The following is a 51,615-nucleotide window of genomic DNA, read 5'->3' as shown; positions in this document are numbered from 1 at the left end:
GGGTCGCGCGCGCCGGCGTGTAGCCGCCGACGTGGCCGGAGGCCCGTGCCAGCAGGCTGAGGCTTTTTTCCTGGGTGATGGCGTTCTGCGCGAGCTTGGCCGCACGGATAAAGCGCCCGGCCATCAGGTGCGACAGCGCGTCCATGAAGGCGGCGTACATGGCACGCTCTTTTTGCTGGGCGCGCCAGCGCCTGGCCTCGGCCGGCAGCGAAAACACCGCCACCGCGGCACGCAGCGCCAGGTACAGCAGCGTGAACAGGCCCGCCAGCAGCAGCACCAGCAGGTTGAAGGAAATGTCGACGCGGTGCGGCGGCCAGAACAGCGTGACCACCGCCTGGTTGTTGCCGGCCACCAGTGCGACGGCCACCGCGATGCCGAACAGGGCCAGGAGCCAGAGAGCGCTGCGCATACCTGCCTCTTTAGCGACCTGCGGCCGCCGTGGCCAGCGCGGCCAGGGTTTCGTCCAGGCGCGGCAACTCGCTGGACTTCATCTGGCTTTGCACCTGCTGCAGCAGCTGGGTCGCCGCCTGGGTCCTGCGCGACGCAGGATCAAAATACTTTGCCAGCGAGGCGCCGGCGGCGGCCAGGTCGGAACGGGCACTGGCGGTCTGGCGCGACAGCAGGCCAAGCCGGGCATTGAGCAGTTTGAGCTTGAGGTTTTCACGCAGGAAAAACGCCTGCTCGGGCGCCAGCAGGGCGGCGTCGGGCTGGTCGATGCGGCTCACCCGCAGCAGGCCGCGGGCTTCGTCCAGCGTGCCCTGCAGCGTGCGCTGCCACCAGGCCCTGAGCGCCAGGCTGTCCAGCCAGGCCATGGAGGTGCCGGCTGCGGAGGCGGGCCGGACCGGCGCGGGCGCAGCCGCCACCAAGCGGGCGGCGGCAGCGCCGGTCACCATCGCGTTGGCCAGCGGCAGATCGTCCACCATGCGTGTCAGTTCGTCGAGTTTGAGCAGCAGGCCGGGCACATCGGTCACGGTGGTGGCCTTGATGCGCTCCACGTCCCGGGCGATGGCGCGCTGCAGCGGATTGAGGCGCGGCTGCGCGGCGCGCGCGAGCCGCTGGTCGGCCGACTTGAGGGCGGCCAGCAGTGGCTCGGCGCTGCCGGTCAGCTGCGCCTGCTGCTGGGCCAGCCGCAGCGCGGACTCCACATCGACCACCAGGTTTTCATCGCGCGAACGCGACAGGCTTTGCATCAGTTCTTCCAGCTGCGTGCGCTGCAGGCTCACCTCGCTGAGCCGCGTCTCCAGCAGTGCCAGGCGTGCCGTCAGCTCGCGCGTGCCTTCCTGCGCCTGCCGCGCCAGCGTGCGAGCCTCGATGGACTGCGCGGTCGCGTCGGTGCTGCGCCGGGCCAGTTCTTCCTGGATGTTACCGAGCTTTTGCCACAGCAGGATGCTGAGTACGAGGCCGGCGACAGCCACCAACCCGGTCACCAGCAGCCAGCGACGCCCCGCACCCGCCGCGGGTGCAGCCGGCAGCTCGGCCAGGGGCACCGGCAAGGGAGGGGAGACGGGTTCGCTGTCGCTCATGGTGGTATTGATTCTATCGAGCCCACGATGTCCGCTATCTCCGGACGTGACTGCACAACAACACCCCAGCCGGCGGCGCGCGCCGCTTCGGCAATACGCGGGTGGGTGGCGACGGCGCGGGCGCGCGACCAGTCCCCTGCCGGCAGGTGGGCCAGCGCCTCGGAGCTGCTCAGCAGCCAGACCGAGCCGTCGTGCGCCGCGGCCTTGATGCGCTGACGCTGCGATGCGCTGAAAACCGGCGCGCGGCGCTGGTACACCGCCACCACATCGACCCGGGCGCCCGCGGCGGCGAACTGCTGCGCCAGCCAGTCGCGCCCGACGCCGCCCGCCTGGTCCTGGCCTGCGCCCTGTCCGCGCACGATCAGCACACGCCGGCCCTGCCAGTCGCGCTGGCTCACCACCGCCCACAAGGCTTCGGAGTCAAACTGCCCGGCGTCTGCCGCCGGCGCGTCGATCAGCGCCTCGGGCACCCCCGCACGGCGCAATGCGGCCACGGTGCCCGGTCCGGGCGCCAGAAAACGTGGTCCCGGGTTTGCTATTGAATCAGTAGCTGCTTTCGCCCTCTGCATAAGGGCTGCAGCCTGATTTGATGCAAAAAATCCGTCCACGGCATTGCCACTGACAAACATCAAGGCCGAGTAAGTGCCGATCTCGCGCCAGGCCTGCTGCAGGGCCGGCGACTCCGGCAGCGCGGCGATCTCGATCAGGGGCAACGCCTCGGCCTGCAGGCCGTGCGCCTGCAGGGCCTGAATCCAGCCAGCGGCATCGCGCTCAGGCCGGGTGACGATGACACGCACGGCGTTCAAGGCTGCGGCGCATTGGCGGCCCAGACGGCGCCGCCGGCCCGCAAGGAAGCGGCCACGCGTTCACCCAGGGCTTCGGCTTCAGCGAAGGTGCGCACCGGCGCACGGTGTTCGGCACGCACCAGCGGCCGGCCGGCCACCCCTTGTCCGTCCGCGCCGGGTTCACCCCAGGCGGCTTCCAGCGTCATCTCGCCGCCTTGCGGTTCGCGGATGAAGGCGGCCAGCGGCATCGAGCAGCTGCCACCCATGGCGCGCGACACGGTGCGCTCGGCCGTCACAGCCAGCCAGGTCGGCTGGTGCGCCAGTTTGGCCAGCGCGTCCAGCAGATCCTGCCGGTCGGCACGCACTTCGATGCCCAGCGCGCCCTGCCCGGCGGCCGGCAACATCTGCGCCGGCTCGAAGGCACAGCGGATGCGGAACGCCAGGCCCAGGCGTTTCAGGCCGGCGGCGGCCAGCACGATGGCCTGGTATTGCCCTTCGTCGAGCTTGCGCAGGCGGGTGTCGAGGTTGCCGCGCAGCGGTTCAATTTTCAGGTCCGGCCGCAGGGCCTTGAGCAGCACCAGACGGCGCAGGCTGGAGGTGCCGACGACGGCGCCGGCCGGCAGCTCGTCCAGCGAGGAAAAATGATTCGACACCAGCGCATCACGCGGGTCCTCGCGCTCGAGCACGCAGGCCAGCGCGAAGCCGTCCGGCAGGTCCATGGGCACGTCTTTCAGCGAATGCACGGCCAGGTCGGCCCGGCCGTCAAGCAGCGCAGTTTCCAGTTCCTTGACGAACAGCCCCTTGCCGCCGACCTTGCTCAGCGATCGGTCCAGGATCTGGTCGCCCAGCGTGGTCATGCCCAGCAGCTCGACCTGCCAGCCGAGGCGGGTCTCCAGCAAGGCCTTGACGTGTTCAGCCTGCCACATGGCCAGCCGGCTTTCGCGCGTGGCAATGACAACGCGGAGGGAAGGGGAAGAAGCTGCGCTCACTCGTAACCTGTCTGTAATCTTGGGGGGTGCCCGGATGCTAGCATGCTGCACTGCAAAACAAGAGCCAACACGAGGTGAACCATGGTAACGACGGCGCGTGCGACCCCCCCCAAGGAACAAGCCGGGGGATCTGCCAAAAACAGTGACCGCCCGCGCGCCCGAAGCAGGGACAACGAGCGCCCGCTGGTCGAGGACATCCGCCTGCTCGGCCGCATCCTCGGCGACGTGATCCGCGAGCAGGAAGGGGTGGCCGCCTATGAATTGATCGAGGAAGTGCGCAAGCTGTCCGTGGCCTTTCGCCGCGACGCCGACCACGAGGCCGACAAGGCACTCAAAAAGCTGCTCAAGGGGCTGTCCGGCGACCAGACCGTCAGCGTGATCCGCGCCTTCACCTACTTCAGCCACCTGGCCAACCTGGCCGAGGACCGGCACCACATCCGCCGCCGCGCCATCCACGAACGCGCCGGCGACACCCAGGAAGGCAGCATCGAAGTGGCGCTGGCCCGCCTGCGCTGGGCGGGAATAGCTCCTAAAACAATAGCAAACATGCTGGCACACAGTTTTGTCTCACCGGTGCTCACGGCGCACCCGACCGAGGTGCAGCGCAAGAGCATCCTGGACGCCGAGCGCGACATCGCGCAGCTGCTGACGGCACGCGACGAGATCAAGGCGCTGGCCCTGGCCGTCCATGCGGCGCGCGACGCCCTGACGCCGCGCGAACTCGCCGCTAACGAAGCCCAGCTGCGCGCCCGTGTGATGCAGCTGTGGCAGACCCGGCTGCTGCGTTTCACCAAACTCACGGTGGCCGACGAGATCGAGAACGCGCTCAGTTATTACGAATCGACCTTTCTGCGCGAAATCCCAAAAATCTACGCCGACCTGGAACGTGCCTTGGGCAACCACCCGGTGCACAGCTTTCTGCGCATGGGCCAGTGGATAGGTGGCGACCGGGACGGCAATCCCAATGTCAGCGCGGACACTCTGAACTACGCCCTGCGCCGCCAGGCCGAAGTGGCGCTGCGCCACTACCTGACCGAGGTGCATTACCTGGGCGGCGAACTCTCGCTGTCGGCCATGCTGGTGGACTTCACGCCGCAGATGCGGGCGCTGGCCGAAAGCTCGCCCGACACCAACGAACACCGCCTCGACGAGCCCTACCGGCGCGCGCTGACCGGCGTCTATGCACGGCTGGCCGCCACACTGAAAGACCTCACGGGCACCGAGGCCGCGCGCCATGCGGTGGCGCCGCAAAACGCCTACCTGACGTCCGGGGACTTCCTGGTTGACCTGCGCACGATTGCCTCCTCGCTGCAGGCCAACCACGGCGGCGCGCTGGTTGCGCAGCGCCTGCACCCGCTGATCCGGGCGGTGGAGGTGTTCGGCTTTCACCTGGCGACGGTGGACCTGCGCCAGAGCTCGGACAAACACGAGGAAGTCGTCGCCGAGCTGCTCGCCGTCGCGCGTATCGAGCCCCACTACGCGGGCATGGACGAAATGGCCAAGCGCGCCTTGCTGCTGCAGCTGCTTAACGACGCCCGGCCGCTGCGTGTGGTCGGGACCACCTACTCGGCGCACGCTACCGGCGAGCTGGCGATTTTCGAGGCGGCCCGCACGGCGCGTGCACGCTTCGGCCGGGAAGCCATCCGCCACTACATCATCAGCCACACCGAAACCGTCAGCGACCTGCTCGAGGTCCTGCTGCTGCAAAAGGAAGTGGGCCTGATGCACAACACGCTGGACAGCGCTGCAAGCAACGACCTGATCGTCGTGCCGCTGTTTGAAACGATTGAGGACCTGCGCAATGCCGCGCCCATCATGCGCGAGTTTTATGCCCTGCCCGGCATCGCCCGGCTCGTGCAGCGCAGCGGCGCCGAGCAGGACATCATGCTCGGCTACTCCGACAGCAACAAGGACGGCGGCATCTTCACCAGCAACTGGGAGCTGTACCGCGCCGAGATCGCGCTGGTCGAGCTGTTCGACCAGCTCGCCAACTCGCACAACATCCAGCTGCGCATGTTCCACGGCCGCGGCGGCACGGTGGGGCGCGGCGGCGGCCCCAGCTACCAGGCCATCCTGGCCCAGCCCCCGGGCACGGTGCGCGGACAGATCCGCCTGACCGAGCAGGGCGAAGTCATCGGCTCCAAATACGCCAACCCCGAAATCGGCCGGCGCAACCTGGAAACCCTGGTCGCAGCCACGCTGGAAGCCACCCTGCTGCAGCCCACCAAGCCCGCCACCAAGACCTTTCTGCAGGCCGCCGACCAGCTGTCACAAGCCAGCATGGCCGCCTACCGAGCGCTGGTCTACGAGACCCCGGGCTTCACCGAGTATTTCTTCAGCGCGACACCGATCCGCGAGATTGCCGAACTCAACATCGGCTCCCGGCCCGCTTCCAGAAAAGCCACACAGAAGATCGAGGATCTGCGCGCCATTCCCTGGGGCTTCAGCTGGGGCCAGTGCCGCCTGACCCTGCCGGGCTGGTATGGCTTTGGCGCGGCAATTGCGCAGTTTCTCGACCAGGGCGGCACGCCGGCCAGTCGCAAGGAAGCGCTCGCGCTGCTGCAGAAGATGTACAAGCAGTGGCCGTTTTTCCGCACCCTGCTGAGCAACATGGACATGGTGCTGGCCAAAAGCGATCTGGCGCTGGCATCGCGGTATGCCGAACTGGTCGGCGATGCGCGCCTGCGCAAGAAGATTTTCAGCGCAATCGAAGTCGAGTGGCACCGCACGGCCGAAGCGCTGACGCTGATCACCGGCGACAAGCAGCGCTTGGCCAACAACGCGGCCCTGCAGCGCTCCATCCGCCACCGCTTTCCCTACATCGACCCGCTGCACCACCTGCAGGTCGAGCTGGTGCGCCGCTACCGCGAGGGCAAGGCCGACGAACGTGTGCAGCGCGGCATCCACATCTCGATCAACGGCATTGCGGCGGGCTTGCGCAACACAGGTTGAGGCTCGCTGTAGGGGCGGTCATTGCTATTGGTTCAGTAGCTGCTGGCGACCTTTCCATGAGGGCTGGCGGCCTTTTTTATCCAGATCGCCTTCAACGGTTATGGGCTCAAAAAACGCGGAAAATGGTGTTTTAGACAATGGGGTCCCTGTGAATCCATCCGCTGCTCATGCCGCACTCATCGCCACTTACAGAAGGGCGGCGGCAGAGGCTGCCCACAAGTCCGGATTGATCAAAGCTGTTGCAACAAAAGGGCCCAAGGCGATTCAGGCGGCCGTCGAAACAGCAGCCAAGGCAGCAAAACGCAGGGATTCGTATGCGAAAAAGCTGGCCATTCTGGGGGTGGACCTCAAGGAGTGAACGGTGCTCAGTGTCCGCACGGCGGGTCACCCTTTGGCCCGCAGGTCGTGCCGCCCAGCCGCCGCCGTGACAGCATGACAGGCAGCCATGACGGCCCCGGTGCTGACGCCGCCGGATCCTGCGAAAACATCTACTGCATCCATGATGTCCTCACCCCCCCAGACGGGCGGGTCGGTTGCGGATAATCGGGATTTGGAAAGAAACCCGATGGACATGATGGACATAGAAGAACCGGAGTCGGTAGAGGAATACGTCCCTGGCATCGCGGGCGGCCGGCACTACATGGCCAGGCTGTGTCATTTCCCTGACGGTCCCTGGTACATCGCGGTCATTCACGTTGAATCACTGCCGCCTTTGCACGACAGCGACAGGACCTGGCCCACGCGTGAGGAGGCCGTTCAGGCGGCAGACAAGCTGGTAGCAGACCTGGGGCACTGAGCCGGGATCACCGGTTCGCAGCCGTGTACGGGAGCCGGCCCGTTCGCTCCGGCTTCCAGCCCTGCGATTTTCCTGTCCCGAAACGACAGCATGGACTGCCGTTCTTTTCCTGGCAGGCCCAGGCCGCGCGGGAGAAAATCCGGCGGCAACCGGCCCGCAGAGCACACTGTCGGACTGCTCCTACAGGTCTTCCAGTGGAATCCGATGGCGGCGACCGCGGGTGAACTTTAAGATGGATTTCAACGCCACACGGCATTGCCCCAGGCAGCGCTGGCGACCACCCCTTGGAGCCTGAACCATGTCCACGCCACACACCGAGGCGGTCAGCCGCCATTCCGCCCATCATGATTCCATGAGCAATGAGCATGTGAGCAGTGACTTCACGGCACTGGCCGCGCACATGAACGATTGCCAGCTTTCGCGTGGCCGTTTTTTTGCATTGCGTGCCGCACTGGAGTCCCTGCACGCCACCGCGTCTCCGCGCATTGTGACCACGGGCGTCCTCTTCGTCTGCTGCGGCGTAACCTTGCTGGCCGTGGTTTGAGAGGGTGGACGACGCTGTTCTTGACCGGCTGGAATCCCTCACCCCCCACGCACGCCAGATCCTCCTGAGCCAGCGGGCGGAAGCCGATCCGCCCATACGCGCGGAGCTGTTCGGCGTCCACCGTTTCGAACAACACGGCCGTAGCCTGGCCGCGGCCCAGACCGTGCAGGCCGACGGCCCTCCAGGGCGCGGGGCTTCCTTTTTTCCGCGCGTCGAGGAAAACCTGGGCGCGCTGCGCCAGGCCTACGACTATGTGGCGCTGACGTCGCGCAGCGGCCACTACGTGACGCCTGCCGCCGAATGGCTGCTCGACAACTTTCACCTCGTCGAAGCCCAGCTGCAGCAGATCCGCGAGGGCGTGCCACGGCGTTATTACGCGAGCCTGCCCAAGCTGGCGGCGGCACCGCTGGAAGGTCTGCCGCGCGTCTACGGCATCGCCTGGGCTTACGTCGCCCATACCGACAGCGTGCTCAACCCGGACCTGTTCACCGCCTTTCTCAATGCCTACCAGGAGCACAGCGAACTGCGGCTGAGCGAGCTCTGGGCCCTGCCGACCACCCTGCGCGTGGTGCTGCTTGAAAACCTGCGCCGCATGGCCGACAACATTGCCCAAAGCAAGGTGGCCCGGGAAGTCGCCCATGCGGTCTGGGACTGCGTGGACAGGCTCGACGATGCCGACCTCGACGCGATCAATGCCCTGATGCAGCAGCGCGGCCTGCAGCGCAACTACCTCACGCAGCTGTGGCAGCGCATGCCCACGGTCAAACTGGACATCTTGCCATCGCTGGTCCTCTGGACCGAACGGCATTGCCCGGACGGGCCGACGCTGATGGTTGAAAGCCAGACCGCGCAGGTGGCCGCCAACCTCACCGTCGGCAACATCATCACCACCCTGCGCCTGATCGGACAGGTCGACTGGGTCGAGCTGATCGAGCCGGTGAGCCGGTCGCTGCGCATGCTCAGTCAGTTGCCCAGCTTCGCCCGGGAAAGCGAATTGACGCGCCAGCAGATCACCCAATCCATGGAGCGGCTGGCGCGCCTGAGCCGCCACTCCGAGCGCGAGGTGGCGCAAGCCGTGGTCGCCGCCGCGCGCGCGGTGCCCCACACCCTGCCCGCGACGGCCGTGGAGCGCACGGCCGGCTACTACCTGCTCGGCGGCGGCCGGGCCGCCCTGGAGGCGACCCTGGGCATGACGGCACGCGGCGCGCCGGCGGCCGCCCTGCGCAACTGGCGCCTGCCGCTGTACATCACCCCCATCATCCTGGGCACCGCCCTCATCCTGCTGGCCGCTGCAAACCGCATGGACCTGCACAGCTGGCCGGCGGTGGCGGCGCTGTTCCTGCTGGCCTGGCCGGCATCCGAAGCCGCCGCGGCCTTCGTGCACCGCCTGATCGCCGAATCGCTCAAGATCCGCTCCCTGCCACGGCTCGATTTGTCGGCCGGCATCCCGCCCGAGCACCGCGTGCTGGTTGTCCTGCCGACGCTGCTGAGCTCCGGCGCGATCGTTCGCGAGCTGGCAGAACGGCTTGAGCTGCACTGGCTGGCCAACCGCGAGCGCGAGGCCCAGTTTGCCCTGCTCACCGACTGGGTCGATGCACCGCGGGAAACCATGGCGGGCGATGCGGCCCTGCTCAACGCGGCGCTGGCGCAAGTGGCTGCACTGAATGTGCGCCACCCAGCGCCGGCCGGGGTGGCGCCGCGATTTCTGCTGATCCATCGCCCGCGCGAATGGAGCGACACCCAGCAAAAATGGCTGGGCTGGGAGCGCAAGCGGGGCAAACTCGAACAGCTGGTGCGCACGCTGGTCACCGGCAGCATGGCCGGCTTCATGCCGCTGGCCAACGACCAGCGGCTGGCCGACGGCATCCGGTACATCGTGACGCTGGACAGCGACACCGGCCTGCCGCCCGGCGCCCTGCGCGACCTGGTGGCCGTGGCGGCCCACCCGCTGAACACGCCACAGATCGACGCCGCCTCGCGCCGCGTGGTGTCCGGTTACGGCATCCTGCAGCCGCGCGTGGTCACGCCGCTGCCGGGACCTGCTGAACGCACCCCTTTTCACCGCCTGTTTGCCGGGCAATGCGGCATTGACCCGTACAGCAACAGCGTGTCCGAGGTGTACCAGGACCTCTTCGGCAGCGGCAGTTTCAGCGGCAAGGGCCTGCTGCATGTGGCCGCGGTGCATGCGGTCCTCGACGACCGCCTGCCCACGGGCTCCATCCTCAGTCACGACCTGCTCGAAGGCAACATCGCGCGCTGCGGTTTTGTCAGCGACGTGGCGCTGGTCGAGGAGCATCCGCACCATGCGGGCGTGGCCGCCTCGCGCATTCACCGCTGGACCCGCGGCGACTGGCAGTTGCTGCCCTTCATGGCGCGCGCCAGGCACTACGGCATCGATGCACTGGGCCTGTGGAAGATGGCCGACAACCTGCGCCGCTCGCTGGTCATCCCTGCCACGGTCGGCCTGCTCATCTGCGTGGTTTTCACGGCGGCCATGCCACTGGCCACGGCCCTGCTCGTCACCTTCGCGGCCTTGCTGGCCGGGCCTCTGCTCGGCGCGCTGGCCGGCCTGGTGCCGACACGCCGCGGCATCGCCTGGCGCCATTTTTTCCATGTGGGCCGCAGCGAGATGCTGCGCGCCCTGGGCGGCGCCGCCTGGCAGTTCAGCCAGTTGCCGGTGCAGGCCACCTTGCTGCTCGACGCCATCGTGCGTTCTGTCTGGCGCATGCGCGTGAGCCGCCGCGGGCTGCTCGAGTGGAGCACCGCTGCCCAGGCCCAGGCCGCTGCACGCCACGAACTCTCCGCCTTCGTGCGCCAGCATGCACCGGTGTCGTTGCTGTGCGTGGCGCTGGCGGTCGCCGCGCTGTGGAGCCCTCACCCGGCCGCCGGCACCGCGCTGTTCCTGCTGTGGGCGGCGTCGCCGCTGGCCGCCTGGTGGGCCAGCAAGCCGCGCCCGCCGGATCCCGCGCACCGCCTGCGGGACGAGGACCGGGCCTACCTGCACACGCTGGCGCGCGACACCTGGCGCTTTTTCGAGCAATCGGTCGGTCCCGGGGACAACCACCTGCCGCCGGACAACCTGCAACTGGTGCCCGAGCCCACGCTGGCGCATCGCACCTCGCCGACCAACATCGGCCTGTACCTGCTGGCCATCTGCTGCGCCCGTGAGTTCGGCTGGATCAGCACGAATGAAGTCATCAGCCGGCTGCAAGCCTCGCTGGACAGCATAGCCCGCCTGCCCAGGCACGATGGCCACCTGCTCAACTGGTACGACACGCAAACGCTGGAGGTGCTGCAGCCGGCCTATGTGTCGGCCGTCGACAGCGGCAACCTGGCCGGCCTGTTGCTGGCCGTCGCGCAGGCCTGCACCGGCCTGGCGCAAAACGGCGCCGACGGCAAGCCGGCGCAGGCCAGCCTGTTGCAGCTGGCGGCGCGCTGCCAGGCCCTGTACGCGGCCATGGACTTTCGCGGCCTGTACGACACCAAGCGCCACCTGTTTCATATCGGCCTGCGCGTGCACGAACAGACGCTCGACGCCAGCTATTACGACCTGCTGGCCTCCGAGTCCCGGCTGACCAGCTTTCTGGCGATTGCCAAGGGCGACGTTCCGCGGCGCCACTGGGCCGCCCTCGGCCGTCCCTTCCTGTCGGTGGGCGTGGTACCGGGACTGAAGTCCTGGTCGGGCTCGATGTTCGAATACCTGATGCCGTCGCTGCTGATGTCCGAGCCCGGTTACGGGCTGCTGCACACGGCGGCCCACGCGGCGGTGGTCGAGCAGCGCGCCTACGGTGCCGCGCAGCAACTCCCGTGGGGCGTGTCGGAGTCCGGCTATTTCGCGCAAGACCATTCGCTGGCTTTCCAGTACTCCCCTTTCGGCGTCCCGCGGCTGGCGCTGCGGCGCACGCCGCACACCGACCGGGTGATTGCGCCTTACGCCACCCTGCTGGCCACACTGTTCGATGCGCGCGGCGCCGCGCGTAATTTGCAGCGCCTGGAAAAGCTGGGCGCACGCGGCGAGCTGGGGTTTTACGAGGCCCTGGACTTCACCGTGGCACGCCAGCCGGAAAAGTCGGGCACCGAGGCGTTCAGCATTGTGGAAGCCTTCATGGCGCACCACCAGGGCATGGCGCTGGCGGCGCTGTGCAACGTGCTGTGCGCCAACGCACCGCGGCGCTGGTTTTGCGGCGACCCGCTGGTGCGGGCGCATGAAAGCCTCTTGCATGAAAACACGCCGCGCCAAATTGTCCGCAGTGCCGACCCGCGCCTGCCGCCGGAGCCCGGCGGCTACACCCCAGAGCCGGTGTTCCAGTCCCGCGAGCTGAACCCGCTGGGCACCAGCTGGAAACCCACCCACCTGCTGTCCAACGGCCAGTACAACGTCGCCCTGCGCGCCAATGGCGCCGGACTGAGCCGCTGGCGCGGCCGCAACATCACGCGCTGGCGTGATGACCTGCCGCGTGACGGCTACGGCAGCTTTTTCTACCTTGTCCACCCCGACCAGGAGGGTAAACCCAGCATCAGCTCGCTCACCGCGCGGCCGGCGCCGGGCCAGGGCTGGCGCTACCAGGCGCGCTTCATGGCCGACCGGGTGCAGTTCGACGCGCAGGGCGAGAACTTGAGCACCACCCTGACCGTGCTGGTCAGCCCCGAGGACGATACCGAGCTGCGCACCGTGACACTGCTCAACACCGGGCGCACCGAGCAGGTTGTGGAACTGGTGTCCTGCTTTGAGGCGGTGCTGGCCGACCCGCGCGCCGACGAAGCCCACCCGGCGTTTTCCAGCCTGTTTGTGCAGACCCGCTGGGAGCCGCAGTGGCGCGCCCTCATGCTCACGCGCCGCCCGCGCCTGCACGGCGACCCGCAAATGGCGGTGGCGCATTTTCTGGCCGAGGCTGAGGCCGACCTGATATCGGTAGCGTGTATCGCCGACCGCCGCGTGTTCGCTGGACGCCACCACCCGGCGCACCAGCCCGCCCTGGGCGACCAGCCGTTTGATATGCAGGGCCAGCCGGTCAACGGCCTGGACCCGGTGGCCAGCCTGCGTGTGACGCTGCGGCTGGCGCCCGGCGCCCTGGCCCGCTTGAGTTTTGCCACGACGGCCGCCGAGACGGCCGACGAGCTGGTGCCCCGCATCGACAAATACCTGCAGCCCATGCACGTGGAGCGTGCGACCCGCATGGCCGCGACGCTGGCCCAGGTGCGGCTGCGCGACCTGGCGCTGACCCCCGAGGAAAACCTGGCATTGCAGGACATGAGCACGGCGCTGATGTACAGCGTGGGCCGGCCGGCGGAACGCGCGCCGCTGGACCAGCGCCAGCTCTGGCGCTTCGGCCTGTCCGGCGACAAGCCCATCGTGCTGCTGCGCATCCATTCCCCCAGCGGCATTCCCTTGGTGCACTCGCTGCTGCGCGCCCAGCCCTGGTGGGCCTTCGGCGGGCTGGCGGTCGACGTGGTGGTGGTCAACAGCGAGGTCAACTCCTACCTCATGCCGCTGCAGCGCGACATCCTGGCGCTGCGCGACCGCCTGACGCAGGCGGTGCAGCACAGCTTCCCGCGCGATCAGGCCGCATCGGCGACGGCAGGTTTTTTCCTGCTGCGTGAGCAGGAAATGTCGATCGGCGAAAAAAGTGCGCTGACCGGGCTGGCACGCGTGGCGCTCAACGCCGACGGAAGACCGCTGGAAGTGCAGGTCGCGGCCCTGCGCGAAAGCTGGTTGCCCAAGCGGGCCGGCGCCGTGGCGCAAACCACACTGGCCGGCCACGCGCCAGCAGCGGCGGCAGCGGCTGCGCCGGGCGGCTTCGATGCCGCCAGCGGCGAATACCGGTTCGAGCTGACAGGCGGCCAGCGCCTTACCAGGCCCTGGGTCAATGTCATCAGCAACCCGTCCTTTGGTTTCCAGGTGTCGGAAACCGGCAGCGGCTACACCTGGGCCGGCAACAGCCGCATGCACCAGATCACCCCCTGGTCGAACGACCCGGTGCGTGACCCCGCGTTTGAACACTGGCTGCTGCAGGACCTGGACAGCGGCGAAGTGTTTGCGCTGGCCCCGTCGCTGCTGGCCGCACCCGACAGCAGCTGGCGCGTGCGCCATGGCCAGGGTTATTCAGTGTTTGAAGGCCGGCACGCCGGCCTGCAGCTGGAGACCACGTTTTTTGCCGACCTGCACGAAGCGGTCAAGGTGGTCCAGGTGCGCGTGCGGCTGGAGAAAGGCGGCGCCCGACGGCGGCTGCGCGCCGTCGCCATGGTCGAGTGGCAGATGGGCGAAGCCAGGGGCAACCGGCGCACGCTTCACACCTGGAACGGCGCCGAACGGGTGGCCGTCTTTGCCCAGCAACGTGAAAGCCGCGATGGTTTTGGCGGCAGCACGGCCTTTCTGGCGCTGTCGGGCGCGGCAGGCGGCACGCAATGGACCTGCGACCGCGGAGAATTTTTCGACACACTGGGGCAACTGGTGCTGCCCGCCACCCTGGGGCGGCGCAGCGGCGGTGCCGTCGACCCGTGCGCCGCCCTCGCCAGCGAGTTCTCGCTGGCGGGCAGCGAAGACCTGAGGTTCAGCTTCATTCTCGGTCATGCGGCCGACGGCGCCGGCGCCGAGCAGCTGGCCAGGCAGTGGGCACAGCGGGACACCGGCCAGGCCCTGCGGGAAGTGCAGTCCTGGTGGGCGCAGTTGCTGGGCAAGGTCGAGGTCAGCACGCCCGACCCGCTGTTCGACGCGCTGGTCAACCGCTGGCTGATCTACCAGACCGTGGTCTGCCGGCTTTGGTCCAAGGCCGGGTTCTACCAGGCCGGCGGTGCGTTCGGATTTCGCGACCAGTTGCAGGACGCCATGGCGCTGGCCGTGGCCGACCCGGCGCGGCTGCGCGCGCAGATCGTTCTCAATGCCTCGCGCCAGTTCCCCGAAGGCGATGTGCAGCACTGGTGGCACGCGCCCGGCGGCGAGGGCGTGCGCACGCACTTTTCCGACGACCTGCTCTGGCTGCCCCATGCCTGCGCGCACTACATCGACATCACCGGCGACATGGCCCTGCTCGACGAATCCGTGGCCTTCATCGACGGCCCGCCCATCCCCGACGGCGCCGAAGACGCCTATTACCCGCCGCAAACCAGCACGCAGTCGGCCAGTGTCTACGAACACTGCGCCCGAACCCTGGACCGCAGCCTGGCCGTGGGCGTACACGGCCTGCCGCTGATGGGCACCGGCGACTGGAACGACGGCATGAACCGTGTCGGCCACGAGGGCAAGGGCGAGTCCGTCTGGCTGGGCTGGTTCCTGTGCCGCGTGGTGCAGGACTTTGCCCCGCTGGCCCAAGCCAAAGGCGATACCGCACGCGCCGAAAAATGGCTGCACGCGCGGCAAGGCTGGATCGCCGCGCTGCACGACGCCGGCTGGGACGGCGCCTGGTTCCGCCGCGCGTTTTTTGACAATGGCGCGCCGCTTGGTTCCAGCGCCAACAGCGAATGCCGCATCGACCTGATCGCCCAGGCCTGGTCCGTGCTGTCGGGTGCTTCCACCGAGGCGTTCACCGTGCCGGCCATGCTGGCCCTCAAGCAGCAGCTGATCGACCCCGACGCCGGCCTGCTGCGCCTGCTGGACCCGCCGCTGCAACACGCCGCCAACAACCCGGGTTATATCCAGGCCTACCCGCCCGGCGTGCGCGAAAACGGCGGCCAGTACTCGCATGCCGGGGTCTGGGCCATGATGGCGCAGGCGATCAGCGGCGACACCGAAACCGCCTGGCGCAGCTTCGAAGCCCTGAGCCCGGCGCATCGCAGCGCCCACCCCACCCGCGGCCCGGCCTATGAAATTGAACCCTATGTGCTGGCCGGCGACATCTACAGCGCACCGCCCTACGTCGGTCGCGGCGGCTGGAGTTGGTACACCGGCTCGGCGGCCTGGCTGCACCGCGCTGCGATGGAGACCCTGCTGGGCCTGTCGGTGCGCCAGGGCAAGCTGTCACTGACGCCGCGTGTGCCCGCCCACTGGCCGTCGTTTGGCATCACGCTGCGGCTCGACGGACGCGTGGTGACGCTGCGCTGGCAGCGCGCCGATGTGGCGCAGGAAGAAGGCTTCAAGCCGGACCGTGTGCTGGCGTCCGGCGAGGTGCTGCGGCTGGCCGACCTTCCCGCTGAGGCCTTCGTGCTGGTGCAGTCTACGGTCTGAGGTTTTGCGGTCTCGCCAATATGCTATTTATTTAATAGCTGCTGGCGCCCGCGGAATAAGGGCTAACGGCCATTTTTACTATCGGTTCACACGGCGTGAGGGTGATTTGACGGCGGCTGAAGCTGGCAAGCGATGCGAATGCCCAGCGCTCTATTCATGCCGGGTAACGTAAAAATGACCGGACCACCAACATTCGCGGCGAAGCCGCCTCCAGCTGTTGTGGGTCCGTGTCGATTGACCAGTTATGCGTAAGACGGCTCAATTGATGCGGTTCTTCGTTGGTTCCAATGACACTCGACTACCTACAAATGAAAGTGGCCCACCCATTGCCGTTCTCTGTATCTCCACCCCGAAGTACTTTAATTCCGTCGCTGCATTCCGCAGGAATGAGTTGCTTGTTACGCAGATAGAGCTCAACTGCAATGGTCCGTTGCGGGTTGAGGGTGTCTACGTGGGATCGCTTAAAACTGAAGAGATACCTTCCATCAGGCAATGACTTTACTGGGCCACGCTTCTCATCCGGTGGAGCACCAAGAGAACACCCTCCCAAGGCCAAGCAAAGTAGCTAGGACAAGGGAGGCAGGCCACTGCTGATCTTATGACGCATAACGTCCAAGGCCACCAGCACGCAACACCCGCCGCGAAGCGGCAACCTGATGTTGCTTGTCCGCGTGGGCCGACCCGTTAAGCCTCTTCATACCGGCTCCGCCATTTTTTCCCGAAGCATGCGCAAAAACTGCTCAGGTAGGCGCCCGCCACTTGCGCGGGCAAGTTTCACAGCCGCCCAGGCTTCAGCATATTTTTCGCGCCAATAAAGCGCTGATGCCATGGATGCGTGAACGTAACCTTTGTCCTGCTCCTTAGCAAGTGCCTCAGCGTATAGCGCCTCCGAGCGAAGGATGAGTGCGCTACGTGCTTCATCCGACAAGGATTTGTCTTCGATGGTGCACAGCACTATCACGCGAGCCGCGTCCGGGGCCATTCCTCGAATATATGCCCCAAAAGAAGCAGCCCTTTCGAACTGCTTTTTCGCCTCGCAGTTCTTCCCCTTGTCGTGAAGTACGACCGCAAACCCAAAATAGACTTCAGGGTTCTTTGGGTCAAGTAGCCATGCTTGGTTGAAACGGCGCATCGCCGTCGCTAGATCATCGCGGCCATAGAAAGCGAATCCATTGCCAACGAAGGCTGCGCTCGCCTTCTCACGACTACCGTAGTGTTTTGTCGTATCAGCAAAAAGTTTCTCGTCTGCATCCTTAAGGGCAGGGTCAGCAGTCCGATCAAGTCCGCCATACATAGGAATTTGATCTACAGGCTGGCCGAAAGCGGGCAACGAAAATGAGGCTGCAACTGCAATCAACAGAGAAAGGATGGTGATGTTCATAGTGAGTTTGAAGAGGCTTAACGTAGAAGTCACCGGCGCTGCGCGGCTTTGCCGCGCGGCGTCAGTGTGGACTGCCGTGTTAGGAACTCTAGGGCGAACATACGTCTTCTTTCTCTTGGCGACTGACACAGACTTTCAAGGTCCCGAGGTAATTTCCTGCCGCTGAAAGCCAGCTAACCGGGTCCTCGTCGTCTGGAGAGAATTCGAAGGCCCCGGGTGCACGGATTTCAAAAGGCTTTACCCTCTTCATCATTGATATGACGTAGATGCGCCGACCAGAGGAAATGGCTTTGACGAAGGTAAGTTCCCCAACATTCCTGCCCTGAAATCTAGAGCAGTAGAACTGTGCATAAGCAAGAGTAAAGATGCCTTCACTGCGTGGTTTAGGTGGCACAACATTGGATTGAGGACAGGCTTTGGCCGTCGCCCCAAGAGTGAGGCGGATGGCATTCGTTACAGCATCTACCGGCGGAGACGGGTCCAGAATCGCGAGAGTGACTGATTCTTTCCATGCAGACCCCTCCTGGTCCAGAGGGACCCAAGCCGTAAATTCGAGTCCGTCCTTCTTTTGTTCCGCTGCCTTCTTCCATCCTACCCAAGTGGGCGGCGCCTGAATTCGTAGGTCTTCTCGCTCCTGCCCAAATGCACTGCATAGAGGAAGAACTGCGACTAGCAGTAGGACTAGACGAACATGCATCTGGAGTTTCTAACGCAAAGCTGAGCGGACGCCATAGGCGGGCCGATCGAGCGAAATGTTAGAACGCAATATCATCTTGGTATGTACCCCACAACTGGACCGATGCCAAACACCAGTTTTCTCCCGACCGCTTCAAGCGGGCCAAATACCGGATATGTCTTCGGCCCAGAGACAATGTATTGAAGCTGTTTTGACGCATAGAGCGTGTTCAACAGCTCCACCATCGATTCTTCCTCAGTTGTTAGAGGAACAAACTTGTACAACCCTAACTCCTTCGCCTTCTTGAGCGCGCGATGCAGTTCATGACCGTAATCGTATCGAAGCTTTCTTAGTTCTACCCCTTGGTGCAGGAGAAATGCTTTCAGCGCTAGTTCTATCGCCTGCCCAACCAAGAACATCACTGGCACAGGCGCGGTTATCTCATAGCCCTTTCGGTGGCCTAGCACGTCATCAGCCGCAATTGCAGCATCGAAGAAATCTGCTGCGTAGCGCGCAAGGCCAATTGGCTTTGTTCGTGCAGGATCTTCGTGAAGTCGATGTTGGCTCATGCGTTCTAACGTTGGCGCTGACCGGAACGCGACAAGCGCCGCGAAGCGGCCTCGTGATGTTGCGTGTCCGTGTCCAGCAACATGTTAAACCGCTCATTCCCAGAATTCATAGGACTTGCCTCTGAGGTGAGATGGAGGAGGGCCAACTACAGGAGCGACCTGGACGGATCCGAAGGGGGTACACAGCGGCTCGCTTGGGTCGTAGAAATGAAGGTAGAAAGCCACTCGGAAGTTGCCTGCAGCGGGAAGCTTGTAGAGGGGATGCCGCAAAGGCTCAAACGTAGTTGCGTCGAAGTAGCTCTCATCATATGGAACATACTTGGTATGAGGCTGCTTGAACTCTGAAATGCTGCCGGTTGCGGGCATATCAAAAATCTCTAGCTCCACTAGCGCCAGACTTCCAAGCTCCTTTGCTACGTACTCTGAGTCATCATGGCAGTCCATCGCTGCTGTGTAAGCGCCTTCTGGGACGTCGACGCCGTAGGCGCCAATGAAACGTATGCGAGTCATAGCTGCGGTTTAACGTGATATAGATCGTCGGATAAACCGCAAGGCCAGCTTATCCGACGGGATAAACCCGTAACAGGCATCTGCCGCAATGGCCCACCTCCGCGCAACCCCGCTTGACATCAGGCTTCGGCAGGAAAATACTGTGTTTTTATACATGGTTGAACCACTATGAACCCTGTCGCCTATCTTCCCCAATCCAAGCGCCTGCTGGAGCAGGTGAGCGAGGTCATTCGTTACAAACACTATAGCCTGAAGACCGAGCAGGCTTATGTGTACTGGGTTCGTTTTTTTGTCCGCTGGTGTGGGCGGGGCGGGCAAATGCGGCATCCGCGCGACATGGGCGCTTTGGAGGTCACGCAGTTTCTGACGATGCTTGCCAATGAGCGGCGGGTGTCGGTCTCCACACACAACCAGGCGCTCAGTTCCCTGCTGTTTTTATACCGCGAGGTACTGGGGCTTGATCTGCCCTGGCTCACCGAGTTGCAGCGACCGACCCGGCCCCGGCGAATTCCCTCGGTGCTGACCACGGCGGAAGTCGGCGCTTTGTTGGGCGCACTGGATGGCGAGATGGCTTTGCTGGCCAAGTTGTTGTATGGCACGGGCATGCGTTTGATGGAGGGTTTGCGCCTGCGAATCAAGGACGTGGATTTTGATCGCAAGGTGCTGGTGGTGCGTGAGGCCAAAGGCGGCAAAGACCGTGTGGTGATGTTGCCGCGCTCTCTGCATGACGCTCTCAAGGTGCAGGTGCGCCGGGCCCGGGCCATATGGGCACATGACCGCGAAGCAGGCGTTGCCGGTGTTGAAGTACCTGATGCGCTGTCAGTCAAGTACCCCGACCTGGGGCGGCGCTGGGGCTGGTTCTGGGTATTTCCCGCGCCTCAGCTGTCGGTGGATCCCCGCTCTCAGATAGAGCGCCGGCACCATCTGTATGAAGAGCGCTTGCAGCGCGCCATCAAGCTGGCCGGCGCTGCAGCCGGGATCGTCAAGCCCCTGTCGGTGCACACCTTGCGCCACAGCTTTGCCACGCATCTTCTGCAGTCGGGCACCGACATCCGCACGGTGCAGGAACTGCTGGGTCACTCCGACGTGAGCACCACCATGATTTACACGCATGTGCTGAAGGTCGCCGCAGGCGGCACGGCAAGCCCGCTGGATGCGCTGACCGCCTGATTTGCTATGCATTCAATAGCTGCTGGCGCCCGTTGCGTAAGGGCCAACGCGCGTTTTTATACATAAATGGGGGCGTAAACAGGCTCATCGTAACCAAAAGCACGGACATTCATGTATCAGATCAGCCGTTTCCCCATATGGCACGGGCACAGGCAGCTATTAAATTAGGAGCGTCTGCGACCCAGCGTCGCACTGCACCAACTCTGTCCCGGCGCCTGCGGGCACAGGATAAGTTCCCGGAGTCGTGTCCAATACCGGCATGACCACCCCCACCGCTCCCGCCATTCTTGAAGTCAAAGGCCTGGGCTTTCGCTACCCTGAACGCACCTTGTTTGCGGACTGGTCGGCTTCGCTGCCGCCCGGTGTCACGCTGGTACTGGGCGGCGACGGACGTGGCAAGACGACGCTGCTGCGCCTGCTGGCAGGGGATCTGGCGGCCGATGCAGGCGAACTCAGCATCAAGGGAATCACCCTGGAAACCCGCGCGAAGGACTACCGCCGGCAGGTGTTCTGGACAGAGCCACGCACGGAGGCGTTTGACCAGATGACACCGGCGCACTACTTCGATGTGCAGCGCAGCACGTATGCCGGCTTTGACGACGGCGTGCTGGCCACCTGTGTGCATGGTCTGGCGCTGGCGTCGGAGTTGAACAAGCAGCTTTTCATGCTGTCTACCGGCTCAAAGCGCAAGGTCTGGCTGGCGGCGGCGTTTGCCTCGGGCGCGGCGCTCACCCTGCTGGACATGCCGTTTGCCGCGCTGGACAAGGCGTCGATTGGTTTTGTTCTGGCGCTGCTGCAAGATGCCGCCGCCCATCCCGCGCGCGCCTTCGTGGTGGCCGACTATGCGGCACCGGCCGGTGTGCCCCTGGCGGGTGTTATCGACCTGGGCGACTAGGAAGGTAGCCGAGCTGCTGCGCCACAAAACCGTCAAAGGCCGTCAACAGCGGTTCAAACTTCCCGGCATTGCCTTCAAGCTGCATCAGCGCTGCACAGGTCGCCTCCAGCGTCGACAACTGGCCGGGCCGGTGGGCTTTGCGGATGCCGTAACGCGACGGCGGCAAGCCCTGCAGCGACAGGCGCGGCAAGTGTTGCAGCGGCGGACTGAGGTAAAGCATCTTGCGGCTCTTGCGCCAGGAGCCGTCGAGCACGATCAGGCGCAGCCGGGACGGTTCGCGCAGCCACCCGGCCGGCAAGGCGGGCGGGGCCGGCACGCCCAGCGCCCGCTCTTGCGGCATGTCCGGGTACAAAAGAAGGTTGTGCCGCGGAGCACCCGCCACGGCCCCGGGCGCCTCGAACGGTGCCGCCAGCAGGGCCGCGTCGGCAAACACCTCACCCGTCAGCATGCGGCTGTGCGGCAGGCTCAGGTGCAGCAGCCGCGCGCTGCCCTTGGGGTGATCGACCTCCAGCGGGTGCTGCAGGATCAGCACCTCGACCTCGTGCGCCACCGGCGTGACCCAGGCGCAGATGCAGGCGCTTTGCGGACGCAGGCAGCCGGCACATTGCGGGCGGCGAGGCGGCGATGCATTCACTATCAAATCAATAGCAGTCTGCGCAGGCCATGAAAGGGCTAGAGGCCAAAATGATTAAAATATCCCGCCCGACTCAGGGACCCAGAAACTCACCCAGGGGCTTGAGATCGTCCACCCGGTCGCAGACCGACTTGACCATCATCAGGATGGGAACGCCCAGCAGCAGCCCCCACACGCCCCAGAGCCAGCCCCAGGCCAGAAGGCCTACAAAAACCGCCACCGGGCTCAGGCGGCTGGCCCGGCTGGTGAGCCAGGGCGTGATCAGGTTGCCGACGATGGTGTGGATGACCAGCGAGGCGCCGCCAACCACCAGCGCCATGTTCAGCGTGCCGAACTGCAGGAAACCGACCAGCGCCGTCGCGGCCGCGGTGATCAGCGAGCCCACATAAGGCACGAAGTTGAGCACGAAGGCGGCAATGCCCCAGACCGCCGCGTTCTCCAGCCCGATGGCCAGCAGGGCCAGCCAGGTCAGCACCCCGACCAGCGCGCTGGTGAGCAGTTGCACCTGCAGGTAGCGCTGGATCTGGCCGGTGATTTCATGCAGGGCCTGCAACGTCACTTTTTTCTTGCTGAGGCTGGGGCCGGCCAGCTTGAGCAGCTTGCGCCGGAAGCTGTCGCCCGAAAGCAGCAGGAAGTAGGTCAGGAAAATGACCGCAACCGCCTGACCGATCAGGGTGATCAGGCCAATGGTGCCGGTCCAGAGATAGTCCTTGACGTTGAAACTTGCCCGCTCCACCACCACCCGCATGGCGCCGCGGGTGTTGCCCGGTTTGGCGCCGTCCTGGGTGGCCTGCTCGATTTGCGACGCGGCCTTCTGCACGGTGTCCAGCGTGCTGTCCGACTGACCGGTCTTGACCTTCGTCGCGTTGCGGAATTTTTGCGCGGCCACGGGCAGCGACTCCACCAGTTGCGCCGCGTTGTCCCTGAGGGACCAGGTGGTCGAACCGATGGCGCCGAAAATCGCCAGCAGCAGCACGGCAGAACTGAGCCAGCGCGGCACGCGTTTGAGTTCCAGCCAGTTGACCACCGGCGAGAGCGCATAACTGAACAACACGCCGAGCATCACCGGAATGAACACCGCCTTGGCCCAGTGCAGCACGAACAGGATGGCCAGGCCGGCCAGCACCATCAGCGACATGTTGCGGATGTCCACCGGCATGTGCAGGAGCAGGCGATCCGGCTCCGGGAACGTCGTCACCGCGGGCTCGGCAGGCGCCGCGGAGACAGGCTTTGCCGGCAAGGTCTCGGGCACGTTTTCTTCAGTCATCTGTGTTCCTTGTCTGGCGCTCCACGGGGTTTTACCGGCAAAGCCGTCCCGGGGCGAAGTCTCCGTTCCTGTACCGGGCCCATTTCATCGCGGCCGGCGGCAGGCCGGTGCAGGACGCTGCCGCCAGACCGGGTAGGGGTTCGAGCCAGGCGGCGTGTTCAAGCGGCGATGGCCTCGCGCACTGCGCTGAGCTGGCGGCGCGAAACCGCCAGCAACTCGTCGATGCCGTTGAGCCGCACGGCCCAGCCCTCCCCTTCTTCGGGATCAAAGTGTTTTTCAAGCGCGCGCACCGCGCGGCGGGCCACCAGCGCATTGCGGTGGATGCGCATGAACTGCTGGGGGTATTTTTCCTCCAGTTCGTTGAGGCTGCCGTCGAGGATGTAGCTTTTGCCCGCCGTGCGCACCGTGATGTACTTGAGTTCGGCCTTGAGGTACAGCACCTCGGCCAGCGGCACACGCTCGGTCCGGCCGCGGTCCTGGATGATCAGGAAATCACCATTCGAATCGGCCTCCAGCCCTTTACCCGCCTGCGCAAGCCGCTCCACTTTTTGTAGCGCCTGCTGCAGCCGCTCGAGCCGCACGGGTTTGGTCAGGTAGTCCACCGCCTCGAGATCGAAGGCCTGCACCGCATGTTCGGAATGCGCGGTGACAAACACCACCGCCGGCGGCTGCGGCATGCGGGCGATGGTCTGCGCCAGGGCGATGCCGTCGGCGCCGGGCATGCGGATGTCGAGCAGGACCACATCAAAGGTTTCGCGGCGCAGGGCGTCCATGGCCTGCACCGCATGCGCGGCTTCGGCGGCCACGCAGGCGGGCGGCGCCGTGCAGTCGCCCAGCAGCGTGCGCAGGCGCGAACGCGCCAGCGCCTCGTCATCCACAATCAGCGCCCTCAACTTGCCAGTCATAGCGGAATCTCCAGTCTCACTTGAAACACACCGTCCTTGAACACGGTCTTGAATTGCGCCTGCACATCGTGCAGCAGCGCCAGGCGCTCGCGCACATTGGCCAGCGCCAGCCCGTGCCCCCGCTCACCGACGCCGGCCGGGGTGGAATTGGTCACCTTGAGCACCACCACGCTGCCGCGCCGCTCGGTGCTGATCTTGATCTGCGCACCCTGGGCGCTGGGCTCCACGCCATGGCGCACCGCATTTTCCACCAGCGGCTGCAGCAGCAGCGGCGGCAATTTGGCGGGGTCGGCCTCGGGGTCCAGGGTCCATTGCACCTGCAGACGCTCGCCAAAACGGATCTGCTCGATCGCCATGTAACGCTGCGCCAGGGCAATTTCCTGCCCCAGCGTGACCGACTCGGTCTGGTCGGCCAGCGCATGGCGAAACAGCTCGCTGAGGTCTTCCAGCACGGCTTCTGCCTTGGCCGGTTCGGCGCGCACCAGCGCGATCGCACTGTTGAGCGTGTTGAACAGAAAATGCGGCCGGATGCGCGATTGCAGTTCGGCCAGGCGCGCCGCCGTGGCCGCCGGTGTGCGCGCCTTGGCGCGCCAGACCAGCCCGGCTACCAGCACCGCCGACAACAGGGCGCCGGCCGCGGCGCTGGCCCACCAGGGCGCCGGATCGAGCAGGTTCAGCAACACCAGCAGGCCGCAGCCATACAGGCCCGCCAGCGCGCCCAGGGCCACGCCGGCCACCCACTGCTGCGTCGTGCCGAGTCGGGCCAGCCGCCCCTTGAGCACGCAGGCAGCGATCAGCCAGGCCAGTGTGGCGGGCAGCACGCCGCCGGTCAGCAGCGAAAAACGCAGCAGCCAGTCGACAAAGACGCCGGCGCCGAACATCGCGCCGACGCCCACCACCGCCTCGACAAACAGCACGGCGCGCAGCACCACGCCGACATTGCAGGCGTCAAACACATTGACACGGACTGGCAGGGGCGCAGACACGTCCCCGGGCTGGCTGTAACCACCCAGCACGGTCGACTCGCCAAAAGACGAAAGGTCGGGCTTGAACTGCATGAAAAGGCTCGTTTGCTCCGTGTCCGGTTCTGCGCGCGGGCTGACCCCGGGGGTCCCGGGCCCCCGCTTGACGGGGCTTTCCTGCACGCAGATAAAATCCCTAGTATTGCACCGGCAGCCCGCTTGAAACCGGCGTCAAACCCGTACTTCCCCCAATAATGTTGTCGCAGCGAGACGCCATCGCTGCCGCCAGACGGTCCTCCACAGAAAGCCTCCCGTGAGCCAACTCGACAAAAAATCCCAAGCCTGGTCCGCCCTGTTCTCCGAACCCATGAGCGACCTGGTCAAGCGTTACACCGCCAGCGTGTTTTTTGACAAGCGCCTGTGGCAGGCCGACATCGCCGGCTCGCTTGCCCATGCCGAGATGCTGGCGGCGCAAAAAATCCTCGGCGCCGCCGACCATGCGGCCATTCAGCAGGGGCTGGCGCAGATCAGTCAGGACATCGAATCCGGTGCCTTTGAATGGAAGCTGGACCTCGAAGACGTGCACCTGAACATCGAGGCGCGCCTGACCCAACTCGTCGGCGACGCCGGCAAACGCCTGCACACCGGCCGCTCCCGCAACGACCAGGTCGCCACCGACGTGCGCCTGTGGCTGCGCGGCGAGATCGACCTGATTGATGCGCTGCTGACCGACCTGCAAAAGGCGCTGGTGGACATCGCCGAGAAAAACGTCGAGGTCATCCTGCCCGGCTTCACCCACCTGCAGGTGGCCCAGCCGGTGAGCTTTGGCCACCACATGCTGGCTTATGTCGAGATGTTTGCGCGTGACGCCGAGCGCCTGCAGGACGTGCGCAAACGCGTCAACCGCCTGCCGCTGGGCGCCGCCGCGCTGGCCGGCACCAGCTACCCGCTGGACCGCGAACGTGTCGCCACAACCCTGGGCATGGTCGATGACAAGGGCCAGCCGCAGGTCTGCCAGAACAGCCTGGACGCGGTGAGCGACCGCGACTTCGCGATTGAATTCACCGCCGCCGCCGCGCTGGCCATGGTGCACATCAGCCGCATGAGCGAGGAACTGATTTTGTGGATGAGCCAGAACTTCGGCTTCATCGATATTGCCGACCGCTTCACCACCGGCTCGTCCATCATGCCGCAGAAGAAAAACCCCGACGTGCCCGAACTCGCACGCGGCAAGACCGGCCGCGTGGTCGGCCACCTGATGGGCCTGATCACCCTGATGAAGGGCCAGCCGCTGGCCTACAACAAGGACAACCAGGAAGACAAGGAGCCGCTGTTCGACACCGTGGACACGCTGAAAGACACGCTGCGCATTTTTGCCGAGATGGTGGGTGGCATCACCGTCAAGCCCGAAGCGATGGAGCGCGCCGCGCTCAAGGGTTACGCCACCGCCACCGACCTGGCCGACTACATGGTCAAGAAAGGCCTGCCCTTCCGCGATGCCCATGAGGCCGTGGCGCACGCCGTCAAGGCCGCCATCTCCCACGCGGTGGATTTGTCAGAGCTGCCGCTGGCGGTGCTGCAGGAGTTCAACCCCAAGATCGAGAAAGACGTGTACGACGTGCTGAGCCTGCGCGGCTCGCTGAACGCCCGCAACACGCTGGGCGGCACGGCACCAGTGCAGGTGCGCGCGCAAATTGCACGGCACCGTAGCCGGCTCACCCCGGGCTGAGCCGGCCGGCCTTGATGTTCGGCTGAAAAGCCGGGGTGATGCCCGCCTTTTTTTTGCGCCTTTGTTCCGTGAGCCTGCGCTGTTTTGTTACCTGCAAATCGGCTACGCTTGACCTCCTAACGAGGAGGAACCGTGGCCACAAGCACCATGAGAACAGCCGCAGCCCTGGCGGCAGCCGCTGCTTTGTACCTGCCCACCAGCGCGCAGGCCCTGCAGGTCACCAGTCGCTCGCCCCAGGGGGAAATTGCCAAGGTACGGCAGATTGCCGTCAAGTTTGATGAAAGCGCCGTCAACTTCGGCGACCCCAAAGCGCCCGCCCCCGTCAGCCTGAGCTGCAGCGACGCGCAGGCCACCAAAGGCTCGGGCCGCTGGATCAGCGACCGCCAGTGGGCGTTTGAATTCGAGAATGATCTGCCGCCCGGCGTCAGCTGCACGCTGCAGGGCATCACCACCTTCCGTTCACCCAGAGGTCAGGCCATCAGCGGCAAGCTGTCGTGGAAGTTCAACACCGGTGGTCCATTCGTGCAGAACCTGCGGCCCGGCACTTACCAGCGCATCGACGAAGAACAGTACTTCGTGCTGCAGCTCAACGGCCCGGCCACACTGGCCAGCGTGCGCGAAAACGTGTGGTGCTCGGTCGAGGGCCTGGGCGAGCGGGTTCCCGTGAAACTGATCGAAGGCAAGGAGCGGGAGGCGCTGCTCAAGTCGCAGAACCTGGACAAGGCAGCAGAAAAAGACCCCTTGCGCGTGGTGACGCTGGCCTGCAACCGCCGCCTCACACCGGCCAGCAAGCTCCAACTGGTCTATGGCAAAGGCGTGAGCACACCCAGCGGCGTGGCCAACTCGGTGGAGCGGCGCTACAACTTCCAGGTGCGCGAGCCGTTTTCCGCCAGCTTCAACTGCGAGCGCGAAAACGCGCAGTCGGCCTGCCTGCCGATACGCCCCATGCGCCTGGACTTCAACGCGCCGGTACCGCGCAAGCTGGCCGAGGCGATTCGCCTCAAATCTGCCAAAGACACGCTCAAGCCGGTGTTCGACACAGAGGGCGGCGACGGCGACAACGTGGTCAACGGTGTCAGCTTCCAGCCGCCTTTTGCAGAGCAGACCGCCTTCACGGTGGAGCTTCCCAAAGACTTCAAGGACGCTTCCGGCCGCGCCCTGCGCAATGCCGACAACTTTCCTTTGAAGTTCGCCACCGGCGCCATGCCGCCGCTGGCCAAATTTTCCGCCGCACCGTTTGGCATCGTCGAGCGTTTTGCCGAACCCGGCGCCAAAGCGGGTGACCCGGCGCTGCTGCCGGTCACGCTGCGCAACGTCGAAGCCGCGCTGCAGGTCAGGGGCCTGGCGCCGGGCAAGGTCAGCGACCTGCAGCCCAAAACCGATGCCGACATCATTGCCTGGTTCCGCAAGATAGAGCATTACAACGGCTACCAGGTGGACCGCGGCCAGGCCGGCAGGGACGTGAAGGGCCCTCTGCCCAAGGCCATTGACGCGCAAAGCAAAGAGTACGTGCAGTCGCGCATGCTCTCGCTGCTCAATGGCCAACCCGGCGTGAAAACGCTGGACTTGCCGAAGCCGGCCAGTGGTGACCCTCGACCGTTCGAGGTCATCGGTATCCCGCTCTCGCCCGGCTTTCACGTGGTCGAAATTGCCTCGCCAAAGCTCGGTGCCTCTCTGCTCGACGAACGCCACGGTGACAGCCGGACCATGGTTGTGCGTACCTCCGCGCTGGTCACCAACCTGGGCGTGCATTTCAAGCTGGGCCGCGAAAACGCGCTGGCTTGGGTGACCACGCTGGACAAGGGTGCACCCGTCGCCGGCGCCGCCGTGCGTGTCTCCAGCTGCGATGGCAAGGAGCTGGCCAAGGCCACGACCGATGCGCAAGGCCTTGCCCGCTTCACCGGCCTGTCGTCCGACCCGCTGCGCTGCGACGATGACGACGCCGGCAACACCTACTTTGTGAGCGCGCGCGCCACGGTGGACGGCATCGAAGACATGGCCTTCACCTGGAGCAACTGGCAAAAAGGCATTGAACCCTGGCGCTTCAATGTGCCCACCAGTCAGGACCCGCAGCCCGATGCGCGCGCCCACACCATTTTCGACCGCACGCTGCTGCGGGCCGGAGAAACCGTGTCGATGAAACACATTCTGCGCACCGAGACCAGCCGCGGGTTTGGCATCGTCGAAGCGCCGCCCGCCACCCTGGTGGTGACCCACATCGGCAGCGGCCAGCAGTACGCCCAGCCCATCAACTGGCGCAAAACCGCGACGGGTGGACAGAGCGCCGAGAACACGTTTGCGATTCCGCCCGCGGCCAAACTCGGCATCTACGAAGTGCAGCTCAAAGCCAGCGACGAAAAAAACCGCAGCTTCAGCAGCGGACAATTTCGCGTGGAAGAGTTCCGCCTGCCGGTGCTCGAAGGGCGCATCACCCCGGCCGACAAAAAAGCCCTGATCAACGTGAGCTCGGTGCCCACCGATGTGCAGGTCAACTACGTCTCCGGCGGCGCCGCCGTCAATCTGCCGGTGCGCGTGTCGGCACTGGTGCGCGGCAAAACCCTGAGTTACAGCGATCACGAGGCCTTCAGCTTCTCGCCGCCGCGCGCCCGGCGCGGGGAAGGCAGCGAAGGCGAGGAGGAGGCCACGGCCGCGCAGGACCAGCGCGTGATTGCCGACAAACTGCCCCTCACGCTGGACCGCAACGGTGCCGGCAAGCTCACCATCCAGGACGTGCCGGCCGGCAAGCAGCCCAGGGAGTTGCTGCTCGAAGCCAGCTACGCCGATCCGAACGGCGAGGTGCAGACGATTCGCAGCGTCTCCACGCTCTGGCCGGCCGCCGTGGTCGCCGGCATCAAGACCGAAGGCTGGGTGTCCAGCAGCCAGAAGATCAGGTTCCAGGCGCTGGCCCTGGACCTGGCCGGCAAACCGGCTGCCGGCGTGCCGCTGGAGGTGAAGGCGGTGGCGCGCATCGTCACCACCAGCCGCAAACGCATGGTGGGCGGCTTCTACACCTACGACAACAAGACCGACATCAAGGACCTCGGCAGCGTCTGCAGCGGCAAAAGCGACAGCCGCGGCCTGCTGCTGTGTGAGGCCAGACTCGGCGAGCCCGGCGAAGTCGAACTGGTCGTGACCGCGAAGGACGGCAGCGGCAACTCCATCCAGGCCGCCAGCTCGGTCTATGTCACCAAACAGGGCGAGCTCTGGTTTGGCGGCGAGGACCACGACCGCATGGACGTGCTGCCCGAGAAGAAGACCTACCAGCCCGGCGAGACCGCCAAATTCCAGGTGCGCATGCCCTTCCGTTTTGCAACCGCACTGGTGGCGATTGAACGCGAAGGCATCATCGAGACCCAGGTGGTGCAGCTCAACGGCCAGGACCCAACGATTCAGCTGCAAGTCAAGGACGGCTGGGGCCCGAACGTGTACGTCAGTGTGCTGGCCCTGCGCGGCCGCCTGCGCGAAGTGCCGTGGTACAGCTTCTTCACCTGGGGATTCAAGGCGCCGCGTGAATGGTGGACCTCGTTCTGGTACGAGGGCCGCGAGTATGTGGCACCCACCGCGCTGGTGGACCTGAGCAAACCGGCCTTCCGCCTCGGCGTGGCGGAAATTCGCGTCGGCACCCAGGCTCACCAGATCGCGGTGACGGTCAAGGCCGACAAGGAGAGCTACCCGGTGCGCGGCCAGGCCCAGGTCACGATCACGGCGAAGCTGCCCAATGGCCAGCCGGCAGAGGGTGCCGAGGTGGCCGTCGCCGCGGTGGACCAGGCCTTGCTGGAGCTGATGCCCAATGATTCGTGGGACTTGCTGGGCGCCATGCTGCAGCGCCGCTCATGGGGCGTGGAAACCTCGACCGCGCAGATGGAGATCATCGGCCGCAGGCACTACGGCCGCAAGGCCGTGCCGGCCGGCGGTGGCGGCGGGCGCAGCAACACGCGTGAGCTGCTGGACACCTTGCTGCTGTGGAACCCGAAAGTCGTGCTCGACGCCAAAGGCCAGGCCGTGGTCACCGTGCCGCTCAATGACGCGCTGACCACTTTCCAGATTGTCGCGGTGGCCGACAGCGGCACCGGCTTCTTCGGCACCGGCCAGACCAGCATCCGGGCCACGCAGGACCTGCAGATTATCAGCGGCCTGCCGCCACTGGTGCGCGAGGACGACCAGTTCCGCGCGCAGATCACGCTGAGAAACACGACCAACACCGCGATGAAGGTGGAAGTGAGCCCGCGCGCGACCTTGCTCGATCTCAAACCGCAAACCATCGACATTCCTGCAGGTGAAGCGCGTGAAGTGGCCTGGATGGTGACAGCGCCGGCGCAGCTCGCACTCACGCGCGCCGAGGCCATCCTCTGGGAGATTGAAGCCAAAGACACGGTGAGCGGTGCACGCGACGGCCTCAAGGCACGCCAGCGCATCATTCCCGCCGTGCCGCTCACAGTGCAGCAGGCCACGCTGGTGCAGGTCGATGGGTCCTTCACGCTCGACGTGAACCCGCCGGCTGATGCCCTGCCCGGCCGCGGAGGTTTGAAAATGTCACTGCAACCGAAACTCGCAGAGGGCCTGGACGGCGTGCGTGACTGGTGGGCCAATTACCCCTTTGCCTGCCTGGAGCAGAAAACCAGCAAGGCCGTCGGCCTGCGTGACGCCAAACTCTGGCAGACCGTGCTGGCACAACTGCCGGGCTACCTCGACCGCGACGGCCTGGCCAGTTATTTCCCGCCGCGTGACGGCGACGCCTCGCGCGGCAGTGACACCTTGACGGCCTACCTGCTGGCAGCCACCCACGAAGCCGCGGCCCTCAACCCCGCGTTCGCCCTGCCCGACGAAGCCCGCGCGCCGATGGAACGCGGCCTGATCGCCTTTGTCGAAGGGCGTATTCAGCGCGAGTTCTGGAGCCCGCGCAAGGACCTGGACGTGCGCAAGCTCGCCGCGATTGAAGCGCTGTCGCGTTACGGCAAGGCCCAGGGCCGCATGCTGGGCAGCATCACGATTGCACCGAACCAGTGGCCGACCCATGCGGTGATCGACTGGCTGAACATCCTCAAACGTGTGACCGACGTGCCGCAGCGCGAGCAACGCCTTGCCGAGGCGAACCAGGTGCTCAGGTCACGGCTGTCGTGGCAAGGCACCAAAGTCAGCTTCAGCACCGAAAAAGACGACTACTGGTGGTGGCTGATGACCAACGGCGACGTCAACACCGCGCGCCTGATGCTGGCGGTGATGGACGACCCGGCCTGGAAGGACGACATGGGCCGCCTGGCCAACGGTTTCATCGCACGCCAGCAACAAGGCGCCTGGCAAACCACCACCGCCAACCTCTGGGGCGGGCTGGCACTCGACCGCTTCTCGGCGAAGTTCGAAGCCACGCCGGTCGCCGGTATCACCAAGGCCACGCTGGCCGCAGCAACCGCAAGTGTGGACTGGCTCAAGGTCGAACGCATCAAGACAACCGACGCCAGCGGTGCGTCCACCCAGACCACCTTCTTCGGCGCCCCCGCAGCACCGGGTAACCTGCGCAACAACAGCATGTTCCTGCCTTGGGCAAGCAGCGGCAAAGACACGCTGACCGTGATGCACCAGGGCCCCGGCAAACCGTGGCTCACTCTGCAGTCGCTTGCAGCGGTGCAGTTGAAGGCACCGTTCAACGCCGGTTACCAGATCAAGAAGACCATCACACCGGTGGAGCAGGCCGTCAAAGGCATCTACACACGCGGTGACGTGGTCCGCGTTTCGCTGGAAGTCAACGCCAGCGCTGACATGACCTGGGTGGTGATCAGCGACCCGGTGCCCGGCGGCGCGACCATTCTCGGCAGCGGCCTGGGCCGCGACTCGCAGATCGCCACCAGCGGCGAGAAGAAAACGGGCGCGGGCTGGCCCGCGTTCGAGGAGCGCAGCTTCGAGGCCTTCCGCAGCTATTACGAATACCTGCCCAAGGGCGTGGTGAAGATGGAATACACCGTGCGCCTGAACAACGTCGGCGACTTCGCGCTGCCGCCGAGCCGTGTGGAAGCGATGTATGCGCCCGAGATGTTTGGTGAAATACCGAATGCGCGGGTGAAGGTGGAAGCAACACGTTGATCATGAACAACATGCGATTTGTTGCGCACATTGATGTGCTCGGAATGTCTTCCCTCGTCGAGAAAGATGCTGAGTTAGCTTGGCAGCTGCTCTCGGATCTGGTGAGCGTACGTGAAGAAACTCATCGAGTTGGAATCGATTTCCTGGATACAGCGGAACGAGTCCATGTGCCAGATCAAATACAAACAGTCACGTTTTCAGACACGATTGTGCTTTTCACTAAAGGTGAAAGTCTGAAGGATTTGCGTTCAATCATCGTCGTAACGACGGAATTTCTGAATAAAGCGTTGAATCTATGCATTCCGGTCCGCGCCGGCATCGCGTTTGGCACGTTCTTCTTCAACTTAGACAAATCTATGTACGCGGGCCCCGCACTCATCGAGGCTTACCATCTTGGAGAAGCGGCACAGTGGATAGGTATTACGACGTCAAAAGAGGTGTATCAACGCTCCAAGGCCGCGAACTTTCAATCTGGTCGGGCCGATGTGGTGATATCAGCGCCAATACCTCTAAAGGGGAAAAAGCAGGACGGATATGCTGTGAATTGGCCTGCGATCATGGCGACAAGCATCAACGCTCAACCGCCCTTACTGGCGCCACAAATATATGAAGGCTTCTCGCAGTACTTCGGGCCATGGGAGTCACTACCCTTTGATGTAAAAGCAAAGTACGAGAACACAGCGCACTTCATCAATGCTCACTACAGTGGTCAGCAATGAGTTTGACAAGTCATACGATTAGGTCTTGGTCTCTTAAAAGAAGCTTATTCGCTCTGCTTTTAATAGCTGCTTGCGCCCGTCCCGCCTGGGCTGCAACCACATTCGATGAGGTAAAACGCGAATACCGGCCGTCCGACACGCTGGTGCTGGACCGCAGCGGCGAAGTCATCCAGCGCCTGCGCACCGACAGCACGGTGCGGCGCGGCCAGTGGGTGGCGCTGCCGGATATTTCGCCGGCACTGCGCACGGCGCTCGTGCTCAGTGAAGACAAACGGTTTTACGAACACAGCGGCGTGGACTGGCGGGCTGTGTCCAGCGCAGCCTGGGGGAATTTGTGGAACACCAAAACGCGCGGCGCTTCGACGCTCAGCATGCAGCTGGCCGGTTTGCTGGACGAAGACTGGCGGGCCAGCGCCGGTGGTCGCAGCATCACGCAGAAGATCGGCCAGACGGTGTCGGCGCAACTGCTCGAGCGCAGCTGGCGCAAGGACCAGATCCTCGAGGCTTACCTCAACCTTGTGCCTTTTCGCGGCGAGCTTGTCGGTATCGACGCGCTGAGCCGCACCCTGTTCGGCAAGGCCGCGCACGGGCTGGACGAACGCGAGGCTGCCGTGGCGGCCGCGCTGGTGCGGGCGCCGAATGCGAAAGCGGTGCAGGTGTCGCAGCGCGCCTGCGGCGTCCTGAAAGCCATGCAGGCGCCCACCAAAACAGATTGCGCAGGGCTGGACCTGTTTGCCAGCGCGGCGCTGCAGCGGCGGGCTTTTGACGCGACAGAAGGCATGGCGCCGCATCTGGCCAGGAGGTTGCTGGCACTGCACGCGCCGCCCTCACCCCAGCCCTCTCCCAAGGGGCGAGGGAGCAAGGCGGGCTCACTGGTATTGCCCCCTCTCCCTCGGGGAGAGGGTTGGGGTGAGGGATCTTCGAACCTGGGCGGCCACACCCTCACATCCACCCTGCGCGCCCCGCTGCAACGCTTTGCGGTGCAAACCCTCACGCAACAACTGCGCGAGCTGCGCGGCCGCCATGTGGAAGACGGTGCCATCGTCGTGCTCGACAACGCCAGCGGCGAGGTGCTGGCCTGGGTCGGTTCCTCGGGCGAGCTCAGCGACGCGGCCGAGGTCGATGGCGTGCTGGCGCTGCGCCAGCCCGGCTCCACGCTCAAGCCTTTTCTGTATGCCCAGGCGATTGCCGAGCGGCGCATTACGGCCGCATCGCTGCTGGAAGATTCGTCTTCGCAAATCCCCACGGCCGGCGGCCTCTACATTCCGCAAAATTACGACCGCCAGTTCAAGGGCCTGGTGTCCAGCCGCACCGCGCTGGGTGCCTCGCTCAACGTGCCGGCCGTGCGCACACTCGTGATGGTCTCGCCCGACGCCTTCCACAAGCAGCTCCGGGCAGTGGGCCTGCCTTTGCGGGAAACCGGCGACTACTACGGCTACAGCCTGGCGCTGGGCAGCAGCGAGGTCTCGCTGCTGGCGCTGGCCAATGCCTACCGCGCGCTGGCCAATGGCGGGCGCTACGGCGCGGTGTCATTCGGGGAGCCCTCACCCCTGCCCTCTCCCCAAGGGCGAGGGAGTAACACCAGCAGTACACCGGCCTCGCGATCTTCTTCTGACACCCTCTCCTCCCGGGAGAGGGCGGGGGTGAGGGCAGCCGCCGCATTCCGTGCAGCACCCGCCATCGACCCCGGCGCCGCCTTCATCGTCAGCGACATCCTCTCGGACCCGCTGGCACGCGCGCGCACCTTCGGTACCGACAGCATCCTCGCCACACGTTTCTGGACCGCGGTGAAAACCGGCACCAGCAAGGACATGCGCGACAACTGGGCGGTGGGTTTCTCGCAGCGTTACACCGTGGGTGTCTGGGTGGGTAACGCCAGCGGCGCGCCCATGTGGGACGTCAGCGGCACCAGCGGCGCCGCACCGGTCTGGGCGGCACTGATGAATTACCTGCACCAGAGCGAGCCCAGCCGCGCACCAGCCCCGCCGGCGGGTGTGATGCAAAAACAGGTGACCTTTGCCGATGCAGCGGGCACGCCGATCGAGGCGGCGCGCAGCGAATGGTTTCTCCGGGGCACGGAGCAGGCCCTTTTTGCTATTTATTCAGGAGCTGCTGGCGCAGACAGGACAAGGGCTGGAGGCGAAAAAGGCTTAAAAAAATCAAACGACGTGGCGGCTGTCGCAGCACGCATCACCACGCCCGCCAACGGCACCATCGTGGCGCTGGACCCCGACATTCCGCCCAACCGCCAACGCGTGAGCTTCAGCGCCCAGGGCGGCGACTTGCGCTGGCTGATGGACGGCAAGCCGTTTGCACGCGGCGCACAAACGCAGTGGCTGCCCTGGCCGGGTCGGCACGTGGTGCAACTGGTGGACGACAGTGGCGAGGTGCTCGACGAGATCCGCATCGAAGTACGCGGCGCCGGTGTGCGCGAAACGAAGGCCGGTAGCGGCGCATCAAAATAATTTCATCCCGGCGGCAGCGTAATTCACGCCGGAAAACCAGCAGCCCGCTACCATGCTGGCACAACAAGGAGACTCCATGCCCGTGATCACCACCATCGAAGACCTGCGCGTTCTGGCCAAAAAGCGCGTGCCGCGCATGTTCTACGACTACGCCGACTCCGGCTCATGGACCGAGAGCACCTACCGCGCCAATGAAAGCGACTTCCAGTCCATCAAGCTGCGCCAGCGCGTGGCCGTCAACATGGAAAACCGCAGCACGGCCACGCAGATGATCGGCCAGAACGTGGCCATGCCGGTGGCGATTGCGCCTACCGGCCTGACCGGCATGCAGCATGCCGATGGCGAGATCCTGGGTGCACGTGCGGCGAAAAAATTCGGCATTCCGTTCACGCTCTCGACCATGAGCATCTGCTCCATCGAGGACGTGGCGGCCGGGACCGATCGCCACCCCTTCTGGTTCCAGCTCTATGTGATGAAGGACCGCGACTTCATCGAACGCCTGATCGACCGCGCCAAGGCCGCCAACTGCTCGGCGCTGGTGCTCACGCTGGACCTGCAGATCCTCGGCCAGCGCCACAAGGACCTCAAGAACGGTTTGAGTGCGCCGCCCAAACCGACACTGGCCACCATCCTGAACCTGATGACCAAGCCGCGCTGGGGCCTGGGCATGCTGGGCACCAAACGCCACGGCTTCGGCAACATCGTCGGCCACGTCAAGGGTGTCGAAAACATGGGCTCACTGTCGGAGTGGACCGCCAAGCAGTTCGACCCGGGCCTGAACTGGGGTGACGTGGAGTGGATCAAGAAACGCTGGGGCGGCAAGCTGATCCTCAAGGGCATCCAGGACGTGGAAGACGCCAAACTCGCGGTCAACTCCGGCGCCGATGCGCTGATCGTGTCCAACCATGGCGGGCGCCAGCTCGACGGCGCCGAGTCGTCGATTCGCGCGCTGCCGCAGATTGTGGACGCCGTGGGCAGCCAGATCGAGGTGCACATGGACGGCGGCATCCGCAGCGGCCAGGATGTGCTCAAGGCACGGGCGCTGGGGGCCAAGGGTACCTACATCGGCCGCTCCTTCCTGTACGGCCTGGGCGCCATGGGTGAAGAAGGCGTGACCAAGGCGCTGCAGATCATCCACCGCGAACTGGATCTGACCATGGCGTTTTGCGGCCACACCAACATCGAAACGGTGGACAAGGGGATTTTGCTACCCGGCACTTACCCGACCTGAAGCCAGCAGCGTTGCAAACCACACAGGGCGCGTCGGCTTGATCCTGTTGGGGAATGCCCCGATGACAAGCTGAGGCAGAATCAATAAGCTTACTTATTAATTTTCTGCCGCCATCCCGGCATCCTCTCGCCATGACCTCTCCCCAGGAACCCGCCATCCACACGCCCCCGGTGCGCCGCTTCAAGGACCCGGACTATGTCGAGGTCGCCCCGACACTGGCCGCGCTGCGCGAGCGCATCGACACGCTGGACGGGCAGATCGTCGAACTGCTCGCACAGCGCGCGCTGTGTGTGCGTGACGCCACCCGCTTCAAGCGCGACGCCTTCCAGGTGGCCGCGCCGGCGCGCCAGGCCGAAGTCTTCGCGCGCGTGCGGGCCCTCGCCGCGCGCCATGAAGCCGCTTTCCCCGGACTGTCCGACATCGTCGAGTCCACCTACCGCACCCTCGTCGCCGGCTACATCGCCGGCGAGGGCACTTTTTTTCACGACACGGAACTGATCACCCCATGAACACCTGCACACCCCGACATTTCCCGCTGACCCGCCTGCTGGCACGCTGCGCCGTGGCGGCCACGGTGGCGCTTGCCACGGCAGGCGCCATGGCCCAGGCCTGGCCGAACAAGCCGGTACGCATCGTGGTGCCCTACGGCGCAGGCTCGTCGCCGGATGTGATCGCGCGCATCATGGCCGAAAAACTTTCGCCGCGCCTGGGCCAGCCGGTGATCATCGAAAACCGCGCCGGCGCCGGCGGCAACAACGGCACCGGTGCCGTCGCCAAGTCGGCCGGCGACGGCTACACCTTCGTCATCAGCACCAACGGCCCGCTGGTGTACAACACCGTGCTCTACAAGAAGCTGCCTTATGACCCGTTCACCGAGCTGCGGCCGGTGGTGCTGGCCGGCGGCCAGGCCAATGTGTGCGCGGTACGTGCCGACTCGGGCATCACCACGCTCAAGGAGCTGGTCGATGCGATGAAGAAAAACCCCGGCAAGTTCAACTTTTCATCGACCGGTGTGGGCAGCCTGTCGCAGCTCGGTGTGGAGCTGCTCAAGGTCAAGACCGATACCTTCGCGGTCCACATTCCGTACGCCTCCTCACCGCTGGCCATCCTGGCCATCCTGCAGGGCGACGTGCAGTTTGCCTGCGTGCCCGCGGTGGCGGTGATCCCCCAGGTCAAGGCCGGCAAGATGCGCGCACTGGCCGTGTCCACCGCCAAACGCAGCCAGCTCATGCCCGACATCCCGACCATGAAGGAAGCCGGCCTGCCCGAGATCGAAAACCTTGCCTGGATGGCCGTGATGGCACCGGCCAGCACGCCGACCGACATCGTCCGGCGCATGAACCAGGAAATCAACGCCGTGCTCGCCATGCCGGAGGTCAAGGAAAAACTCCACGCCCAGTACATGGAACCCATAGGCGGCTCCGAGCAGGACCTGCAGAAATTCATGCAACAGGAATTGCGCGTGATGACCCCCATCATCAAGCGCACCGGGATCACCGTCGAGTGATGGGAGCATGATCGGCCTGCGCGTCCAGCGCAGCGCGGCCACCCTGGCGCAGGTGGACGCGGCGCTGGCGCGGCTGGACAGCCAGGCCGGCATTTATTTCGGCGTCGACGCCGGCATTGCCGGCCTTCATCCGCTGCAGGCCACGCTGCTGGTCCAACCCGCGCTGACCCTGCGTCTGTCTGGCGACGGTCTGGAAGTCGAGGCCCTCACCGGTTTTGGCCAGGCCCTGCTGGCGCTGCCCGGGCTGGCACGCTGGCGCGCCCAGGCCGTGCGGGGTCCGCGGGTGTCCGGCATCACGGCCCTGCGCGCTTTCCTGGCCTGTTTTGCACCCTCTCCCGACGTTCTGCTCCTGGGCGCCCTGCCGTTTGCGGCCCACCGCCTGGCCGACCCCGGCAACGATGCCGGCGCGCTGGGTCTGCTATTTTTCGGCCAGCACCTGCTCAGGCGGGATGGCGCAGGCGCCTGGCAACACGTCGTCCTGAGCCTTCCCGGGCCCATGTTGCCAGCCTCACCGCCAACCGCTTCGCCAACTGCGCCCATCGCCCCTCAAGACACCCCCGGACCTGTCGCCACCGAACCCCGTGACGACTTTCCGGTGGGCGCATATGCCGACATGGTGCGCCGCGCGCTGGACTGCCTGCGCGAACGCCCGCTGGTGTCGTTGACCCTGAGCCAGAGCTACCGGCGCCAGGTGCAGCTGCCGGCGGTGACGGCGTTCGGGCGCCTGCGCGAGGCCAATCCCGCACCTGCCAGCTTTTTTGTCAACGACGGTTCGGGGTTGTGCCTGTTCGGCGCCTCGCCCGACCTGCAACTGGTTGTCACCGGCCGCAACATCCAGACCCTGCCCGTCTGCGGCACGGTGGCACGCCGGCCCGGCGCCATCGGCGAAGCGCAGTCGCTGCGCGAGCTGCTCAATGAAGAGGTGGACGCCGCGTCGCTGGCCGTCTGCACCGACGCGCTGCGCAATGACCTGGCGCCGCTGTGCGAGCCCGGCTCGCTGCGCCTGCTGGACCGGCGCCGCCCGATGTCACTGGCAACCGTGGTGCATGCGGTGGACCGGCTCGAAGGACGGCTGCGTGATGGCGCCGATGCCTGGGACGCCATTGTGGCCACGGCGGCGCCGGTGATGGTCACTGGCACCCCCCGGGCCGAAGCGCTGCGGGCCATCGGCGAACTCGAGGCCAGCCCGCGCGGCTGGTACGGCGGCCTGGTGGTGCAGGTGGCGTCCAACGGCGATGCCCTCGCCGGCACCATCCTGCGCGCCGCTGCGGTCCGGGGTGGCGTGGCCGAAGTGCGCACCGGCGGCGACCTGATGGCCGACTCGTCGCCGGAACGCGAGGAGCAGGAATCACGGCTCAAGACACTTTCGCTGTGGCGCGCCTTCGGGCTGGAATCTGAAGCCGCGCGCGCCGAGGTGCCGCAGGGCATCGCCCTGCCCGCGACTGTTCACCTGATGGATGCTGGTGATCCCTTTGGCAACGCCATGCGCGAGTGCCTGCTGGGCCTGGGTCTGGATCTCGCGCCGCAACAAGCGCCGTGTTGCCTGCTTGTCGGGGCGGTTGACCTGGCGGCTTGTCCTGAGCGGCACCTGGTCGCTGTCGGTGACGCGGCCCTGCGCCTGCTCGGTGCCTCCGGCTGGACCGTGTTGCCTGACCGGCCCGAGCATGGCCGCACGCTGCTGTGCACCACCACCGCCGCAGCGCCCTGGCGCAGCGACAGCCCTTTTGCTGCGGCGCGTTATGCCAGCGGCGCGTTGCAGGCCGGCGACCTGCCGGCAGGCTGGCAGGCCTGGGCGCTGGACGAGCAGGCGCAGCCCGTGGCCCTGGCCCACGCCGGCCGGCGCGTGGTCTGCCTGCTGTTTCGCCCCGACTCCCTGCTCTCCAGCCCGCAGGCGCTGCAACTGTTGCGTGCGGCCCTGGCCTTTGCAGCCCAGCCCCTCGCGACCGGCTGATCAGCGCTATGCTTGCCGGGTGAGCGCCCCTCTCCCGTCCAACCCTTCCAGCCCGTCCAGAATCCGCCGCATTGCGCACCTCGACATGGATGCCTTTTTTGCGTCCATCGAACTGCTGCGTTATCCGCAGCTCAAGGGCCTGCCGGTGGTCATTGGCGGCGGCCGCCGCAAGGTGGACGAAGCGCTGATGGCGGCGCAGGGCGAACGCGCATTGCGCTTCATCCCGGTGGCACAATTCCCGCTGCTCAAGGACTATGTGGGCCGCGGCGTCATCACCACCGCGACCTATGCCGCGCGCCAGTTCGGCGTGGGCTCGGCCATGGGCATGATGAAGGCCGCCAAGCTGTGCCCGCAGGCCATCGTGCTGCCGGTGGATTTTGACGAGGTGCGCAAATACTCGCGGCTGTTCAAGAGCACCATCACCGACATTGCGCCGCTGATGGAGGACCGCGGCGTTGATGAGGTCTACATCGACTTCACCGACGTGCCCGGCGGCCAGCGCGAGGGCGGGCGTGTGCTGGCGCGCCTGATCCAGAAAGAGATTTTCGAAAAAACCGGCCTGACCTGCTCGGTCGGCGTGGCGCCCAACAAGCTGCTCGCCAAGATGGCCAGCGAGTTCAACAAGCCCAAGGGCATCTCGATTGTTTACGAAGCGGACCTGCAGGAAAAAATCTGGCCGCTCCATGTGCGCAAGATCAACGGCATCGGCCCCAAGGCCGGTGAAAAACTGGCGGCACTGGCCATCCATACCATCGGCGAGCTGGCCGCACAGGAACCGGCCGTCCTGATCCGGCATTTCGGCAAGGCCACCGGCGCCTGGATGCATGAAGCCGCCTGGGGCCGCGACGAGCGGCCGGTGGTCACCGAAAGCGAGCCGGTGTCCATCAGCCGCGAAACCACCTTCGAACGCGATCTGCATGCGGTGCGCGACCGGGCGGAGCTGGGCGCCATCTTCACCAGCCTCTGCGAGAAGCTGGCCGACGACCTGCAGCGCAAGGGCTACGTGGCCAAAACCATAGGCATCAAGCTGCGTTACGACGATTTCAGGATTGCGACGCGCGACCAGACGGCCGACTTCTACACCGCCGACGGACCCACCATCCGCAAAACGGCGGGGCTGTGCCTGAAGCGGGTGCCGCTGGACAGACGGCTGCGCCTGCTGGGCGTGCGCGCCGCCACGCTGGTGAAAGCGGGGGAGGAGCCGGTTTACGAAGAAAATCGGGGCTCAGCCCAATCGGGGCGGGCGCGAGCAGCTACTGAATCAATAGCAGGCACAGACCAGCTTTTCTAGGCCAAGGGCCTGGGCCCTCAGGCCAGCACGATCTCGTCCTGGTGATTGGCAATATGCAGCGCATGGGCCAACGGCTCGACGCCCTTTGCCGCGCCAGCCGAACTTCATATACTCGGCCGCATGATGCTGGACACCCGTGCAGATTCCCGCAGCCTGGAGGCCCTGATCGCTGGTGCAGCACAGGGCGACCACGCCTGCTTCGCCGAAGTCTATGAACGAACGCACATGCATCTGTTTGGCGTTGCCGTTCGTATATTGGGGCAAGGACAGGCGGCAGAAGATGTGCTGCAAGAGGCGTATGTGAGCATCTGGAAAAGTGCCGGCGGCTACCGCAGCGAGGTAGGCGGGCAAACCATTCAAGCCATGACATGGCTGATCGCCATCGTCCGCAACAAGGCACTGGACGCCCTGCGCGCCCGCACGCGCCGCCGCGAAAGCGAGCTGCCCGAGTCAGGCGACGACGATGAAGACGACCTCCAGCCCAATGGCAACCCGGCGCCCAGCGCCATGCACTTGCTCGAACAGGCCAGCCAGGCCCTGCACATCGAAGGCTGCATGAATGCGCTCGACGGCAGCTACCGGCAAAGCCTGGCCCTGGCGTATTACCAGGGCTTGAGCCATACCGAAGTGGCCGCGCAAATGGGCGCGCCGCTGGGTTCGGTGAAAGCCTGGATACGGCGCAGGCTCGAAAAGCTCAAAGGCTGCCTGGCGGCGCAGGGGGTGGTGGCATGAGATATTCCAGCCCCGACCTGCTCGAACACCTGGCTTCGTCCTATGTGTTGGGCACCCTGGGCGGCGGCGCGCGCCGCCGTTTTGAGCGGCTGCAGCGCGACCGCGCCGATGTGCGCGTGCGGGTCACGCAGTGGGAGGCACGCCTGAGCCAGCTCGCCGTGTCGGTGCCTGTGCAGCAGCCCTCACCGCAGTTGTGGAAAACCATTGCGGCACGCACACAGCCTGCCGCAAGCGCGGTCGCGCCAGACGCCCCTCCGCGCGGCTGGCTGGGCTGGCTCAAGCCCGCGGGCATTGGTTTTGGTGGCCTCGCCGCCGGTGTGATGGTGGCCAGCGTTCTGTTTGTGACGGCACCGGGCCTCTTCATGTCCAGCGACCAGATCGCCATGCGCACCGGTGAAAAACTGCCGCCAAGTTATGTAGGCCTGCTGACCGATGCCCAGGGCAACGGCAAACTGCTGGTCAGCTCGCTGCGCCACGGCAAAACCATGACGGTCAAAGTCATAGGCCCGATCACCCCACCGGCCGGCGGCACGCTGGTGCTGTGGGCTGTGCCCGCCAGCGGCCCGGCCTTTGCATTGGGGCCCCTGCCCACCAGCGGCTCGGCGGTGTCCATGCTTCCCGACACCTCCGAGAAACTGCTGTCCAAGGTCAGCAAGCTGGTGGTGACGCTGGAAACAGATGCAGCGCCGGCCGCCCCGAGCGGACCCGTGGTGTTCAGCGGCAACTGCGCCAAGTTGTGGTGACGCAGCCTTTCATCCATTTCAGTCCGGTTTGCATCCGTTTCCCGGTTTCCGTCGTTTATCTCAGGTGCTGATCTTCAGCGCACCCCCATCACTGACCCTCAAGGAGCCTGACATGACTACATTGACCCTTCGCCAATACATCGCCCTGCCCATCCTGGGCCTTGCGCTGGCTGGCGCTGCACTGGCCGCCGACTTCCAGGCCACCCCTGTGGAAAACGCACGCCTTGACGATTTTGCTGCCGGCAAAAAAGCCATGGAAGCCAAAAAATGGGCCGAGGCTGCCAGCAGCTTCAGCAAGGTCGTCGCACAGAACCCGAAAAATGCCGACGCCTGGAACTACCTCGGTTATTCGAACCGCTGGCTGGGCAAATACGACGAGGCCTTTGCCGCTTACAACAAGGCGCTGACGCTGGATCCGAAACACCGCGGCGCACTCGAATACTCGGGCATCGCCTACCTGAAAACCGGCCAGAAAGCCCAAGCCGAAGCCCAGCTTGCCAAGCTGCAGGCCATCTGCGGCAGCTGTGAAGAAACCACAGACCTGGCCAAGGCGATTACAGCGGCCAACTAGGGCCTGTTCACCCTATGTATGCAAGATGCGTTGCGAGTCAAAAAGGCCATGCGCGAGGCGCAAAATGCAGCCGGGCTGGCGCCCGGCAAGGCTTTGCAACGCTGCGCATGGCCTTTTTGGCCGCAACCCGGAGGGAACGTGGTTAAAACAACGCCACTCGTCGTTGCACTCCTAGCCCAGCCGCCCAGGCTGAGCGTCGTCGCGCGCCTAGATTGGCGCTGTTTTAACCACGTTCGCACTTGTATACATAGGGTGAACAGGCCCTAGCCCGGGACGGCCCGGCCAGCCCGCCGGGCCGCCGCAGACCGGAGGCGTTGACACCAACTTGCTTGAAACTTACATTGAAGCCTCTGCAGGAGGCTTTATGGCGCACCCTTCAACTTCTTCCACGGCAAGCTGGCACCTCACCCTGGCAGGGCTGCAGCGCATCAAGCAGTGGCACCTGGACCATCAAGGCAGCCATCCGCTGGAGCACCAGCTCTGGGACGCCGTGCTGACGCTGTGGGTCATGGGCTGGGTCGGCTGGTTGCCGGCCTTTGCGCTGGACATCCCGCTGGCCTACCCCTTGTGCCTGATCGGCATGCTTGCGCCGCAGCTGTATGTGCGCTGGCGGGCGCGCGCCCACACCCGCGGCCGTCTCAGGTGTGACTGGCTGGAACGGGTGCACTGAATTACATTGGCAGGCATGAACCCACTGACCTGCTTCACCCTTTCCACCACCGACCACATCGCCCACCTGGTGCTCAGTCGCCCCGAGGCGATGAACACCATGCACCCGACCTTCTGGCGCGAGCTTGATGAGGTGCTCACCCACATCCACAAGGCCGGCGATGCGCGTGTGCTGGTGATCTCCAGCAGCGGCAAACACTTCAGTGCCGGCATGGCGCTGGAGACCTTCAGCGGCGCCATTGCGATGGACGACCAGAGCCCCGAAGGCCGCGCCGCCATTTTCGACATGCTGGCCGACATGCAGGCCACCTTCACCAAACTCGAGACCCTGCGCATCCCGGTGATCGCCGCCATCCAGGGCGGCTGCATAGGCGGCGCGGTGGACATGGTGACCGCCTGCTGCCTGCGTTACGCAACGGCTGATGCATTTTTCTGCATCCAGGAAATCAACATCGGCATGGTCGCCGATGTCGGCACGCTGCAGCGCCTGCCCAAGCTGGTGCCGCTGGCCGTGGTCAAGGAGCTGGCCTACACCGGACGCCGGCTCAGCGCAGCCAGGGCGCTGGGTTACGGCCTGGTCAACGAGGTGTTCGATTCGACCGAAGCCCTGCTGGCCGGCGCGCTGTTGTGCGCGAAAGAAATTGCCAGCAAGCCGCCGGTGGCCATCTGGGGCACCAAGCAGGCCATCCACTACACGCGTGACCATTCGGTGGACGACGCGCTCAAGCAAATGGGCTGGCTGCAGGGCGCGATCTGGAGCAACCAGCATGTGCGCGAGGCCGTGACGGCCATGAAGGAAAAGCGTGCGGGTGAGTTCGCGAGCCTGTCACCGCTCCAGAGTTTCAAGGAAATCGGGCTCTAGCCCTTTTCCTACGGGCGCGAGCAGCTATCATTTGTATAGCGTCGGAGCTACTGCCGCGCCGTGCGGATATTCGGCGGCAGCGCTTGCGGATAACTCGTGCGAAACGGGTTGATGTCCAGCCCGCCGCGCCGCGTGTAACGCGCGTAGACCGACAGCTTGAGCGGACGGCAGCGTGTCCAGATGTCCATGAAGATGCGCTCCACACACTGCTCGTGGAACTCGTTGTGGCTGCGAAAACTCACGATGTACTGCAGCAGGCCTTCCTGGTCGATCGGCGCGCCGGAATAACTGATCTGCACGCTGCCCCAGTCGGGCTGGCCGGTCACCAGGCAGTTGCTCTTGAGCAGGTTGGACACCAGGGTCTCGCTGACCGGCGGCTCTTCATGGTCGGCAAACAGCAGCTCGGGCGCCGGTGTGTAGTGCCGGCACTCCACGTCGAGCCGGTCCAGGTTCAGGCCGTCGAGTTCATGCACGGGCTCCTGGTCGAACAGCTCCGGCCCCAGCGTCTTCACACCCACACCGGCACCCACCACGGCATTGAGGTCGGCGCGGATGCGCTCGCGCACCTCGCGTGCATCCGCAAAACGCGTGTTGTTGAAGCTGCCCAGGTAAAGCTTGAACGACTTGCTCTCGACGATGTTCGGCGACTCGCAGGGCACGGTGATGTGGGCCAGCGCCACCTGCGGCTTGCCGCGCAGGTTCAGCCAGCTCAGCTCGAACACGGTCCACATGTCGGCCCCGAAAAAAGGCGGGTTCTCGCCCAGGCCCAGTTCCTCGCGCTTGACGGCGCGCGGAATGGGAAACAGCAGCGAGGCGTCGTACTGGTCGATGTAGGGTGTGGGTTTGCCCAGTTGGGATTGGTCGGGGGTAGTCATGGTGTGGCCTGTGCGGCGTCAAGGTGGGGAATCAGCGGCTCCAGCAGACGCTGGACCACGCCGTCGGGCAGGTCGTGGCCCATGCCTTCAATGCCTACCAGCCGGGCGCCTTGAATGCGCCGCGCCGTGTCCTCGCCGCAGGCAAACGGCACCAGCGGGTCGGCCTTGCCGTGTACCACCAGGGCTGGCAAACGCAGGCCCGCCAGCTCCGCGGCACGGCGACCATCGGCGACGATGGCCATCATCTGGCGCGTCACGCCGGCCGGATGAAAGCTCCGTTCGGAGGCGGCCAGGATGCGCGAACGCAGTTCCGCGTCGTCCACCGGAAACCCCGGGCTGCCAATGGTCTGGAACAGCTTGACGTAATGGTCCACGATGGAGGACAGGTCCTTGCCGGCCGGCCGGCTCAGCAGCACCCGCAGGACATGCGGCTCGGCCTGGGGCAGGCCGCGCGCGCCGCTGGAGCTCATGATGCTGGTCAGGCTCAATACACGCGCCGGCGCGGCCAGCGCCACACGCTGCGCAATCATGCCGCCCATGCTGACACCGACCACATGCGCCTTCTGCACACCCAGCGCATCCAGCACCGCCAGCGCATCGGCCGCCATGTCGTGCAGCGAATAGGGTGACTTCACGGGAAGGCCCAGCTTGTACTTGAGGCTTTCCCAGACCAGGTTGGGCTGGCCCAGGTGGTCGAACTTCTGCGACAGACCGATGTCGCGGTTGTCCAGGCGGATCACGCGGTAACCGGCGTTGACCAGCGCCTGCACCAGGGCCGGCGGCCAGGCCACCAGCTGCATGCCCAGGCCCATGATCAGCAGCACCGCCGGACGCGGCTGCGCGCCGCTGCCGGGACCCGAATCCTCGACTTCGATGTCGATGCCGTTTGCTCTTATTTTCATAGCTGCCTACGCCCAATTGACGGGCGCTTGATGGTAATTTGACTGAAAGAACGATTTTAGGTGAACTCATGCTCGCGCAGCCATTTGGTGGCCACCCATTTTTCGCCGGCCAGCACCGGCGCACCGCCATGCAGGCTCAGCGTCGAGGCATGCGGCTGGTCGTAGCTGAAAAAAACCGCATGGCCGCGCTGCGGCACCACTTCCAGCCCGATGTCGGGAAACACCGTGGCACCGCCGGCTTCGGGCTCGCCCAGGTAAAGAATCAGCGTGCCCACCCGCTGGCCGCCGCGCTCCAGGATGGACGCCGTGCCGGGCTCGGCGGGATCGAAATAATCGTGGTGCGGCTTGTACTCGGCACCCGGCAGGTACTGCAGCACCTGCAGGCCTTCGCCGTTTTCCAGCGGCCAGTCCAGCAAGCGGGCGATACGCGCCTCGATGCGGCTGACCAGCTCGTTTTCGCCGCGCGTGAAAAACATGCCGCGGCTGGTGCGGTCGTCATTGAGTTCCTCGCCGCCGGTCTTGACTGCCACGGTCAGCGAGCGCGACAGGCGCGGCCTGGCAGCCTGCATCAGCGCGTCACATTCATCGTCACTAAGCAGGTTGCCGAACAGCACGATGTGCGGCTGGCTCATCTGCATCAGCACATCGACCTGCCGGTCGCCGGCGTCGAGCCGCAGCGCCGCACCGATGGCAGGCCGCGGCACCGGCACGCCGGACGGCGCCTGCAGGGTCGCGGCAAGTACTTCGCGTGCCACGTCCGCCAGCCAGCCCGACTTGCGCAGGGCCTTGAGGATGGTGGGCGCCGTATGGCCCAGGGCAGCCTGGGCACGCACCCAGGCCTGCACCTCGGGCGTCACATGCTGGGGCTGGACCTCGTAGTCGCGCATGGTGGATACAGGACTCAGCCGGCCTGCTGGCGGCGAAACACCAGCCGGTCGGGCCCGGACACCGCCGGTGCAAAACGGTAGCCTTCGGCGTCGAAGCCTTCGAGCTTCTTGACGGTGGCCAGCTTCCTGTCGATCGCGTAACGCACCATCAGGCCGCGCGCGCGTTTGGCATGAAAGCTGATGATCTTGTACTTGCCGCCCTTGAATTCCTCAAAGACGCAGCTGACCACGCGCGGCTTGAGGGCCTGGCGGTCCACCGCCTTGAAATACTCCTCACTGGCCAGGTTGACGATGACCGGCGAGGTGTCGGCGGCCGCACGTGCATTGAGGTAGTCGGCGATCTGCGCGCCCCAGAACTGGTACAGGTTGCTGCCCTGCGCCGTGGCCAGCCGCGTGCCCATCTCCAGCCGGTAGGGTTGCATCAGGTCCAGCGGGCGCAGCACGCCGTACAGGCCGCTCAGGATGCACAGGTGCGCCTGCGCCCAGTCGAGGTCCGCGGCCTGGAGGCTTTTGGCGTCCAGCCCCTCGTAGACATCGCCGTTGAAGGCCAGCACCGCCTGCTTGGCATTTTTGACGCTGGACTTTGGCGACCAGGCCTGGTAACGCGCCACATTGAGGCCGGCCAGCGTGTCCGACAGCGACATCAGTTCGCTGACCTGGGCCGGGGTTTTCTCCCTGAGCACCTTGATCAGCTGGGTGGACTGACTGACGAACAGCGGCGGGGTGTGCGTGGCGACCTGCGGCGGCGTGGCGAAATCCAGCGATTTCGCCGGCGAGAGTAAAAACAGCATGGTCCCTGGGGGTGAAGTAAAGCCAGACCCGACTTTACGACAGCCAGCCGCGGCCGGGCGCCGCGACGCTCCAAAAGCCCGGCTCAGCGCAGGTCGCTGGCCAGCGAAGCCAGCGATTCGGCAGGAATCGTCACATGCGCCGGGTAGTGGGTGTGGTCGCAGCCGAGCTTGACGCCGGCGCCCGCCTTGACTGCGGCGCACATGGCCGGACTGAGCTCAAAACGCACAAAATGCACAGCCGAGGTTTTCTCGTCGTTTTCGCGGTCCATGTCTTCGTCCGCAATCGCGTACACCCGGGCGTGGCCTTCGACCTCGACAAACAGCCGGTCTTCCACGCCGATCAGCCGGGCCAGCTCGCGCTTGCGCTCGTTGACGTCCGGGTACTCGATCAGCATGGTCGCCTTCCAGTTGCGGCCCTCGGGCACCAGCGGCGCGTAGGCTTCGATTTCCTGGTCGATGGCATCTGCCTCAAAGATTTTTTCAAGGCGCAGCATCTCCTGGATCTGGTAACGGATGCTGGTCTCGCTTTCGAACTGCACGTTGATGTGTTCCCCCAGGGGCACGCTGCGCAAGCGGCGGTGCGCCATGATGGCGGCCTTGTTGTCCTTGCGGTACTTGCTGTAGGCCTCCAGGGTCATGAGGCTGTCGCGGGTGATTTTTCCGGTGGTCTGCATGTTGTGCACTCCCAAATGTGTCATGCCGGACCTGATCCGGCATCCATGTCGGCGCACCACCATGGATTGCGGGTCAAGCCCGCAATGACAAAGTAAAAGAATTATTTCAAGCCGTACGCGGTACGAACCAGGGTCAGCGGGTGTTTTTGCGGCGGTGCGCCAAGCTGGTTGACTTCAAAGCCCTGCGCAATGTGGTGGCCGCCCAGCGGGCAGTCGCTGCTGATCACATCGGGCAGGCCGCCGTCCTTGTGGCTGGCCATGGCCTTGAACAGCGGTTTGCCGATTTTCATCGCCTGCTCGTGGTAGGGCACCTTCACGCCGAAGGTGCCGGCGTGGCCCGAGCAGCGTTCGTGCGTGTGCACGCTGGTGCCCGGCACCATCTTGAGCATTTCCTCGGTTTTCTTGCCGATGTTCTGCACCCGGCCATGGCAGGGAATCTGGTAGCTGATCTTGCCCAGCGGCACGGGAAACTCGGTCTTGAGCAGGCCGTCGCGCTTGCGTGCCATCAGGTACTCGAACGGGTCCCACATGTGTTCCTTGACCAGCTGCACCTCCGCATCGCCGGGGTACATCAGCGGGATCTCCTGCTTGAACATCAGCGTGCAGCTCGGTACGGCGCTCAAGATGGCAAAGCCGTCACGTGCATAACGGGCCAGCACCGGGATGTTGGCCTCCTTGCTGGCGTTGACCGAATCGAGGTCGCCGAGCTCCAGCTTGGGCATGCCGCAGCATTTTTCCTTTTCGACCAGCACATAAGGCACTTCGTTGTGGTCCAGCACCTTGAGCAGGTCGTGGCCGATGCCGGGCTCGTTGTAGTTGATGTAGCAAGTGGAATAGATCACCACCTTGCCGGGCGTCTTGGCGCCGTCTTTTACCGGATGCAGCGGTGACTCGGGCGCGCCGGAACGGAATTTTTTCGTCGCCAGTTCGGGCAGCCAGGCATGTTTGTCGACACCCAGCACTTTTTCCATCACGGCGCGGGCCGGCTTGGTTTTATTGACCGCATTGGCCACCTGGACCACGATGGGAATGCCGGCAAACTGGCCGTGCACATCGGTGGATGACAGGAATTTTTCACCCAGGCCCACGTCGCCCTTCTTGAACTTGATGGCCTTGGCGCGCAGCATGGTGTGCGGAAAGTCGAGGTTGAACTCATGCGGCGGCACATAGGGGCACTTGGTCATGTAGCAGAGGTCGCACATGTAGCACTGGTCGACCACTTTCATGTAGTCCTTCCTGTCCACCCCATCGACCTCGCCGGTCTTGCTCTCGTCGACCAGGTCGAACAGCGTGGGGAAGGCCCCGCACAGACTCACACAGCGGCGGCAGCCATGGCAGATGTCGAAGATGCGCTCCATCTCGTGGAAGGTGGCCTCCTCGTTGTAATAGTCCGGGTTTTTCCAGTCGATCGCGTGACGGGTGGGCGCTTGAAGATTGCCCTCTGTGGCCATGGCATACCTCTCTGATGGGAGCTTTACTGGATTCGTTCAGAAACCCTCTCGCAAGGCACCACGCCTTAACGGCGTAGCGAGCGGGTGCAGGGCAAGGCGCGGGCGTCGGGTCACCGGAATGTGCTCAAGGCACATGAGGATGGCCCGACCGGGACCCGCAACGCCGCCATGCGCCCGCGCAGTAGCCGTGGAATCAATCCACGAGTTCAGCCAAAGCCTTGGTGTAGCGATTCGCATGCGAACGCTCGGCCTTGGCCAGCGTCTCGAACCAGTCGGCCACTTCGTCGTGACCTTCGTCACGTGCGGTTTTGGCCATGCCGGGGTACATGTCGGTGTACTCGTGGGTCTCGCCGGCCACAGCCGAGGCGAGGTTCTCGCGCGTGCCGCCGAAAGGCATGCCCGTGGCCGGGTCGCCGCACTGTTCGAGCCATTCGAGGTGACCGTGCGCGTGGCCGGTTTCGCCTTCCGCGGTGGAGCGGAACAGCGCTGCGACATCAGGCTGGCCTTCAACGTCAGCCTTGTTGGCGAAATAAAGATAACGGCGGTTGGCCTGTGATTCACCGGCAAATGCGGCTTTCAGGTTTTCTTCCGTTCTGGAGCCTTTGAGAGCAGCCATGGAAATCTCCTTCGTGGTTGGTAAAAATGGTGCATGCCTTGAACGCCATCGTCAAAGACGAGAACACGATAGCCCGATTGAGGTGCGGCGTCTAATTGCAGCCTTGTCCAACGAGGTATGAGCCTGAAGGAGGCGCGTATTTCCAACGAAAA

The 51,615-nt window shown here is 65.0% G+C and carries 39 protein-coding genes; 21 read left to right on the top strand and 18 right to left on the bottom strand.

The genetic code is table 11. From position 1 onward, the window contains the following. The 4 genes from PSV40_RS06245 to hemC form a co-directional block, all read right to left on the bottom strand. Nucleotides 1–409: heme biosynthesis HemY N-terminal domain-containing protein (locus PSV40_RS06245; RefSeq protein WP_300535584.1), on the bottom strand; the 409-nt coding region annotated here is incomplete at its 3' end. A 10-nt stretch (nt 410–419) separates the two neighbouring features. Beyond that, a complete protein-coding gene (locus PSV40_RS06240; protein WP_300535582.1) occupies nt 420–1,523 on the bottom strand; it encodes a uroporphyrinogen-III C-methyltransferase in 1,104 nt (367 codons plus the stop codon). After that, the gene (locus PSV40_RS06235; protein WP_300535579.1) at nt 1,520–2,329 is read right to left on the bottom strand and encodes a uroporphyrinogen-III synthase; all 810 of its coding nucleotides are present in this window, start codon (nt 2,327–2,329) and stop codon (nt 1,520–1,522) included. Before PSV40_RS06235 ends, PSV40_RS06240 begins: the two co-directional genes overlap by 4 nt. Continuing rightward, nucleotides 2,326–3,297 carry a hydroxymethylbilane synthase gene (hemC, locus tag PSV40_RS06230; RefSeq protein WP_300535576.1) on the bottom strand — a complete coding sequence of 324 codons (972 nt, stop codon included), beginning with the start codon at nt 3,295–3,297 and terminating at the stop codon, nt 2,326–2,328. Before hemC ends, PSV40_RS06235 begins: the two co-directional genes overlap by 4 nt. An 81-nt stretch (nt 3,298–3,378) precedes the next feature. Between hemC and ppc the strand changes: the two genes are divergently transcribed. The 5 genes from ppc to PSV40_RS06205 all read left to right on the top strand — a co-directional run bounded on the left by ppc (nt 3,379) and on the right by PSV40_RS06205 (nt 15,750). After that, complete coding sequence (ppc, locus tag PSV40_RS06225) at nt 3,379–6,249, top strand: phosphoenolpyruvate carboxylase (protein ID WP_300535573.1); 2,871 nt, start codon at nt 3,379–3,381, stop codon at nt 6,247–6,249. Nucleotides 6,250–6,349: 100 nt separating this feature from the next. After that, nucleotides 6,350–6,607 carry a hypothetical protein gene (locus PSV40_RS06220; protein ID WP_366914965.1) on the top strand — a complete coding sequence of 86 codons (258 nt, stop codon included), beginning with the start codon at nt 6,350–6,352 and terminating at the stop codon, nt 6,605–6,607. 213 nt (nt 6,608–6,820) lie between these two features. Beyond that, nucleotides 6,821–7,045 (top strand): hypothetical protein, encoded by a 225-nt coding sequence (locus tag PSV40_RS06215; protein ID WP_300535571.1) that lies wholly within the window; start codon nt 6,821–6,823, stop codon nt 7,043–7,045. Nucleotides 7,046–7,343: 298 nt separating this feature from the next. Then, a complete protein-coding gene (locus tag PSV40_RS06210; protein WP_300535568.1) occupies nt 7,344–7,589 on the top strand; it encodes a hypothetical protein in 246 nt (81 codons plus the stop codon). A gap of 4 nt (nt 7,590–7,593) precedes the next feature. Beyond that, complete coding sequence (locus tag PSV40_RS06205; RefSeq protein WP_300535565.1) at nt 7,594–15,750, top strand: glucoamylase family protein; 8,157 nt, start codon at nt 7,594–7,596, stop codon at nt 15,748–15,750. A 694-nt stretch (nt 15,751–16,444) separates the two neighbouring features. Here the strand turns inward: PSV40_RS06205 and PSV40_RS06200 are convergent. The 3 genes from PSV40_RS06200 to PSV40_RS06190 form a co-directional block, all read right to left on the bottom strand. Next, nucleotides 16,445–17,131, bottom strand: a complete 687-nt coding sequence (locus PSV40_RS06200) for a hypothetical protein (RefSeq protein WP_300535563.1) — start codon at nt 17,129–17,131, stop codon at nt 16,445–16,447. 768 nt (nt 17,132–17,899) lie between these two features. Beyond that, nucleotides 17,900–18,376 carry a hypothetical protein gene (locus PSV40_RS06195; protein WP_300535560.1) on the bottom strand — a complete coding sequence of 159 codons (477 nt, stop codon included), beginning with the start codon at nt 18,374–18,376 and terminating at the stop codon, nt 17,900–17,902. A gap of 93 nt (nt 18,377–18,469) precedes the next feature. Then, nucleotides 18,470–18,886 (bottom strand): hypothetical protein, encoded by a 417-nt coding sequence (locus tag PSV40_RS06190; RefSeq protein WP_300535557.1) that lies wholly within the window; start codon nt 18,884–18,886, stop codon nt 18,470–18,472. Nucleotides 18,887–19,054: 168 nt separating this feature from the next. Between PSV40_RS06190 and PSV40_RS06185 the strand changes: the two genes are divergently transcribed. Both PSV40_RS06185 and PSV40_RS06180 read left to right on the top strand, forming a co-directional pair. After that, nucleotides 19,055–20,056: an integron integrase gene (locus PSV40_RS06185; protein ID WP_300535554.1), complete on the top strand. Its 1,002-nt coding sequence runs from the start codon at nt 19,055–19,057 to the stop codon at nt 20,054–20,056. A 259-nt stretch (nt 20,057–20,315) separates the two neighbouring features. Then, nucleotides 20,316–20,951 carry an ATP-binding cassette domain-containing protein gene (locus PSV40_RS06180; RefSeq protein ID WP_300535551.1) on the top strand — a complete coding sequence of 212 codons (636 nt, stop codon included), beginning with the start codon at nt 20,316–20,318 and terminating at the stop codon, nt 20,949–20,951. Here PSV40_RS06180 and PSV40_RS06175 read toward each other — a convergent pair. The 4 genes from PSV40_RS06175 to PSV40_RS06160 form a co-directional block, all read right to left on the bottom strand. Then, a complete protein-coding gene (locus tag PSV40_RS06175; RefSeq protein ID WP_300535597.1) occupies nt 20,932–21,588 on the bottom strand; it encodes a tRNA-uridine aminocarboxypropyltransferase in 657 nt (218 codons plus the stop codon). The genes PSV40_RS06180 and PSV40_RS06175 overlap by 20 nt on opposite strands. A gap of 70 nt (nt 21,589–21,658) precedes the next feature. After that, on the bottom strand, nt 21,659–22,852 hold the full coding sequence (locus PSV40_RS06170) for an AI-2E family transporter (RefSeq protein WP_300535549.1): 1,194 nt from the start codon (nt 22,850–22,852) through the stop codon (nt 21,659–21,661). 158 nt (nt 22,853–23,010) lie between these two features. Further along, on the bottom strand, nt 23,011–23,757 hold the full coding sequence (locus tag PSV40_RS06165) for a LytTR family DNA-binding domain-containing protein (RefSeq protein ID WP_300535546.1): 747 nt from the start codon (nt 23,755–23,757) through the stop codon (nt 23,011–23,013). Continuing rightward, nucleotides 23,754–24,815, bottom strand: coding sequence for a histidine kinase (locus tag PSV40_RS06160; RefSeq protein WP_300535543.1), 1,062 nt, complete (start codon nt 24,813–24,815; stop codon nt 23,754–23,756). Before PSV40_RS06160 ends, PSV40_RS06165 begins: the two co-directional genes overlap by 4 nt. 217 nt (nt 24,816–25,032) lie before the next feature. On the opposite strand from PSV40_RS06160, the gene argH reads away from it, so the two are divergent. The 14 genes from argH to PSV40_RS06090 all read left to right on the top strand — a co-directional run bounded on the left by argH (nt 25,033) and on the right by PSV40_RS06090 (nt 45,267). Then, nucleotides 25,033–26,448, top strand: coding sequence for an argininosuccinate lyase (argH, locus tag PSV40_RS06155; RefSeq protein ID WP_300535540.1), 1,416 nt, complete (start codon nt 25,033–25,035; stop codon nt 26,446–26,448). Between the two features lie 147 nt (nt 26,449–26,595). Next, nucleotides 26,596–32,526 (top strand): MG2 domain-containing protein, encoded by a 5,931-nt coding sequence (locus PSV40_RS06150; protein ID WP_300535595.1) that lies wholly within the window; start codon nt 26,596–26,598, stop codon nt 32,524–32,526. Between the two features lie 2 nt (nt 32,527–32,528). Beyond that, on the top strand, nt 32,529–33,245 hold the full coding sequence (locus PSV40_RS06145; protein ID WP_300535537.1) for a hypothetical protein: 717 nt from the start codon (nt 32,529–32,531) through the stop codon (nt 33,243–33,245). Further along, nucleotides 33,242–35,710 carry a transglycosylase domain-containing protein gene (locus PSV40_RS06140; protein ID WP_300535535.1) on the top strand — a complete coding sequence of 823 codons (2,469 nt, stop codon included), beginning with the start codon at nt 33,242–33,244 and terminating at the stop codon, nt 35,708–35,710. The genes PSV40_RS06145 and PSV40_RS06140 overlap by 4 nt, the downstream gene beginning before the upstream one ends. Before the next feature lie 76 nt (nt 35,711–35,786). After that, nucleotides 35,787–36,941 carry an alpha-hydroxy acid oxidase gene (locus PSV40_RS06135; RefSeq protein WP_300535532.1) on the top strand — a complete coding sequence of 385 codons (1,155 nt, stop codon included), beginning with the start codon at nt 35,787–35,789 and terminating at the stop codon, nt 36,939–36,941. A 131-nt stretch (nt 36,942–37,072) separates the two neighbouring features. Continuing rightward, nucleotides 37,073–37,450 (top strand): chorismate mutase, encoded by a 378-nt coding sequence (locus PSV40_RS06130; protein WP_300535529.1) that lies wholly within the window; start codon nt 37,073–37,075, stop codon nt 37,448–37,450. Continuing rightward, complete coding sequence (locus PSV40_RS06125; protein ID WP_300535526.1) at nt 37,447–38,448, top strand: tripartite tricarboxylate transporter substrate binding protein; 1,002 nt, start codon at nt 37,447–37,449, stop codon at nt 38,446–38,448. The genes PSV40_RS06130 and PSV40_RS06125 overlap by 4 nt, the downstream gene beginning before the upstream one ends. Nucleotides 38,449–38,455: 7 nt before the next feature. Then, the gene (locus PSV40_RS06120) at nt 38,456–40,399 is read left to right on the top strand and encodes a chorismate-binding protein (protein ID WP_300535523.1); all 1,944 of its coding nucleotides are present in this window, start codon (nt 38,456–38,458) and stop codon (nt 40,397–40,399) included. A gap of 85 nt (nt 40,400–40,484) precedes the next feature. Then, nucleotides 40,485–41,690 carry a DNA polymerase IV gene (locus tag PSV40_RS06115; protein WP_300535592.1) on the top strand — a complete coding sequence of 402 codons (1,206 nt, stop codon included), beginning with the start codon at nt 40,485–40,487 and terminating at the stop codon, nt 41,688–41,690. 120 nt (nt 41,691–41,810) lie between these two features. Beyond that, a complete protein-coding gene (locus PSV40_RS06110) occupies nt 41,811–42,422 on the top strand; it encodes a sigma-70 family RNA polymerase sigma factor (protein WP_300535521.1) in 612 nt (203 codons plus the stop codon). Then, nucleotides 42,419–43,165 carry an anti-sigma factor gene (locus tag PSV40_RS06105; RefSeq protein ID WP_300535519.1) on the top strand — a complete coding sequence of 249 codons (747 nt, stop codon included), beginning with the start codon at nt 42,419–42,421 and terminating at the stop codon, nt 43,163–43,165. The genes PSV40_RS06110 and PSV40_RS06105 overlap by 4 nt, the downstream gene beginning before the upstream one ends. Before the next feature lie 112 nt (nt 43,166–43,277). After that, on the top strand, nt 43,278–43,736 hold the full coding sequence (locus tag PSV40_RS06100; protein ID WP_300535517.1) for a tetratricopeptide repeat protein: 459 nt from the start codon (nt 43,278–43,280) through the stop codon (nt 43,734–43,736). A 364-nt stretch (nt 43,737–44,100) separates the two neighbouring features. Then, a complete protein-coding gene (locus PSV40_RS06095) occupies nt 44,101–44,406 on the top strand; it encodes a hypothetical protein (RefSeq protein ID WP_300535515.1) in 306 nt (101 codons plus the stop codon). Between the two features lie 15 nt (nt 44,407–44,421). Beyond that, the gene (locus PSV40_RS06090) at nt 44,422–45,267 is read left to right on the top strand and encodes an enoyl-CoA hydratase-related protein (protein WP_300535513.1); all 846 of its coding nucleotides are present in this window, start codon (nt 44,422–44,424) and stop codon (nt 45,265–45,267) included. A gap of 47 nt (nt 45,268–45,314) precedes the next feature. On the opposite strand, the gene queF is transcribed toward PSV40_RS06090, so the two are convergent. From queF to PSV40_RS06055, 7 genes are all read right to left on the bottom strand, one after another. After that, complete coding sequence (queF, locus tag PSV40_RS06085) at nt 45,315–46,142, bottom strand: NADPH-dependent 7-cyano-7-deazaguanine reductase QueF (RefSeq protein WP_300535511.1); 828 nt, start codon at nt 46,140–46,142, stop codon at nt 45,315–45,317. After that, nucleotides 46,139–47,044, bottom strand: a complete 906-nt coding sequence (locus PSV40_RS06080; protein WP_300535508.1) for an alpha/beta hydrolase — start codon at nt 47,042–47,044, stop codon at nt 46,139–46,141. The genes queF and PSV40_RS06080 overlap by 4 nt, the downstream gene beginning before the upstream one ends. A gap of 56 nt (nt 47,045–47,100) precedes the next feature. Next, a complete protein-coding gene (locus PSV40_RS06075; protein ID WP_300535505.1) occupies nt 47,101–47,931 on the bottom strand; it encodes a 2OG-Fe(II) oxygenase in 831 nt (276 codons plus the stop codon). Between the two features lie 14 nt (nt 47,932–47,945). Continuing rightward, entirely contained in the window at nt 47,946–48,722 is a 777-nt protein-coding gene (yaaA, locus tag PSV40_RS06070; protein WP_300535503.1) for a peroxide stress protein YaaA, read from the bottom strand. An 83-nt stretch (nt 48,723–48,805) separates the two neighbouring features. Beyond that, nucleotides 48,806–49,396 (bottom strand): DUF3501 family protein, encoded by a 591-nt coding sequence (locus PSV40_RS06065; protein WP_300535587.1) that lies wholly within the window; start codon nt 49,394–49,396, stop codon nt 48,806–48,808. A 101-nt stretch (nt 49,397–49,497) separates the two neighbouring features. After that, nucleotides 49,498–50,847, bottom strand: coding sequence for a heterodisulfide reductase-related iron-sulfur binding cluster (locus PSV40_RS06060; RefSeq protein ID WP_300535500.1), 1,350 nt, complete (start codon nt 50,845–50,847; stop codon nt 49,498–49,500). Between the two features lie 193 nt (nt 50,848–51,040). Beyond that, nucleotides 51,041–51,463 (bottom strand): rubrerythrin family protein, encoded by a 423-nt coding sequence (locus tag PSV40_RS06055; RefSeq protein WP_096671699.1) that lies wholly within the window; start codon nt 51,461–51,463, stop codon nt 51,041–51,043. Nucleotides 51,464–51,615 lie beyond the last annotated feature (152 nt).

This window comes from Polaromonas sp., assembly GCF_029945925.1.
GTDB lineage: Bacteria > Pseudomonadota > Gammaproteobacteria > Burkholderiales > Burkholderiaceae_C > Polaromonas.
The sequence above is the reverse complement of the archived record's forward strand: the minus strand, read 5'-3'. Positions and strand labels throughout refer to the sequence as shown.

Excerpts from the sequence above, each read along its gene's own strand:
- queF (WP_300535511.1), bottom strand. The coding sequence starts at position 46,142 with ATGACTACCCCCGACCAATCCCAACTGGGCAAACCCACACCCTACATC.
- PSV40_RS06190 (WP_300535557.1), bottom strand. The coding sequence starts at position 18,886 with ATGACTCGCATACGTTTCATTGGCGCCTACGGCGTCGACGTCCCAGAA.
- PSV40_RS06060 (WP_300535500.1), bottom strand. The coding sequence starts at position 50,847 with ATGGCCACAGAGGGCAATCTTCAAGCGCCCACCCGTCACGCGATCGAC.
- PSV40_RS06090 (WP_300535513.1), top strand. The coding sequence starts at position 44,422 with ATGAACCCACTGACCTGCTTCACCCTTTCCACCACCGACCACATCGCC.
- PSV40_RS06185 (WP_300535554.1), top strand. The coding sequence starts at position 19,055 with ATGAACCCTGTCGCCTATCTTCCCCAATCCAAGCGCCTGCTGGAGCAG.
- PSV40_RS06200 (WP_300535563.1), bottom strand. The coding sequence starts at position 17,131 with ATGAACATCACCATCCTTTCTCTGTTGATTGCAGTTGCAGCCTCATTT.
- PSV40_RS06130 (WP_300535529.1), top strand. The coding sequence starts at position 37,073 with ATGACCTCTCCCCAGGAACCCGCCATCCACACGCCCCCGGTGCGCCGC.
- PSV40_RS06100 (WP_300535517.1), top strand. The coding sequence starts at position 43,278 with ATGACTACATTGACCCTTCGCCAATACATCGCCCTGCCCATCCTGGGC.
- PSV40_RS06195 (WP_300535560.1), bottom strand. The coding sequence starts at position 18,376 with ATGAGCCAACATCGACTTCACGAAGATCCTGCACGAACAAAGCCAATT.
- PSV40_RS06240 (WP_300535582.1), bottom strand. The coding sequence starts at position 1,523 with ATGAGCGACAGCGAACCCGTCTCCCCTCCCTTGCCGGTGCCCCTGGCC.
- PSV40_RS06140 (WP_300535535.1), top strand. The coding sequence starts at position 33,242 with ATGAGTTTGACAAGTCATACGATTAGGTCTTGGTCTCTTAAAAGAAGC.
- PSV40_RS06220 (WP_366914965.1), top strand. The coding sequence starts at position 6,350 with ATGGGCTCAAAAAACGCGGAAAATGGTGTTTTAGACAATGGGGTCCCT.
- PSV40_RS06075 (WP_300535505.1), bottom strand. The coding sequence starts at position 47,931 with ATGCGCGACTACGAGGTCCAGCCCCAGCATGTGACGCCCGAGGTGCAG.
- PSV40_RS06105 (WP_300535519.1), top strand. The coding sequence starts at position 42,419 with ATGAGATATTCCAGCCCCGACCTGCTCGAACACCTGGCTTCGTCCTAT.
- PSV40_RS06165 (WP_300535546.1), bottom strand. The coding sequence starts at position 23,757 with ATGACTGGCAAGTTGAGGGCGCTGATTGTGGATGACGAGGCGCTGGCG.
- PSV40_RS06120 (WP_300535523.1), top strand. The coding sequence starts at position 38,456 with ATGATCGGCCTGCGCGTCCAGCGCAGCGCGGCCACCCTGGCGCAGGTG.
- ppc (WP_300535573.1), top strand. The coding sequence starts at position 3,379 with ATGGTAACGACGGCGCGTGCGACCCCCCCCAAGGAACAAGCCGGGGGA.
- PSV40_RS06055 (WP_096671699.1), bottom strand. The coding sequence starts at position 51,463 with ATGGCTGCTCTCAAAGGCTCCAGAACGGAAGAAAACCTGAAAGCCGCA.
- PSV40_RS06080 (WP_300535508.1), bottom strand. The coding sequence starts at position 47,044 with ATGAAAATAAGAGCAAACGGCATCGACATCGAAGTCGAGGATTCGGGT.
- PSV40_RS06170 (WP_300535549.1), bottom strand. The coding sequence starts at position 22,852 with ATGACTGAAGAAAACGTGCCCGAGACCTTGCCGGCAAAGCCTGTCTCC.
- PSV40_RS06125 (WP_300535526.1), top strand. The coding sequence starts at position 37,447 with ATGAACACCTGCACACCCCGACATTTCCCGCTGACCCGCCTGCTGGCA.
- PSV40_RS06145 (WP_300535537.1), top strand. The coding sequence starts at position 32,529 with ATGAACAACATGCGATTTGTTGCGCACATTGATGTGCTCGGAATGTCT.
- PSV40_RS06110 (WP_300535521.1), top strand. The coding sequence starts at position 41,811 with ATGATGCTGGACACCCGTGCAGATTCCCGCAGCCTGGAGGCCCTGATC.
- PSV40_RS06160 (WP_300535543.1), bottom strand. The coding sequence starts at position 24,815 with ATGCAGTTCAAGCCCGACCTTTCGTCTTTTGGCGAGTCGACCGTGCTG.
- yaaA (WP_300535503.1), bottom strand. The coding sequence starts at position 48,722 with ATGCTGTTTTTACTCTCGCCGGCGAAATCGCTGGATTTCGCCACGCCG.
- PSV40_RS06180 (WP_300535551.1), top strand. The coding sequence starts at position 20,316 with ATGACCACCCCCACCGCTCCCGCCATTCTTGAAGTCAAAGGCCTGGGC.
- PSV40_RS06095 (WP_300535515.1), top strand. The coding sequence starts at position 44,101 with ATGGCGCACCCTTCAACTTCTTCCACGGCAAGCTGGCACCTCACCCTG.
- PSV40_RS06210 (WP_300535568.1), top strand. The coding sequence starts at position 7,344 with ATGTCCACGCCACACACCGAGGCGGTCAGCCGCCATTCCGCCCATCAT.
- PSV40_RS06115 (WP_300535592.1), top strand. The coding sequence starts at position 40,485 with ATGGATGCCTTTTTTGCGTCCATCGAACTGCTGCGTTATCCGCAGCTC.
- PSV40_RS06215 (WP_300535571.1), top strand. The coding sequence starts at position 6,821 with ATGATGGACATAGAAGAACCGGAGTCGGTAGAGGAATACGTCCCTGGC.
- PSV40_RS06150 (WP_300535595.1), top strand. The coding sequence starts at position 26,596 with ATGAGAACAGCCGCAGCCCTGGCGGCAGCCGCTGCTTTGTACCTGCCC.
- PSV40_RS06135 (WP_300535532.1), top strand. The coding sequence starts at position 35,787 with ATGCCCGTGATCACCACCATCGAAGACCTGCGCGTTCTGGCCAAAAAG.
- PSV40_RS06065 (WP_300535587.1), bottom strand. The coding sequence starts at position 49,396 with ATGCAGACCACCGGAAAAATCACCCGCGACAGCCTCATGACCCTGGAG.